This is a genomic window from Pseudomonas sp. 5Vm1k (assembly GCF_056161485.1).
This window is the reverse complement of sequence record NZ_JBSPCZ010000014.1, coordinates 1-57,671: the sequence shown is the minus strand read 5'-3', so window position 1 is coordinate 57,671 and position 57,671 is coordinate 1. Positions and strand designations below refer to the sequence as shown.

The 57,671-nt window shown below is 60.2% G+C and carries 42 protein-coding genes and 2 riboswitches (1 of these 44 running past the window's edge); of the genes, 27 read left to right on the top strand and 15 right to left on the bottom strand.

Annotation, left to right across the window (positions count from 1 at the left end; genetic code table 11):
- The 3 genes in view from ACWIKB_RS24325 to ACWIKB_RS24315 are tightly spaced (at most 1 nt apart) and all read left to right on the top strand, a layout consistent with a single transcriptional unit that may run on beyond the window.
- A protein-coding gene (locus ACWIKB_RS24325; protein WP_475269913.1) for a microcin C ABC transporter permease YejB crosses the window boundary here: on the top strand, positions 1 to 146 show its 3' portion. 919 nt of this gene lie to the left of the window's left edge; 146 of the gene's 1,065 nt are visible here — the last part of the coding sequence; its start codon lies beyond the left edge, outside the window; the stop codon is at positions 144 to 146.
- The gene (locus tag ACWIKB_RS24320) at positions 146 to 1,168 is read left to right on the top strand and encodes an ABC transporter permease (RefSeq protein ID WP_475269911.1); all 1,023 of its coding nucleotides are present in this window, start codon (positions 146 to 148) and stop codon (positions 1,166 to 1,168) included. Before ACWIKB_RS24325 ends, ACWIKB_RS24320 begins: the two co-directional genes overlap by 1 nt.
- A gap of 1 nt (position 1,169) precedes the next feature.
- A complete protein-coding gene (locus ACWIKB_RS24315; RefSeq protein WP_475269909.1) occupies positions 1,170 to 2,753 on the top strand; it encodes an ABC transporter ATP-binding protein in 1,584 nt (527 codons plus the stop codon).
- Between the two features lie 99 nt (positions 2,754 to 2,852).
- Here the strand turns inward: ACWIKB_RS24315 and ACWIKB_RS24310 are convergent, their stop codons facing one another.
- Complete coding sequence (locus ACWIKB_RS24310; protein WP_475269908.1) at positions 2,853 to 4,700, bottom strand: amidohydrolase; 1,848 nt, start codon at positions 4,698 to 4,700, stop codon at positions 2,853 to 2,855.
- 275 nt (positions 4,701 to 4,975) lie between these two features.
- Between ACWIKB_RS24310 and ACWIKB_RS24305 the strand changes: the two genes are divergently transcribed.
- A complete protein-coding gene (locus ACWIKB_RS24305) occupies positions 4,976 to 5,572 on the top strand; it encodes a hypothetical protein (RefSeq protein ID WP_475269906.1) in 597 nt (198 codons plus the stop codon).
- Positions 5,573 to 5,764: 192 nt separating this feature from the next.
- On the opposite strand, the gene ACWIKB_RS24300 is transcribed toward ACWIKB_RS24305, so the two are convergent.
- Positions 5,765 to 6,079, bottom strand: a complete 315-nt coding sequence (locus ACWIKB_RS24300) for an SCP2 sterol-binding domain-containing protein (protein ID WP_019690779.1) — start codon at positions 6,077 to 6,079, stop codon at positions 5,765 to 5,767.
- Positions 6,080 to 6,170: 91 nt separating this feature from the next.
- Positions 6,171 to 6,881 (bottom strand): histidine phosphatase family protein, encoded by a 711-nt coding sequence (locus ACWIKB_RS24295; protein WP_475269903.1) that lies wholly within the window; start codon positions 6,879 to 6,881, stop codon positions 6,171 to 6,173.
- 207 nt (positions 6,882 to 7,088) lie between these two features.
- Here ACWIKB_RS24295 and sohB point away from each other — a divergent pair, with 207 nt between their 5' ends.
- From sohB to ACWIKB_RS24280, 3 genes are all read left to right on the top strand, one after another.
- The gene (sohB, locus tag ACWIKB_RS24290) at positions 7,089 to 8,111 is read left to right on the top strand and encodes a protease SohB (protein WP_475269901.1); all 1,023 of its coding nucleotides are present in this window, start codon (positions 7,089 to 7,091) and stop codon (positions 8,109 to 8,111) included.
- Positions 8,112 to 8,320: 209 nt separating this feature from the next.
- A complete protein-coding gene (locus ACWIKB_RS24285; protein WP_475269899.1) occupies positions 8,321 to 13,183 on the top strand; it encodes an NEL-type E3 ubiquitin ligase domain-containing protein in 4,863 nt (1,620 codons plus the stop codon).
- A gap of 48 nt (positions 13,184 to 13,231) precedes the next feature.
- Positions 13,232 to 17,035 (top strand): leucine-rich repeat domain-containing protein, encoded by a 3,804-nt coding sequence (locus ACWIKB_RS24280; protein ID WP_475269897.1) that lies wholly within the window; start codon positions 13,232 to 13,234, stop codon positions 17,033 to 17,035.
- 74 nt (positions 17,036 to 17,109) lie between these two features.
- Here the strand turns inward: ACWIKB_RS24280 and ACWIKB_RS24275 are convergent, their stop codons facing one another.
- Positions 17,110 to 17,604: a DUF934 domain-containing protein gene (locus tag ACWIKB_RS24275; RefSeq protein WP_475269895.1), complete on the bottom strand. Its 495-nt coding sequence runs from the start codon at positions 17,602 to 17,604 to the stop codon at positions 17,110 to 17,112.
- The gene (locus ACWIKB_RS24270) at positions 17,588 to 19,246 is read right to left on the bottom strand and encodes a nitrite/sulfite reductase (RefSeq protein ID WP_475269893.1); all 1,659 of its coding nucleotides are present in this window, start codon (positions 19,244 to 19,246) and stop codon (positions 17,588 to 17,590) included. The genes ACWIKB_RS24275 and ACWIKB_RS24270 overlap by 17 nt, the downstream gene beginning before the upstream one ends.
- Positions 19,247 to 19,768: 522 nt before the next feature.
- Here ACWIKB_RS24270 and ACWIKB_RS24265 point away from each other — a divergent pair.
- Positions 19,769 to 20,842 carry an ABC transporter substrate-binding protein gene (locus ACWIKB_RS24265; RefSeq protein WP_475269891.1) on the top strand — a complete coding sequence of 358 codons (1,074 nt, stop codon included), beginning with the start codon at positions 19,769 to 19,771 and terminating at the stop codon, positions 20,840 to 20,842.
- 7 nt (positions 20,843 to 20,849) lie between these two features.
- Here ACWIKB_RS24265 and ACWIKB_RS24260 read toward each other — a convergent pair whose 3' ends face one another.
- Both ACWIKB_RS24260 and metH read right to left on the bottom strand, forming a co-directional pair.
- Entirely contained in the window at positions 20,850 to 21,068 is a 219-nt protein-coding gene (locus ACWIKB_RS24260) for a DUF2970 domain-containing protein (RefSeq protein WP_054055132.1), read from the bottom strand.
- A gap of 592 nt (positions 21,069 to 21,660) precedes the next feature.
- On the bottom strand, positions 21,661 to 25,371 hold the full coding sequence (gene metH, locus ACWIKB_RS24255; RefSeq protein ID WP_475269888.1) for a methionine synthase: 3,711 nt from the start codon (positions 25,369 to 25,371) through the stop codon (positions 21,661 to 21,663).
- A gap of 155 nt (positions 25,372 to 25,526) precedes the next feature.
- Here metH and ACWIKB_RS24250 point away from each other — a divergent pair, with 155 nt between their 5' ends.
- The 3 genes from ACWIKB_RS24250 (at position 25,527) to nfuA (ending at position 29,659) form a co-directional block, all read left to right on the top strand.
- Positions 25,527 to 27,812, top strand: coding sequence for a fatty acid cis/trans isomerase (locus tag ACWIKB_RS24250; RefSeq protein WP_475269886.1), 2,286 nt, complete (start codon positions 25,527 to 25,529; stop codon positions 27,810 to 27,812).
- A gap of 170 nt (positions 27,813 to 27,982) precedes the next feature.
- Positions 27,983 to 29,017 (top strand): acyltransferase family protein, encoded by a 1,035-nt coding sequence (locus ACWIKB_RS24245; protein WP_475269884.1) that lies wholly within the window; start codon positions 27,983 to 27,985, stop codon positions 29,015 to 29,017.
- Between the two features lie 57 nt (positions 29,018 to 29,074).
- On the top strand, positions 29,075 to 29,659 hold the full coding sequence (gene nfuA, locus ACWIKB_RS24240) for a Fe-S biogenesis protein NfuA (protein WP_475269882.1): 585 nt from the start codon (positions 29,075 to 29,077) through the stop codon (positions 29,657 to 29,659).
- Between the two features lie 202 nt (positions 29,660 to 29,861).
- Here nfuA and cobM read toward each other — a convergent pair whose 3' ends face one another.
- The 4 genes from cobM to ACWIKB_RS24220 all read right to left on the bottom strand — a co-directional run bounded on the left by cobM (position 29,862) and on the right by ACWIKB_RS24220 (position 32,024).
- Positions 29,862 to 30,608 carry a precorrin-4 C(11)-methyltransferase gene (gene cobM / locus ACWIKB_RS24235; protein WP_475269880.1) on the bottom strand — a complete coding sequence of 249 codons (747 nt, stop codon included), beginning with the start codon at positions 30,606 to 30,608 and terminating at the stop codon, positions 29,862 to 29,864.
- 92 nt (positions 30,609 to 30,700) lie between these two features.
- On the bottom strand, positions 30,701 to 31,114 hold the full coding sequence (locus ACWIKB_RS24230) for a cobalamin biosynthesis protein (RefSeq protein WP_475269878.1): 414 nt from the start codon (positions 31,112 to 31,114) through the stop codon (positions 30,701 to 30,703).
- Positions 31,111 to 31,818 carry a CbtA family protein gene (locus ACWIKB_RS24225; protein ID WP_475269876.1) on the bottom strand — a complete coding sequence of 236 codons (708 nt, stop codon included), beginning with the start codon at positions 31,816 to 31,818 and terminating at the stop codon, positions 31,111 to 31,113. Before ACWIKB_RS24225 ends, ACWIKB_RS24230 begins: the two co-directional genes overlap by 4 nt.
- Positions 31,819 to 31,829: 11 nt before the next feature.
- Positions 31,830 to 32,024, bottom strand: coding sequence for a CbtB domain-containing protein (locus tag ACWIKB_RS24220; RefSeq protein WP_123509533.1), 195 nt, complete (start codon positions 32,022 to 32,024; stop codon positions 31,830 to 31,832).
- A gap of 118 nt (positions 32,025 to 32,142) precedes the next feature.
- Positions 32,143 to 32,371: riboswitch (cobalamin riboswitch) on the bottom strand.
- Between the two features lie 186 nt (positions 32,372 to 32,557).
- A riboswitch (cobalamin riboswitch) is annotated at positions 32,558 to 32,771 on the top strand.
- Between the two features lie 96 nt (positions 32,772 to 32,867).
- Here ACWIKB_RS24220 and cobW point away from each other — a divergent pair.
- From cobW to ACWIKB_RS24195, 5 genes are all read left to right on the top strand, one after another.
- Positions 32,868 to 33,929, top strand: coding sequence for a cobalamin biosynthesis protein CobW (gene cobW, locus ACWIKB_RS24215; RefSeq protein WP_475269873.1), 1,062 nt, complete (start codon positions 32,868 to 32,870; stop codon positions 33,927 to 33,929).
- A gap of 3 nt (positions 33,930 to 33,932) precedes the next feature.
- Complete coding sequence (cobN, locus tag ACWIKB_RS24210; protein ID WP_475269871.1) at positions 33,933 to 37,811, top strand: cobaltochelatase subunit CobN; 3,879 nt, start codon at positions 33,933 to 33,935, stop codon at positions 37,809 to 37,811.
- Between the two features lie 247 nt (positions 37,812 to 38,058).
- On the top strand, positions 38,059 to 39,057 hold the full coding sequence (locus ACWIKB_RS24205) for a magnesium chelatase ATPase subunit I (RefSeq protein WP_475269869.1): 999 nt from the start codon (positions 38,059 to 38,061) through the stop codon (positions 39,055 to 39,057).
- 53 nt (positions 39,058 to 39,110) lie between these two features.
- Positions 39,111 to 39,713: a vWA domain-containing protein gene (locus ACWIKB_RS24200; protein WP_475269867.1), complete on the top strand. Its 603-nt coding sequence runs from the start codon at positions 39,111 to 39,113 to the stop codon at positions 39,711 to 39,713.
- A 110-nt stretch (positions 39,714 to 39,823) separates the two neighbouring features.
- Positions 39,824 to 41,467, top strand: a complete 1,644-nt coding sequence (locus tag ACWIKB_RS24195) for a phospholipase D-like domain-containing protein (RefSeq protein ID WP_475269865.1) — start codon at positions 39,824 to 39,826, stop codon at positions 41,465 to 41,467.
- A gap of 106 nt (positions 41,468 to 41,573) precedes the next feature.
- On the opposite strand, the gene poxB is transcribed toward ACWIKB_RS24195, so the two are convergent.
- On the bottom strand, positions 41,574 to 43,298 hold the full coding sequence (gene poxB / locus ACWIKB_RS24190) for a ubiquinone-dependent pyruvate dehydrogenase (protein WP_475269863.1): 1,725 nt from the start codon (positions 43,296 to 43,298) through the stop codon (positions 41,574 to 41,576).
- Between the two features lie 87 nt (positions 43,299 to 43,385).
- Positions 43,386 to 44,609 carry an NADH:flavin oxidoreductase/NADH oxidase family protein gene (locus ACWIKB_RS24185; protein ID WP_475269861.1) on the bottom strand — a complete coding sequence of 408 codons (1,224 nt, stop codon included), beginning with the start codon at positions 44,607 to 44,609 and terminating at the stop codon, positions 43,386 to 43,388.
- Between the two features lie 78 nt (positions 44,610 to 44,687).
- Between ACWIKB_RS24185 and ACWIKB_RS24180 the strand changes: the two genes are divergently transcribed.
- A complete protein-coding gene (locus tag ACWIKB_RS24180) occupies positions 44,688 to 45,098 on the top strand; it encodes a MerR family transcriptional regulator (protein ID WP_475269859.1) in 411 nt (136 codons plus the stop codon).
- Between the two features lie 282 nt (positions 45,099 to 45,380).
- Here the strand turns inward: ACWIKB_RS24180 and ACWIKB_RS24175 are convergent, their stop codons facing one another.
- Complete coding sequence (locus ACWIKB_RS24175) at positions 45,381 to 46,922, bottom strand: MFS transporter (protein WP_475269857.1); 1,542 nt, start codon at positions 46,920 to 46,922, stop codon at positions 45,381 to 45,383.
- A 141-nt stretch (positions 46,923 to 47,063) separates the two neighbouring features.
- Here ACWIKB_RS24175 and ACWIKB_RS24170 point away from each other — a divergent pair, with 141 nt between their 5' ends.
- Positions 47,064 to 47,930 (top strand): LysR family transcriptional regulator, encoded by an 867-nt coding sequence (locus tag ACWIKB_RS24170; protein ID WP_475269855.1) that lies wholly within the window; start codon positions 47,064 to 47,066, stop codon positions 47,928 to 47,930.
- A gap of 386 nt (positions 47,931 to 48,316) precedes the next feature.
- On the top strand, positions 48,317 to 49,876 hold the full coding sequence (locus ACWIKB_RS24165) for a TerC family protein (protein ID WP_475269853.1): 1,560 nt from the start codon (positions 48,317 to 48,319) through the stop codon (positions 49,874 to 49,876).
- 142 nt (positions 49,877 to 50,018) lie between these two features.
- On the opposite strand, the gene ACWIKB_RS24160 is transcribed toward ACWIKB_RS24165, so the two are convergent.
- A complete protein-coding gene (locus tag ACWIKB_RS24160; RefSeq protein ID WP_475269851.1) occupies positions 50,019 to 50,450 on the bottom strand; it encodes a thioredoxin family protein in 432 nt (143 codons plus the stop codon).
- Positions 50,451 to 50,816: 366 nt separating this feature from the next.
- On the opposite strand from ACWIKB_RS24160, the gene ACWIKB_RS24155 reads away from it, so the two are divergent.
- The 8 genes from ACWIKB_RS24155 to ACWIKB_RS24120 all read left to right on the top strand — a co-directional run bounded on the left by ACWIKB_RS24155 (position 50,817) and on the right by ACWIKB_RS24120 (position 57,580).
- Positions 50,817 to 51,665, top strand: coding sequence for a transporter substrate-binding domain-containing protein (locus ACWIKB_RS24155; RefSeq protein WP_475269849.1), 849 nt, complete (start codon positions 50,817 to 50,819; stop codon positions 51,663 to 51,665).
- 52 nt (positions 51,666 to 51,717) lie between these two features.
- Entirely contained in the window at positions 51,718 to 52,380 is a 663-nt protein-coding gene (locus ACWIKB_RS24150; RefSeq protein ID WP_054046642.1) for an amino acid ABC transporter permease, read from the top strand.
- A gap of 9 nt (positions 52,381 to 52,389) precedes the next feature.
- The gene (locus tag ACWIKB_RS24145) at positions 52,390 to 53,052 is read left to right on the top strand and encodes an amino acid ABC transporter permease (protein ID WP_054046640.1); all 663 of its coding nucleotides are present in this window, start codon (positions 52,390 to 52,392) and stop codon (positions 53,050 to 53,052) included.
- Positions 53,049 to 53,840, top strand: a complete 792-nt coding sequence (locus ACWIKB_RS24140) for an amino acid ABC transporter ATP-binding protein (RefSeq protein ID WP_054615006.1) — start codon at positions 53,049 to 53,051, stop codon at positions 53,838 to 53,840. Before ACWIKB_RS24145 ends, ACWIKB_RS24140 begins: the two co-directional genes overlap by 4 nt.
- Before the next feature lie 36 nt (positions 53,841 to 53,876).
- On the top strand, positions 53,877 to 54,266 hold the full coding sequence (locus ACWIKB_RS24135) for a RidA family protein (protein WP_213938089.1): 390 nt from the start codon (positions 53,877 to 53,879) through the stop codon (positions 54,264 to 54,266).
- Positions 54,267 to 54,496: 230 nt separating this feature from the next.
- Positions 54,497 to 55,261: an IclR family transcriptional regulator gene (locus ACWIKB_RS24130; RefSeq protein ID WP_475270112.1), complete on the top strand. Its 765-nt coding sequence runs from the start codon at positions 54,497 to 54,499 to the stop codon at positions 55,259 to 55,261.
- A 39-nt stretch (positions 55,262 to 55,300) separates the two neighbouring features.
- Positions 55,301 to 56,518 carry an amino acid deaminase gene (locus tag ACWIKB_RS24125; RefSeq protein ID WP_475269845.1) on the top strand — a complete coding sequence of 406 codons (1,218 nt, stop codon included), beginning with the start codon at positions 55,301 to 55,303 and terminating at the stop codon, positions 56,516 to 56,518.
- A 129-nt stretch (positions 56,519 to 56,647) separates the two neighbouring features.
- Positions 56,648 to 57,580: a sugar kinase gene (locus ACWIKB_RS24120; protein WP_475269843.1), complete on the top strand. Its 933-nt coding sequence runs from the start codon at positions 56,648 to 56,650 to the stop codon at positions 57,578 to 57,580.
- Positions 57,581 to 57,671: the final 91 nt, after the last annotated feature.

The window sequence follows — 57,671 nt, the reverse complement described above, 5'->3', positions numbered from 1 at the left end:
ACGAGGCCGCTGTCGCCCGGGATTACCCGGTGGTGTTCGGTTCGCTGTTCATCTTCACCCTGTTTGGCCTGCTGATAAAACTGTTGGGTGACCTTTGCTACACCCTGGTTGACCCGCGCATCGATTTCACCGCGAGGGCTGCCTGATGCTGACGTTATCTCCTATCGGTTTACGGCGCTGGGCGCGGTTCAAGGCGCATCGGCGCGGCTGGTGGTCGTTGTGGCTGTTTCTGGCGCTGTTCGGCCTGAGCCTCGGCGGTGAACTGGTGGCCAACGATAAACCGCTGCTGGTTTCGTATCAGGGCGAGTGGTACTTCCCGGTGTTCAAGCGCTACACCGAGCAGGATTTTGGCGGCGAACTGCCGTTCCAGCCGGACTATCGCAGTGTGCAAACACGGGAATTGATTGAGGGGCAGGGCGGCTGGCTGTTATTCGCGCCGATCCCGTTCGGCTTTGACACGGTCAATTACGACCTGACTGAACCAGCACCGAGTCCGCCGTCACTTGAGAACTGGCTGGGCACCGATGATCAGGCGCGAGACGTACTGGCGCGGGTAATTTTCGGTACGCGAATCTCGCTGTTATTTGCCTTGGCCCTGACCGCCGCCAGCGCGCTGATCGGCATCGCGGCTGGGGCGTTGCAGGGTTATTACGGTGGCTGGATCGATTTGCTCGGGCAACGGCTGCTGGAAGTCTGGTCGGGGCTGCCGGTGTTGTATCTGCTGATCATTTTGTCGGGTTTCGTCGAGCCGAATTTCTGGTGGTTGCTGGGGATCATGGCGCTGTTTTCCTGGCTGAGCCTGGTGGATGTAGTGCGCGCCGAGTTCTTGCGCAGTCGAGGACTGGAATACGTGAAAGCCGCGCGGGCTCTGGGTGTCGGCGATGCCCAGGTGATGTGGCGGCACATCCTGCCTAACGCCATGAGCGCGACCCTGACCTATCTGCCGTTCATTCTGACCGGTGCCATTGCAACCTTGTCGGCACTGGATTTTCTCGGCTTCGGCATGCCCGCCGGCAGCGCATCGCTTGGCGAGCTGATCGGCCAGGGCAAAAACAATCTGCAAGCCCCCTGGCTGGGCCTGACGGCGTTTTTTGCCCTGGCGCTGATTCTGTCGTTGCTGGTGTTTATCGGTGAAGCCTGCCGTGATGCTTTTGACCCAAGGACTTGAAATGACCGATAACCTGATGGAACTGCGCAACCTGCGGGTGGCGTTCAATGGCAGCGAAGTGGTGCACGGGATTGATCTGGATATCCGCGCCGGTGAATGCCTGGCGTTGGTGGGCGAGTCCGGCTCGGGTAAATCGGTGACGGCGCACAGCATCCTGCAACTGCTCGAGCCATCGACCACCCGCATCGACGGCAGCATTCGTTATGCGGGTGAAGAGTTGTTGGGGGCTTCATCAAAGCGTCTGCGGCAACTGCGCGGTAACCGCATCGCGATGATTTTTCAGGAACCCATGAGCTCGCTCAATCCACTGCACTCCATCGAACGGCAACTGGGTGAAACCCTGGCGTTGCACAAAGGCCTGGCTGGTGCTTCCGCGCGTCAGCGCATTCTTGAGTTGCTGGAACTGGTGGGCATTCAACAGGCTTCGAATCGCCTGAAGGCCTATCCGCATCAACTGTCCGGCGGTCAACGGCAGCGGGTGATGATCGCCATGGCCCTGGCCTGTGAACCGGAACTGCTGATCGCCGACGAGCCGACCACCGCGTTGGACGTCACGGTGCAGCGCAAGATTCTGCTGCTGCTCAAGGACCTGCAACAGCGGTTGGGCATGGCGCTACTGATCATCAGCCACGATCTCAACCTGGTGCGCAGCATCGCCCAGCGGGTGGCGGTGATGCGGGGTGGGGTGATTGTCGAGCAAGCGTCTTGCGAGCAATTGTTCAGCGCACCGCAGCATCCTTACAGCGTTGAATTGCTGAATGCCGAACCGGGTGGGGTTGCGTTGTGTCGCGCCGATGCTGAGACGTTGCTTGCGGTGAATGACTTGAAGGTCTGGTTTCCCTTGGGCGCTGGCTTGCTGCGTCCCAAGTCTTACCTTAAGGCTGTGAACGGCATTGATTTGAGCCTGCAGCGGGGCAAGACGTTGGGCATTGTCGGCGAGTCGGGTTCGGGCAAGTCGACGCTGGGCCAGGCGATCCTGCGGTTGATCGATGCCGAGGGTAGCATTCGCTTCCAAGGCCAGGCGTTGCAATCACTCAACGGCAAAGCGCTACGCCCTTTGCGCAAGCGCTTGCAGGTGGTGTTTCAGGACCCGTTCGGCAGTCTGAGCCCGCGCCTGAGCGTGGAACAGATCATCGCCGAAGGCTTGCAGGTGCACAGCGACTTGAATGTCGGGCAGCGCGAGAAGGCGGTCATTGATGTACTGCGCGAAGTCGGTCTTGATCCAGCCACTCGCCATCGTTATCCCCACGAGTTTTCCGGTGGTCAGCGACAACGTATCGCGATTGCCCGGGCGCTGGTGCTCAAGCCTGATCTGATCTTGCTTGATGAACCGACCTCGGCGCTGGATCGCACCGTGCAGAAGCAGATTGTCGGGTTGTTGCGAAGGCTTCAGGAGGAACATGGCCTGACGTACTTATTTATTAGTCACGACCTGGCAGTGGTGCGGGCGCTGGCCCATGACTTGATCGTGATGAAGGATGGCGAGGTGCTGGAGCGCGGGACCACGGATGAGCTGTTTAGCGCGGCGCGGCATCCGTATACGCGGGAGTTGTTGGCGGCTTCGTTCACGCAAAGCCCCTTGTAGGAGCGAAGCTTGCTCGCGAAGGCGGCTTAACATTCAACATTAAAGTTGACTGACATGCCGCCTTCGCGAGCAAGCTTCGCTCCTACAGTTGGTCGGTGATCAGAACGCGAAACAGGAGCAGCCAAACGCGCCCCAGAAGCCTTGGAAATCACTGACCGGTGCCGACGACAGCCGCGCTCGTTGGTGACTGTGGGCATGCACCGCACACGCCCCGACGCACTGGTGAACCTGCGCCGTCAGCGGCGCCAACGGTTGCCAGTGTCCCGGCACCTTGGTCACCGGCGACCACTCGGGCACGACCGGGATCGGCGGTGGTGAGAGTTTTTCAAACTCGACGCTGCCGTAGACGATCTTGCCATCAACAATGGTCAGCACCGACTCGATCCACTTGATCGCTTCGTCCTCGATGTGGAAGTAGTCCGCCGACAGCGCAATCAAGTCCGCCAGTTGCCCGACCTTGATCTGGCCCTTCTTGCCTTGCTCGGAGGAGAACCAGGCGCTGCCATGGGTGAACAGTTCCAGCGCGGTGTCGCGGCTCAAGCCTTGCGGGTACAGCTCCAGACCACCAACGGTGCGGCCGCTGACCAGCCAGTACATTGAGGTCCAGGGGTTGTAACTCGACACCCGCGTGGCATCGGTGCCAGCCCCGACCGGGATGCCTTCGGCGAGCATGCGCGCGATGGGCGGTGTGTGCTCGGCGGCTTTGGCGCCGTAGCGGTCGACGAAGTACTCACCCTGGAACGCCATCCGGTCCTGAATCGCAATGCCGCCGCCCAGGGCTTTGACCCGTTCGATGTTCTGCGGGGTGATGGTTTCGGCATGGTCGAAAAACCACGGCAAGCCATTGAACGGGATGTCGCGGTTGACCTTCTCGAACACGTCGAGCATGCGGCTGATGGATTCGTTGTAGGTGGCGTGCAAGCGGAACGGCCAGCGCTGCTCGACGAGGTGGCGCACCACCGGTTCCAGCTCCTGCTCCATGGTTTGCGGCAGGTCGGGGCGTGGTTCGAGGAAGTCTTCGAAGTCCGCCGCCGAGAACACCAGCATTTCCCCGGCACCGTTATGCCGCAGGAAGTCGTCGCCCTGACCGTACTGTGAAGTGCTGGTCCAGTTCTTGAAATCGGTTAGCTCTTCCTTGGGTTTCTGGGTGAACAGGTTGTAGGCGATGCGCACCGTGAGCTGCTGGTCTTTGGCCAGTTGCTGAATGACTTGATAGTCGTCCGGGTAATTCTGATAACCGCCACCGGCATCGATTGCGCTGGTCAGGCCCAGGCGATTGAGTTCACGCATGAACTGGCGAGTCGAGTTGACCTGATACTCCAGCGGCAGCTTCGGTCCTTTAGCCAGGGTCGAGTAGAGGATCATCGCGTTAGGCCGCGCGATCAACATGCCGGTCGGGTCGCCATTCGCGTCGCGAACAATCTCGCCACCCGGTGGGTTCGGCGTGTCGCGGGTGTAGCCGACCACTTTCAGTGCGGCGCGGTTGAGCAGGGCGCGGTCGTAGAGGTGCAGGACAAACACCGGCGTATCTGGCGCGGCTTTGTTCAATTCTTCAATCGTGGGCAGGCGTTTTTCGGCGAACTGGAATTCGTTCCAGCCACCGACCACTCGCACCCATTGCGGCGTCGGTGTGCGGTCGGCCTGGTCCTTTAGCATCCGCAAGGCGTCGACCAGCGATGGAACACCTTCCCAGCGCAGTTCGAGGTTGTAATTGAGGCCGCCGCGAATCAGGTGCAGGTGCGAGTCGTTGAGACCGGGGATTACCGTGCGCCCGTGCAGGTCGATGATCTGCGTGCCAGGGCCTTGCAGGGCCATGGCCTGGGCGTCGCTGCCGACCACCACGAAGCGTCCGTCCTTGATCGCCACCGCGCTGGCCTGGGGTTTCTTGCGGTCAACGGTGTGCAAGCGTCCGTTGTACAAAATCAGATCGGCCGGGACATCGGGCATGGTTTTACTCCCTGCGAAAAGTGGGCTGACCCAAGCACCGACGGCGCCTGCTGAAAGGCCTTGCAGTACGTGGCGGCGATTGAATCCGTCGCGGTCGTCAGGTGGGTTCATGGCAACGTTCTCCGCTCAGTTCTTCATAAAAAAACAGGGGTTGAACAGCCGATGTCTGACGCATGCGGCCAGAAGGAATATAGACCGCAAATCCACGGGCGGCCTGTTTTAACTCAAGGGCAGATCGGTTAGATTTCCCGCCCGCCCAAACAAGGATGTAGACGATGATTAAACTCAATCACCCGAAAGGTATCTTGATCGCCGTGTTGATCGCCGTCGGGCTGGTCGGGACTTATCTGTATGCCGGGCAGAGCAGCACCCTCCCTGTTCCCGACACGGTGATGATGACGTCTCGCGAAGCAGGTCCCGTTGGGCCGAGGTTCGATGCCACGAAATGGTTTCGAAGTGGCATGTACGTGCCGCAGGAACTTGACGGCCAGATCAATCCGTACATCATGACGCGCAGCAAGCCGTTTGTTTTCAAGGCCAAGGACAACGTATTCCTGGTCCAGGAAGCCCTTGAGGCGCTGAAAGATGTTCAGCCCGAAGTGAATACTCAACTCATCTGGGATACGTGGCCGGTGCTGACCCGGCGCGTGCGTTACGAATCCAGCGTTTTCCTGGCCCCGGATAAGCCGGCGGATCTTTATAACCTGTATCTGCAAGTGAGCTATCGCAGGTTTGTCATCAGCCTCAGGCTCGAAGGCGATGAAGGTGAACTGCGTTATGACGATGATGTGACCGAGGTCAACAGCGTCGATGCGCTGGAAGAAGAGCACACCAAAATCTTCGAAGAAATGGACGACGCAGGGACTCGCTGAGAACGGTGCCTCTGTAGGAGCTGCCGAAGGCTGCGATCTTTTGACCTTGCTTGTGATCTTCATCGGCTCCGAAAGGATCAAGATCAAAAGATCGCAGCCTTCGGCAACTCCTACACAGAAACGACGAATCCCGCCATATAGACGGGATTCGTGTGCAGCCAGAGAGGCTCCCCGAAACAGGGAGCCGTCATCTTACGAAGGGAACAGCTCGGACAGTTTCATCGCCAGCATCATGTCGCCTTCAGCGCGCAGTTTGCCGCCCATGAACGCTTGCATGCCGTCGGTCGAACCGTCGACGATGCCTTCCAGGGTTTCGCCGTCCATCACCAGAGTGACCTGGGCGTCCGGGTTTTCGCCTTCTTTGAGCTCGCAGGTGCTGTCTTTGACGATCAGCGAGAAGTTCTTGGTGTCGTCGATGCGGAAACCGAATACCAGGTCCAGACCGGCAGCAGCGGCTGGGTTGAACTTGGCTTTCATTGCTTGTACGGCATCAGCTACGGAGGTCATGGTTCGATCCTTTCTTGGTTAATAAGAGCTGGGGAATTACGGCTGGTAATTACAGCTGGGTGATTACAGCCAGGGTCACAATAATCCGGACTCAGCGAAACGTGATGAGTTCCGGGGCCTTCAGCAGTTGCAGGTGCGCATGACTGTTGAAGGAAGCCAGAGCCACCTCGCGACCACGAAACTTCAGTTGGTTGAGCGAGGTGTTGACGATTTGCCAGTTGAGCTCAAACGCCTGCCGCGCAGGCATTTGGGTAATGAGGTGGAGCAGGGCAGTGATGGTGCCGCCGGAGGTGAACACGGCGATTTTCTGGGTGTTGTCGGCTTGCTCAAGGATGCGATGCAAACCGGCCTGTACGCGTTCGACAAAGCCCAGCCAGCTTTCCAGCCCCGGCGTGTCGTAGGTGCCGGCCAGCCAGCGCTCGATGATCAGGGCGAAGATGCGCTGGAATTCAGCGCGGTTTTGCGCGGCGTTGCGCAGGATGTCCAGGGCTTCGGGTTCGTCTTCCAGCATGGCTGGGAGCAGGGCGCGAATCACCGCGTCGGCGTCGAATTCGTTGAAGGCGGAATCGATTTCCAGGGCCGGCACTGGCAGACCCGTGGCGGCGTACTGCTCCAGCGCGCTGTTGGCCGTATGTTGCTGGCGGCGAAGGTCCCCCGACAGGCAGCGATCAAAGCTGACACCCAGCCCGGCAAGGTGCTGGCCGAGGATTTCTGCCTGGCGGATACCGGTCGGCGACAGGACGTCATAGTCGTCTGCACCAAAGGAGGCCTGGCCATGTCGAATCAAGTAGATGCTGCCCACGTCCGCGTCATCCCGGTACGTTGAAGGTTTGGCGAGGTTATGAGGATGACCGTGAGCTGTCAATGAAAAAACATACGCTTGTTTGAAATGCCCGTTGCAGGCCTGTTGCCAGAGGTTTCATGGCTGGCCCCAAAGGCGGGGCATGGGTATGCTGGAGCCATCCCGCGCGAGTGTTTCAGCGGCGCATCAGTATTAAAGGAGTCCTGTGTGGAGTTTTTTGCCGAGTACGCCAGTTTCCTGGCCAAGACCGTGACACTGGTGATCGCCATTCTGGTGGTCCTGGCCAGTTTCGCGGCATTGCGCAGCAAAGGTCGACGCAAGTCGGCCGGTCAGTTGCAGGTCAGCAAACTCAATGATTTCTACAAAGGGCTGCGCGAACGCCTGGAGCAATCCCTGCTCGACAAGGATCAGCTCAAGGCCCTGCGCAAGTCCCAGACTAAAACCGAAAAAAAACAAAAGAAGAAACCCGAGGCCAAGGCGCGGGTATTCGTGCTGGATTTCGATGGCGACATCAAGGCGTCCGCCACTGAAAGCCTGCGTCACGAGATCACCGCGCTGCTGACCCTCGCAACGCCCAAGGACGAGGTTGTCCTGCGCCTGGAAAGCGGCGGCGGTATGGTCCACAGCTATGGCCTGGCGTCGTCACAACTGGCGCGGATCCGTGACGCCGGCGTGCCGCTGACCGTATGCATCGACAAGGTCGCCGCCAGCGGCGGCTACATGATGGCCTGCATCGGCGAGAAAATTATCAGTGCCCCGTTCGCCATCCTCGGTTCCATCGGCGTGGTCGCGCAGCTGCCGAACGTCAACCGCCTGCTGAAAAAGCACGACATCGACTTTGAAGTGCTGACCGCCGGCGAGTACAAGCGCACCCTCACCGTGTTTGGCGAAAACACTGAGAAGGGCCGGGAGAAGTTCCAGGAAGACCTGGACATCACCCACGCGCTGTTCAAGAACTTCGTTTCCCGCTATCGCCCGCAACTGGCCATCAATGAAGTGGCCACCGGTGAAGTCTGGCTCGGTGTGGCGGCGCTGGACAAGCAACTGGTGGACGAACTGAAGACCAGCGACGAATACCTCTCCGAACGCGCCAAGGGCGCCGAGCTGTACCACTTGCACTACGCCGAACGCAAAAGCCTTCAGGAACGCGTCGGTTTGGCAGCCAGCGGTTCTATCGACCGGGTGTTGCTGAGTTGGTGGAGTCGTTTGACCCAACAACGCTTCTGGTAATCGGCATATGAGCCCGGCCACTTCGGTGGCCGGGCTTTTTTATGGACGATGGTTTTTACGGCATAAACAAGAAGTGGGTGGTATATATGTATTGTTTAAATTCGAGTTGTTGATTTGTTTGCGCACGTTCCCATCAGCTTTTAGCGCTATTAATAGAGTTGCCGGGCGATAGACTGATAGTCTCTTACCAGTCGCAAGGATCGCTGACTATGTCTTCAACTCCAGTTAATACACCACCGCAAGATATGACGCCCGAAGAGCAAGGCGTTTTCTTCGATTTCTTCAAGCGTAAAAAACTCCCTGCATGGCTACTGGAAGCTACCCCGCAAAGGCGCAAAGGCCTACACGCGGCCCTCGTCGCCAGTCATCATTCCCGGGCCGATGTCATCAAGGCGATTGCCGGATTGAAAAGCCCGGAAAAATTCTGTGCTCCACTATTGACCAAGGCCATGTCCGATAAGTTGGGCGAGCCTCTGGATATAACCGGTGTTGTTTTTCAACATGTTCGCTCCACTTCAAGTTTTCTGGGTCTTAATAATAAACTTGTGTTGCCGATCGATAGAGATTTGTTGGTCGCCGCATGTGAGAACTTTGAAGAGAGTGAAACGCTTGCCACTAATTATCATGAAAGATCACTGATCTATCAGCCGGAGCGTATAAACGGAAACGCCAACAAAGTGCTAGATATCCAGCCCCATGAGTTTGCGCAACTGTGCCGCCAGCTGGACTTGGGCAAGCAATACCAGACGCATCTCGACGGTGTTTTCCAACCTTACGTCAGCACCAGCGAGGTGCAAAAAAAATGTTCGGCTCACGCCTGGCGACAACTCGACGTTGATCGGCACACGGCACTGATGCAGAAACATATCGGCGAAAACGTTTTTCAGATGCTCGCAGAGCTCGTGGGAAACCAAGCGTCGATCAAGCTCGACAATCACACCATCGCCTTCAAGCGCCTGGAGTTGCAGGAGTATTCGCTGCACGGCGCCATGCTGATTGTCGCGGTCAGCGAGGGTGCTTATTTCGATAATCCCTGCGTGCTGTATTTACCCGGCGACCCGATACAGCCATTGAAGGAATACCCGACCTACAGGCGATTTGAGCTTGGCCTGAGCGATCGATTGCGCACCGAGGCGTTCCAGTCCTTCATCACGGGGTTGGTCACCCTGGTGGATCGGGTGGGATTTGAAGACATGCTCAAGCAGCGTCTGTTCGGGACAACAGGCTGGATGCTGCCAACCCGCACGGCTTTCATTCCAGTGATGGCTATCGGGACGGGGAGCGATTATTTCGCCGAGCTTTACCGCCAGCGCGTGGTCAGGGTGATGGCCGATGCACGGCAACTGGTAGTGCCGACCGATGACGAAGACGAGAAAACCCGCGTGGCCCGCCTGGAAGGCTACAAAGAGCTGGGGCTCAATATTGCGTTGTTCGCCGCTTCATTCATCCCGGTGGTGGGCGAGGTATTGATGGCGGTGGCTGCGGTCCAGCTGTTGCTGGGGGTTTACCACGGCGTCGAGAGCTGGGCCGCCGGGGAGCAGGAACAGGCCACGGATTACTTCTTCGACACCCTGGAAAACCTCATCATCATGGCGGCGCTGGCCGCAGGCGGGGCGGCGGCGAAAGCCACCTTCCTGAAAGTCAGAGGTTCGAGCTTTGTCGAAAGCTTGCGCCGGGTCAGGTTATCCAGCGACGAGGAGCGTCTGTGGAAGCCGAGCCTGGTGCCTTACCGACAGGACATGACGCTGCCGGCCTGGCTCAAACCCGATGAAAAGGGGCTGCGCTGGATCAACGATCAGGCCTACCTGACCGTAGATAAACACGTCTATGCCGTTCGCCAGCAGGCGGACAGCGGCCTGTGGGAGGTGCAGAGGCCGGCGATCCGGGAAACCTATCATCCGCGACTCGAAACCAACGACGCTGGGGCCTGGCGCCATGATTCCGAGCTGCCTCAAGAGTGGGATCGACTGAAGCTGTTCCGGCGAATGGGCTATTCGGAGCAGGACATTCCGGACACCACGGCGCTGCAGATTCTGGCGGTGAGTGCCGTCGATGAGCGGATGTTGCGCCGGACGCTGATTGATCGCATGAACCCGCCTGCGCTGTTGGTCGATACCGTTCGCCGCTTCGCCACCGATCAGTCCGTGAGCCGGTTTATTGAACAGTTGCAGGGCGCAACCGCCGAGCCCCTGGCCGATGCGGATCTACAGATGCGGTTATTGATGACCCTGAAGAAGTGGCCTTTGCAGGCAGGGCTCAAGGTGGTCGATGTCGAAAGTCGAGCGCTTGAGGAATTCGCTCACGTCGATGCCAAGGCGACGACGAAAACCATCACCCTGACCCAGGCGCAGGTGAAGGAAGGGCAGTTTTACACCCCTCTGCTAGCCGGCCTGAGCGCCGCCGAACGGGAAAGCCTGCTGGACTCGACGACCCAGGTGCCCGCCGAACAGATCAAGGCCTTGGTGAACGTGCTGGCGGAACAGGCGGATCGCAAGCGACTGGAGCTGTTCGGCTGGATTTACCAGCGCGTTGTCTCTGTGCACGAAAACCGCGCTACACCTTTGCGCAATCAGTTTCCCGACCTGCCGATCAGCGTGCTCGATGAGTTGGTCCATTACGCCGAGGACAGTGAATGGAATGAACTGGATGACGGCAAAGTCCCTTTGCGGCTTGCCGAAGAAGCCCGTCGCTTCCAACAGGTGGTGCGCATCAGCCGGGCTTACGAGGGGCTGTACCTGAATGCGACCGGTGGCGTCGATACCGACCGTTTGGTGTTCAATACATTGAAAAATCTGCCGGGCTGGAAAGGCGATATTTATCTTCGCGTCCTCGAGTGGTCGTTTTACACCGAAGAATTCGCCAGTCTGGGCTCCGAAGACGCCACGCAAAAAGTGTTGATCAGTGCTCATCCTGATCGCTATGAAGTGGCGGACGAGAATTACGTCGCACGCAGCATTCTTGCGGGCCGGACCCGCGAACATTATTTCCAGGTTCTCTGGGACGGGTTGACGCCAGCTCGTCGCGAAACGCTGGGTGTGGCCGGGGAGTCCGGTGCGCTGGCGTTGCGCGAAAAGATCACGGCACAGGCGCTGGAGCGCCACGGGATGGCCGGGCAGGTCCTGGGCATTGCATTCCGCCACGCGGGGTATGTGTCACCCATGCGCCTGGCCGATCCGTTGCTGGGGGCGGGTTCGAAGATGCATCTCCCTAAGCCCCTGACGTCGCCGGTCAAGTCTGCCGCGTTGATCCAGCGTGCCCAAGAGTTGTATCCCACCCATTCACCGGAACGGATCGATCTGTTTCTGACGGGGTTGGGACCGGTCGAGGTGCTGGCCGCCAGGAAGTTGGAGGAGCTCAGGCTCGAGTTCCTGAAGATCGTCGAGGTATTGCAGGGCTGGATCGGCCGCGAGAACTGGTCCCAGCAGGGCGATGGGCCTCGGGTCAAAGTGTCGAGGCTGGCCAAATCCAGGGTCAGCCGGGAAATCATCCGTTGCTGGCGCAAGGAAACCCCTAGCCGGCTCACTCTCGACGGCCGGCTCTATGAGCTGTCGTTCCCGCCGCTGCATGTGGGGGACATGCCGATCATTACCGGTGACTTCAGCCACGTTGGCTCGCTGGTCATGGATCGCATGGGGGCCAGTACCGGGATGAACAGCTTTTTGCACAACTTCAAACAGTTGCGCCACCTGTCACTGGTCGGCAATCAACTGACCCGGTTTGCCCTGGCCATCGGCGACATGCCCCAGCTTGAAACCCTGAACCTGAGCGACAACCAGATACGACTGACCAGCGCTTCCGCCGATGAGCTGGGCGGATTGACCCAGCTCAAGACCTTGAACTTGAGTAATAACGCGGACTTGAGCCTGACCCCCAATGTCGCCCGAATGACCCGGCTCGCACGCCTGGAGTTAGGCAATACGGGCATCAGCCAGTGGCCGGCAGGGGCAACCGGGCTTTCCACGCTGCAAGTGCTGGACCTGCGTGACAACCGAATCAGCCAGATCCCCGAAGACGTGTATGCAGCGTCCGGTCGCTTGAACAGGGGTACTGATATTGGCGGTAATCCCTTGACCCCCGCGACACAACAGCGGGTAACGGCTTATCAACTCACCGCGCAAATCAGCATGGGGCTATTACTGTCGGGACGCTCGCTGGGCCTGGTTGAAGCCGTCGCGGACATGAGCATGAGCGCGACCTGGCTGACAGGGATCACCACTCAGGAAGCGGTGCAAAAACGCGTCATGTGGGGCTCGCTGTTGGCTTACCCGGATGGCCAGCCGTTTTTTTCGCTGTTGACGCGGCTGCGTTATACCGCCGATTTCCGGATGGTCTATCGCTCGTTAAGTCTGCGCGTCTGGGACGTGGTCTCGGCGGCGGCCGAAGACGACGCCCTGAGGCGCGTGCTGTTTCGCATGGCCAGTAACGGGCGCAGCAGTGCCGACGGGATTTCATTGTTGTTCAGCGACCTGCATGTGCGGGTGCTGTGCTACCGGGCCATGACCGCCGCCAGGTCCGGAGTCAATGCTCTGGAAGGCCAGCTGGCCTCGCTATTGCGTGGCTTGTTCCGGTTGCAGGAAGTCGAGCGGCTAGCCCTCAACAACATCCTCTCGCGCCGCAGCATCGGCCCGTTGAGCGACGAACAGGCCATGGAAATCAGCCTGGCATTTCGGGTAGGCCTGGCCGAACGCCTGAACCTGCCCGCCCAGCCCCGGGAGATGAACAATCTTTTGAGTGTGGAGGTTATTCCGCCAACCCTCGATTGGGTGTACGCCCAAGTGGTGAAGGCAGAACACACGACGCAGTTGGTCGATTGGATCTCGGTCCAGGAATTCTGGACTCAATACCTGGAAAACACCCACCTCGAACAATTCGACGAACTGGTTATCAGCACCGCGACCGCCTTCGCGCGACTCGACGGGCAACACAATTACACCCGAGAGCAGTTCAACCAGAGCATGGACGGCATCGTCAACAACTACGCCAACCAACGCACGGCGCTGTTCAGGCAGTTGACGTCGCAAGCCCTGGCCCGGCATCCCGAGCTTGCGCTGCCGGTCATTGCCGCGGGCTGAGAAAGTCATGAGCAAAAAAACGGAATCTGATCACTGCAAGGATTGCATATGAACACGTTCGAACAACAAGGTAAGGCTGCCGGGGGGATTTCCAGTCTCGGGCTGGACGCGATCCTGCCGATGACCGCCGCACAATACGCGGCAAAACAGATCCGCCAGCGCTGGGGCGAAGCGCCCTTGAAGGCACTGCTGGTGGACCTCAATTACGATTTTTATGGCTATCCGGCCATCGGTGACGTTCATTTGGGCAAGGCCCGGACCTCGCAACGTCTGGTTGAGGTCCTGCTGAACAACTACCAGACTGTCGGCGCCGGCCGTTTTGGCGAGACGGCGTTTGGTCTGTACACGCCGCCGGCAGTGGGGCCGCAGGTGCGTATCGTCGAGATCGACGAGTCGATCAACCCCGGCGGCGGCTTTCGCGATTACGAAGGTATTTACCGGCTAACCAAGCCACAGCGCTACGGTCCGGACACGCAATTGGCCGTGCAACCGGCCGAGTTCAAACAGTGGGTTTGGGAACTGGAGTTCAAGGACCTTTACGCCGCTTACGTGCGCGATGCCTGGCCAGGAGACGAGACGATTCTGGCGTCTGCGGCCTACCCGTTGCGCACCGGGGTCAAAACCGCTTTTGTGATGGCCGCCTGGTTGCAACACCAGGAAAACAGCTTGAGCGCGGAAGGTCTCAGCTTGGCTCTGCGCGCCGCCGGGCTTGACCCTCAACAAACATGGGTGCAACTGACGGTCGAGCACATGCAGGTGCAGACATCGATTCCGCCGTCAGTTGAAGTGGCACGTCTGATGATCTATCGCTACACCTCCAACGATATCTGGAGTTTCAAGGACAAGGTCAGTGGCCGGATTATTCTTTACGTGCCGGGAAACTCTTCGCCGTTCCATGAGTTTGTCGATCTCCACGCCTTGCGCGCATGGCTCGTCGATAGCAGCCGGGATCACAACAAACGCAAGGCACTGGCAGCGCATTTTGTCGAGGACGATCGCGAGGACGGGACTTTTCATGCAGGTGTGCTCACAGCGTTGGAGGGCGTGGCCACGTACCCTCGGCAATACCGGTTGAAAAAGGGCCATGGTTTTTTCAACAACGATGGTTACTGGCCTGCGGAGGATTACATTCATCTGCTAGTACCCGAGGCGATAACCGATCCATTTGCCCAATGGGTGCAGGTCATGAAGCAAGCGGCCCAGGCCAGCATCGAAAGCATTCGTGACGATGCCCAGGTCAATCGGGACAACCTGAGTGCGGTAGTCGAACCGGTGGCGCAATGGATCGAGAAGTTTGGCCCGTTGGCCTTGTTCGTACCCGGCGCCGAGGGCTTGCTGGCCCTGGCCGGGCTGATTGATGCCGGTTATGGGCTGGCGCATGCGGTGGATGGCCAGACGCCGGATGAACGTTCGGCCGGGGTCACCCGCACGATATTCGGTTTGCTCAACGCCTTGCCGGTAGCCATGGCAGGCATGGCGCTCAAGGCCGAAGAACGTGCAGCGACGGCCACGCTCCGGGAGCCTGAGGTGATCGAGGCGCCCGCGCCGACAATCGTCAGCGAAGGCTCCGCAGTCAACGAACGCCTGCGCTTGCTACGCGGCCTCGGATTTGAGGCAGAACCCTTCAGCGACGAAGTGTTGGTTCAGGTTGGCCATGTCTGTGATATCGACAATGACCTGCTGGCCCAGATGCAGGCGGGCCAGCGCCCACCGACGCCGATCCTGGCGGACACGCTCACACGGTTTCACATTGATCATGAGGTGCGGCAGGACTCGCAGGCAGCCGAGCTATTCACCCAACGCTACGCCGCGCTTCAACACTCGGAACATGCATGGGTGAAGCTGTTCCAGCAGCACTATCCCGGCTTGCCGAAGAGCGCTATCGAACAGATGCTCGACCGCTCTGGCGTGGATATCGAGGCACTCCATACCCCGGCCGATGCCAAACGTGTACTCAGTGAATTGAGCGCCAAGGCGCAGCAGTACGCGTTTCATGTGCGGCTGACCCGTGCCTATGAGGGTTTGTATTTGCGATCGGTGGAGCAGGCCGACAGCGACGTGCTGGCGCTGCATTCACTGCGGCGGCTGCCGGGATGGTCGCCGCTGACCCGCATCGAAATCCTCGACGGTGCATCGGCGAACACTCGGGTGCTGGACAGCATCGGTCCTCGCAGTGGTGGTCACTATCGGCAACTGATCAAGCAAGGTTCGCGCTATCAGGCCAACCCGCCGGTCCCCGGCAAGACGGTGGAATTCCCGACCGCGTTACTGCAAGCGCTGCCCTCTGAGCAACGCACGGCCTTGGGCCTGCGCCCGGAAAGCGCAGTGCAGGACTTGACGATCAAACTGCGGGAAGGCGTGCTGCCCCGCACTGAACTGGAAGTGGGGTTGCGCCGAATGGACGCCGGCATGCCGTTCGACAGCATGGGCTTGCGTGGCGGGGGCTTCCCGGCGACCCCACAGGGTGGGGAGCTGTCCAGGGACCTGGCGAAGTGGCAGCTCAAGGAGCTTTATCCGCAGATGACGCCGCAAGAAATAGAAGCATGGGTTGAAGACGCAGGCCTCAGCGTCCAGACCAGGCTGGCGAGTCTCACCGATCAGTTGCAGCAACTGCGCATTGATCTGGTGGGCTGGATCGAGCACGTCGAAGCCGATGCCGAAGACATGGACATCGATTTACTCGCTCCGGGTGAGGAGGACGCCCAAGGCATGAGCCTTGAAGAAATCGAGGAGGAAAATGACGCGCGCATCGACGAGGCCGTGGAGTACGAACGGCGCACCAGAATCGAACTGGCGAGGGAGCTCGAAGCACTGTGGCAGCGGCGGGGCGACACAGTCAGTCGTGTGTATATCGACGGTCAGTTTGTCGGCTTTCAACTGGACCTGGACTTCGAACAGTTGCACAGCCTGCCAACCCTGAACGTCAAGTTGCCGGATGTCGTGGTGCTGTCGGCTTCGAATTTCGCCTTGACGCAGCCCGAGAGCTTGTCGGGATTTCTGGAGTGTTTGCCCAATCTGCGCAGGCTGGATCTGGGGGCGACCGACTTGCGTATTGCGCTTGCGGGAGGTGGGTCGCGCGCCAGCCTGCCTGAGCCTATCAGCCAAATGATCCGGCTCACCCGCCTGAGTCTCAATGAGACCGGGTTGACGCTGACTGAGCAAACCGCCGGCAAGTTCGGCGAACTGACCCGTCTCGAAGCTCTCGACCTGAGCGACAACCCATTGGGTGTGCCGCCGATGGTGTTGCAGATGACGGCCTTGCGACGATTGAACCTGCGGGGTACGGGTATCCGCATTTGCCCGGTTGGTGTGCTCGATCAACCGTATTTGCAGCGTCTTGATCTGCGCGACAACCTGATTCCCCGGATTCCCGAAGCGGTCAGAAAACAGTCCGTGGCCGCTGATAATCTATTGCTGGCGGGCAATCCGTTATCGGATATCGATACCTTGCGCTGGGTCGCGAACCATCGCCAGCAAACCGGTATCAACGTGTGGATGGGGCTGCCGAACGTGGATGCCCTGCGGCCCGATGCCTGGCTGGTTGGGTTGTCGCCGGAGCACGCTGCTTTGCAGATTCAGCGCTGGCAACGGCTGGTGACGGAGGCGGGGAGCGAGCGGTTTTTTGAAACCCTTGCGGTACTTCGGCGCACGGCGGATTTTCAGGTGGACTACGTGCCGCTGCAACAACGGGTATGGCACATGGTCGACGCGGTGGAGGCGTCACCGACCCTTTGCCAGCACCTGTTTCAGGAGGTGCAATGGCCGGCTATCAACGGCAATGACCCTTTTGTGAGTCTGGCCAGGCTTGAGGAACACATCATGACGTATCAGGCGCCAATGCCTGGTCAATAACGCAAACACCTTTTGCCAGACGAAAAAAAACCTTGGACCCCGGCACAATGCCAGGGCCCAAGGCCTTTTAGCCATCAGCGGCGACGGAACAGCGGCAGCGGTTCGTCGGTGGCGGCTTGGTACGTCACCGAGAAATCCTTGAGGCTTTCAAGGGCTTCATACGGGTCTTTGTCGGCGCGCAACGCAAAAGCGTCGAAACCGCAGCGGCGCAGATAGAACAACTGGTCGCGCAGCACATCACCAATCGCCCGCAATTCGCCTTTGAAACCATAACGGTCGCGCAGCAGGCGGGCGTTGGAGTAATTGCGGCCATCGGTGAAGGCGGGGAAGTTCAGAGCGATGACCTGGAAGTTTTCCACGTCATCACCGATTTCCTCGGCTTCTTCATCGGCGTCCAGCCACACACCCAGGCCGCCGTCGCGGGCCTTGAGCATGCGGGCGTGTTCGCGCCACAGCGACAGCGGCACGATCAGGTCATCGCAGTTGCTGATCTCGTCGATGTTGAAATCCTTGGGCAGCAAGTGCCAGGTTTCGTCGACGACTTCGTTGTTCTTAATGATTCGCTGCATAGACGCGCTCCTTGAAGAGGTCGATACCAATACGCTGATAGGTGTCGATGAAGCGCTCGTCTTCGTGACGTTGTTCGATGTACACGTTGATCAGCTTCTCGATCACATCAGGCATGGCTTCCTGGGCGAAGGACGGGCCGAGGATCTTGCCCAGGCTGGCGTCACGGCTGGCGCTGCCACCCAGGGACACTTGGTAGAACTCTTCGCCTTTTTTGTCCACCCCTAGAATGCCGATATGGCCGACGTGGTGGTGACCGCAAGCGTTCATGCAACCGGAGATGTTCAGGTCCAGTTCACCGATGTCGAACAGGTAATCCAGGTTGTCGAAACGACGCTGGATCGATTCGGCGATCGGGATCGACTTGGCGTTGGCCAAGGAGCAGAAGTCACCGCCCGGGCAGCAGATGATGTCGGTCAGCAGGCCGATGTTCGGTGTGGCGAAACCTTGCTCGCGCAATTCGCCCCACATCGCGAACAGTTGGGACTGTTCAACGTCGGCCAGAATGATGTTCTGCTCGTGGGAGGTGCGCAGTTGACCGAAGCTGTAACGCTCGGCCAGGTCGGCCACAGCGTCGAGCTGCTTGTCGGTGATGTCGCCCGGTGCAACACCGGTCGGCTTCAGGGACAGGGTCACCGCCACATAACCCGGCTTTTTGTGGGCCAGGGTGTTGCGGGTGCGCCAGCGGGCGAAACCTGGGTGTTCTTTATCGAGATCGGCCAGTGCGGCGGTCTGGTTGTCCAGGGCCTTGTAGTCCGGGTCGACGAAATGCTTGGCGACGCGATGCACTTCGGCTTCGGTCAGCGTGGTCTGGCCACCGCGAAGGTGTTCCATTTCCGCGTCGACTTTTTGCGCGAAGACTTCAGGCGTCAGCGCTTTGACCAGGATCTTGATCCGCGCCTTGTACTTGTTGTCGCGACGGCCATAGCGGTTGTAGACCCGCAGGATGGCGTCGAGGTAGCTCAACAGGTCCTGCCACGGCAGGAACTCATTGATGAACGCGCCAACGACCGGCGTACGGCCCAGGCCGCCACCGACCAGCACACGGAAACCCAATTCGCCAGCGGCGTTGTGCACCGGCTCAAGGCCAATGTCATGGACTTCGATGGCCGCACGGTCGGAAGTCGAACCGTTGATGGCGATCTTGAATTTGCGCGGCAGGTAGGCGAATTCCGGGTGGAAAGTGGTCCACTGACGGACGATTTCGCACCATGGACGCGGGTCGATCAACTCGTCGGCAGCGACACCGGCGAACTGATCGGTGGTGACGTTGCGCAGGCAGTTGCCGCTGGTCTGGATCGCGTGCATCTGCACGGTGGCCAGCTCAGCCAGGATGTCCGGAATGTCTTCCAGCGCCGGCCAGTTGAACTGCACGTTCTGCCGGGTACTGATGTGGGCGTAGCCCTTGTCGTAGTCACGGGCAATCTTGGCCATCATTCGCGTTTGGCGCGAAGTCAGTTGGCCGTAAGGCACCGCGACTCGCAACATCGGCGCGAAACGCTGGATGTAAAGGCCATTTTGCAGGCGCAGGGGGCGGAATTCTTCTTCGCTCAGCTCGCCTGCCAGATAGCGTCGGGTCTGATCACGGAACTGCTTGACGCGGTCCTCGATGATCCGCTGATCGTACTCGTCGTATACGTACATATAAGTCCTGTTCTCAGGCTTGGGCCGGTCGGTTCCAGTTGCGTTTTTCGCTTGCTGAAGTCTCCGATACTGCCTCGGCAATTCTGCGCGCACGGCCGCGCACTCCCTACGGAGCCGGGGCAAGATACCAGTTTGGAGTTATGCGCAAAAGTGATGTTTGAGTATATGTAAAGAACCAAAACGACTAACGAGAACCGTTATTACTAAACCCCTGTTTGTGGTGAGGGCAATCGTCGTCTTTACTGTGGTCGAGTCTTTATGCAATCACCGATAAAACCGACAAGAGGCGATGCAATGAGCAACCCGACTAAAGCAAGGAAAAGCGACAGTACCGTTGACGCTTGGGCGATTTTGTTCCTGATTATCCTGGTCGTAGGAACCGCCGTTTTCTGGGTCAGTCACCAATAGCGACCCCGTCCGGGCCCGGTTCCGACGATTGTCGGACAAAAACCGGAATAAACCCCGTTTTTCGGGCGTTCGCTGGCTATAATGCGCGGCGAATTTCCGGGGCTCGGACCATTAATGTTGAAGTTTCTGTGTGGTGTATTGCTGACGCTTGGCTCGGTCTTTGGACCCTGCGCCCAGGCGGCATCGGTGCTGTTCCTGAGTCCGGGAAGCACCAATGAAACGTTCTGGGTCAGCTATGGGCAATTCATGCAGGCAGCGGCCACGGACTTGGGCATGGACCTGCGGATTCTCTATTCCCAGCGCATGCCCGAACTGACGATTGCCCAGGCCCGCACGGCGTTGCAGGGACCTGATCGCCCGGACTATCTGGTATTCGCCAACGAACAATACGTCGCCCCGCAAATCCTGCGCCTGGCCCAGGGTAGTGGTGTGAAGTTGTTTATGGTCAATGCGTCACTGACCGACAATCAGCTGAGTTTGTTGGGTGATCGTCCGGACCGGTTGGGCAGCCTGGTGCCCAACGACGAGGAGGGCGGCTACCTGATGCTCAAGGAACTGATCCGCCAGCATCCACCGGTGACGCCCGGTCAGACCATCGACTTACTGGCGTTTTCCGGCCTGAAGATCACTCCATCGGCGCAATTGCGCGAGAAAGGCATGCTGCGCGCCTTGGCCGAGCACCCAGAAGTACGCTTGCGGCAACTGGTCTACAGCGGCTGGACCCGTGATCGTGCGTATGAGCAGGCGAAAATGCTGTTCCGGCGTTACCCGCAGGTGTCGCTGGTGTGGTCAGCCAATGACGAGATGGCGTTCGGTGCGATGCAGGCGTATGCCGAGACGGGGAGGAGGCCGGGCGTGGATGCGTTGTTCAGCGCTTTCAATACCTCGCCCGCGGCGTTGAAGGCCATTATTGATGGACGCTTGAGCGTGTTGTTGGGCGGGCATTTCACCCTGGGTGGCTGGGCGATGGTGGAGTTGCACGATATCGATCAGGGCGTGGACTTGAATCAGTACGGTGGCCGTGACCGGCAACTTCCGTTATTGCAACTGATCGACAAGACCCAGGCCAGGCGGATGCTGGCCATGGGCGATGCACCGGATTTCGGGGTGAACTTCCGGCACCTGTCGGCCAAGGGCCGACCGACGTCCTATCGCTACCCGTTCAGCCTGCAAACGTTGATGCACTGAAGCGGCTTCAAACCCCGGCCAGTAGCAGAACCAGCTTCACGATGCCAAACAGCGACAGCGCAAAAACCGCCGTGAACAGAATCCCCAGAATCACGAAATGACTTGGCTTGCCGTGGGTAAAGTCCCGGGCGCGATTCTTCCCGCTCTGCACCCCGAACGCCGCTGCTACCACGCTATGCAGCATCTGCCACAAAGTCGGTGGCTTGTTGTCGACCGGATCGTCCATAAATCCCTCGTCATGGCTGTGTGTCAGGCAAGCATAGACAATCCACACGGTTCCTGTAGGAGCGAGCCTGCTCGCGAAGGGGTCGTCACATTCAACGCCTTCGTTGACTGTCACACCGCCTTCGCGAGCAGGCTCGCTCCCACAATGGATCAGGGTTGAACCGGGCATTTGTGAACACCCCAAACCCCTGTAGGAGCGAGGCTTGCCCGCGAAGGGGCCGTCACATTCAACATCTTCGTTGACTGTTACACCGCCTTCGCGAGCAAGCCCGCTCCCACAATGGATCAGGGTTGAACCGGGCATTTGTGAACACCCCCAAACCCCTGTAGGAGCGAGGCTTGCCCGCGAAGGGGCCGTCACATTCAACATCTTCGTTGACTGTCACACCGCCTTCGCGAGCAAGCCCGCTCCCACAATGGATCAGGGTTGAACCGGGCATTTGTGAACAACCCAAAACCACTGTGGGAGCGAGCTTGCTCGCGATAGCGGCCTGACAGTCGCATTGATTTCGACTGTCATGGCCTCATCGCGAGCAAGCTCGCTCCCACAGGGTATCTCTGTTGGCCACAGAGCTGTGGCCAGTTCGAGGGTCTTAGTTGTCGTACCCGAGGTTCGGCGCCAGCCAGCGTTCGGTGACGCTCAGTTCCTGGCCCTTGCGCGAGGTATAGCTCTGCACCTGGTCTTTGTCGATCTTGCCCACGGCGAAATACTGGGCCTGCGGATGCGCGAAGTACCAGCCGCTGACCGCCGCCGCCGGGAACATCGCGTAGTGTTCGGTAAGGAACACACCGCTGCGGCCCGCGTGCATTTCGCTGGCTTCAGGGTCGAGCAGGGCGAACAGCGTGCCTTTCTCGGTGTGATCAGGGCAGGCCGGGTAGCCAGGCGCCGGGCGGATGCCGGTGTATTGCTCTTTGATCAGCGCCTCGTTATCGAGCGTCTCATCCTTGGCGTAACCCCAGTGTTCTTTACGCACCTGCTGGTGCAGCCACTCGGCGCAGGCCTCGGCCAAACGGTCGGCCAGGGCCTTGACCATGATCGAGTTGTAATCGTCGCCTGCGTCCTGATAAGCCTTGGCCACTTCTTCGGCGCCGATGCCTGCGGTGGTGATGAAGCCACCCACGTAGTCGGTTATTTCGCTGTCCTTCGGTGCGACGAAGTCGGCGAGGGAGAAGTTCGGCTTGCCGTCGGTCTTGATGATCTGCTGGCGCAAGTGATGCAACTTGGCAATCGGCTTGCCGTCATCGCCGTAGACTTCGATGTCATCCTCACGCACCTGGTTGGCCGGCCAGAAACCGAATACCGCACGGGCGCTGATCAGTTTCTCGTCGATCAGCTTGGCGAGCATTTCCTTGGCATCGGCATACAGCGCGGTAGCCGCTTCACCCACCACTTCGTCTTCGAGGATGCGCGGGAACTTGCCGGCCAGGTCCCAGGAGATAAAGAACGGCGTCCAGTCGATGTATTCCGCCAGTACCTTCAGATCGATATTGTCCAGCACCTTCGAACCGGTGAAAGTCGGTTTGACCGGCTCGTAAGTGCTCCAGTCAAACTGCGGCTTCTTGGCAATGGACGCCGGGTAGCTCAGGCGTTCGGTGCGGGCACTGCGGTTGGCGGTGCGCTCGCGGACTTCGATGTATTCCAGGCGCGTCTTTTCGATGAACGCCGGCTTCAATTCCTTGGACAGCAACTGCGTCGCCACACCCACGGCGCGGGAGGCGTCGGTGACGTAGATCACCGCATCGTTGCTGTACTTCGGTTCGATCTTCACCGCCGTGTGCGCTTTCGAGGTGGTCGCGCCACCGATCATCAGCGGCAGATGGAAGTCCTGGCGCTGCATCTCGCGAGCGACGTGGACCATCTCGTCCAGCGACGGCGTGATCAAACCGGACAAGCCGATGATGTCGCACTTCTGTTCCTTGGCCACCTGCAGGATCTTCTCCGCCGGCACCATCACGCCGAGGTCGACGATGTCGTAGCCGTTACAGCCCAGCACCACGCCGACGATGTTCTTGCCGATGTCGTGCACGTCGCCTTTTACAGTCGCCATCAGGATCTTGCCCTTGGCTTCCGGCTTGTCGCCTTTTTCCAGTTCGATGAACGGGATCAAGTGGGCCACGGCCTGCTTCATCACGCGGGCGGATTTCACCACCTGCGGCAGGAACATTTTGCCGGCACCAAACAGGTCGCCAACGATGTTCATGCCGGACATCAGCGGGCCTTCGATGACCTCGATCGGCCGGGCAAAGGACTGACGGGATTCCTCGGTGTCTTCAACGATGTGCGTGGTGATGCCTTTGACCAGCGCATGCTCCAGGCGTTTGTTGACCGGCCAGCCGCGCCATTCTTCGGTCTCGGCTTCCTTGACGCTGCCGTCGCCCTTGTACTTGTCGGCAATGGCGAGGAGGGCGTCAGTGCCTTCCGGGGTGCGGTTGAGCACCACGTCTTCCACGGCGTCACGCAACTCGGCCGGGATCTGGTCGTAGATCTCCAGCTGACCGGCGTTGACGATGCCCATGGTCAGGCCGTTGCGAATCGCATACAGCAGGAACACCGAGTGAATCGCCTCGCGCACCGGGTTGTTGCCCCGGAACGAGAACGACACGTTGGACACGCCGCCGGAGGTCAGCGCATACGGCAGTTCGTCGCGGATGTAGGCACAGGCGTTGATGAAGTCCACAGCGTAGTTGTTGTGTTCTTCGATACCGGTGGCCACGGCGAAGATGTTCGGGTCGAAAATGATGTCTTCCGGCGGGAAGCCGACTTCGTTGACCAGAATGTCGTAGGAGCGTTTGCAGATTTCTTTCTTGCGCGCTTCGGTGTCGGCCTGACCGGCTTCGTCGAACGCCATTACGACGACTGCGGCACCGTAGCGCTTGCACAGTTTGGCGTGATGAATGAACTGCTCGACGCCTTCTTTCATGCTGATCGAGTTGACGATGCCCTTGCCCTGGATGCACTTCAGGCCGGCTTCGATCACTTCCCACTTCGAGGAGTCGATCATGATTGGCACACGAGAGATGTCCGGTTCACCGGCAATCAGATTGAGGAAGGTCACCATGGCCTTCTTCGAATCGAGCATCCCCTCGTCCATGTTGATGTCGATGATCTGGGCGCCGGCTTCAACTTGTTGCAGGGCGACTTCCAGGGCTTCGGTGTAGTTGTCTTCACGGATCAGACGGGCGAATTTGGCCGAACCGGTAATGTTGGTGCGCTCGCCGACGTTGACGAACAACGAACTGCGATCGATGGTGAACGGTTCCAGGCCGGACAGGCGGCAAGCCTTCGGGATCTCCGGAATTTCACGCGGTGCGTAACCGGCCACGGCTTTGGCGATGGCTTCGATGTGCCCCGGCGTGGTGCCGCAGCAACCGCCGACGATGTTCAAAAAGCCGCTTTGGGCGAATTCTTCGATGACTTTGGCGGTTTCCGCCGGCAGTTCGTCGTACTCGCCGAATTCGTTCGGCAGGCCGGCGTTCGGGTGCGCGGAAACGTGGGTGCTGGCCTTGTTCGACAGCTCTTCCAGGTACGGACGCAACTCACTGGCGCCGAGGGCGCAGTTCAGGCCGACCGAAATTGGCTTGGCGTGGGCCACGGAGTTCCAGAACGCTTCGGTGGTCTGGCCCGACAGGGTACGGCCGGAAGCATCGGTGATGGTGCCGGAGATCATGATCGGCAACTCGATGCCCAACTCTTCGAACACACCTTGCACGGCGAAGATCGCGGCTTTGGCGTTCAAAGTGTCGAAGATGGTTTCGATCAGGATCAGGTCGGCGCCGCCTTCGATCAGGCCTTTGGTGGCCTCGGTGTAGTTTTCCACCAGTTCATCGAAGGTCACGTTGCGGTAGCCGGGGTTGTTCACGTCCGGCGACAGCGAGCAGGTGCGGCTGGTCGGCCCGATCACGCCGGCGACGAAGCGCGGCTTCTCGGGGGTTTCCAGGGTCTTGGCGTCGGCCACCTTGCGCGCCAGGCGCGCGCCTTCTACGTTTAACTCGTACGCCAGGCCTTGCATGCCGTAATCGGCGAGGGAAACCTGGGTGGCGTTAAAGGTGTTGGTTTCCAGAATGTCGGCGCCGGCATCCAGGTAGGCTTTTTCAATCGAGCCGATCACGTCCGGGCGCGTCAGCACCAACAGGTCGTTGTTGCCTTTCACATCGCTCGGCCAGTCGGCGAAGCGTTTGCCACGGTAATCCTGTTCTTCGAGCTTATAGCTCTGGATCATCGTGCCCATGCCGCCGTCGAGAATCAGGATGCGCTCTTTGAGGGCGTGCTTGAGAGCTTGAAGGCGAACACTGCGATCGGACATTTGGACTACTCGGAAAGACCATGACGAAGGGCCGGGATAATAGCAAACCTGTGCGCTTTTAGAGCATGCCAAGGTTTTGCATGAATATCGCTCATGTTGGTGGCGACGGCAGACCGGTAGAATCGCGGCGTTTTTCCATGATCGGGACCAGGGACATGTCGTATCGCGTCGTCGTCAGCATTGTTTTGCTGTTTCTAAGCTGGGGCGCCGTTGCGCAGGAACCGGCCATTTCCTACACCCGCGACATTCAACCGATCTTCACCGAAAAGTGCGTCGCCTGCCACGCCTGCTATGACTCCGCCTGTCAGCTCAACCTGGGCAGTGGCGAAGGCGCAGCCCGTGGCGCGACTAAAATCCCGGTCTATGACGGCGAGCGCAGTGTGGCCGCCGCGCCGACCCGGCTGTTTTATGACGCCTTCGGCAAACTCGCCTGGCAGCACAAGGACTTCTATTCGGTACTCGACGCTCAAGGCAGCCAGGCGGCGCTGATGGCGCGGATGCTCGAACTCGGCCACAAAACCCCGCTGACGCCCAACGCCAAGTTGCCGGAAGACATCGTGCTGGGCCTGAACCGGGAAAACATGTGCGCGATGCCGGCGGAGTTTGACGGTTATGCCGGCGCTCACCCGAAAGAAGGCATGCCGCTGGCGGTCACCGGCCTGACCGATCAGCAATACCAGACGTTGCAGCGCTGGCTGGCGTCCGGTGCGCCGATTGACGAACAAGGTTTGGTGCCTTCTGCGAAGGAAGCGTTGCAGGTGGTGCAGTGGGAAAACCTGCTCAACACAAACGGCTCTCGCGGCAGTCTGGTAGGGCGCTGGCTGTTTGAGCATTGGTTTTTGGCGCACAACTACTTCAAGGATGGCGAGCCGGGGCATTTCTTTCAGTGGGTGCGTTCGCGCACGCCGACTGGCCAACCGATCGACCTGATCAACACGCGCCGGCCGAACGACGATCCGGGTACGCAGGTTTATTACCGGTTATGGCCGGTGCAAGGCGTGATCGTTCAGAAGACCCACATCACCTACCCACTGAGCGCGGCGAAGCTGGCTCGGGTCAAAAGCCTGTTCTTCAATGGCAACTGGCAGGTCAACGCCTTGCCGGGCTACGGCCCGGAACGTCGGGCCAATCCGTTCACCACGTTCGAGGCGATCCCGGCCCAGGCGCGGTATCAGTTCATGCTCGATAACGCCGAATACTTCGTGCGCACCTTTATTCGCGGCCCGGTGTGTCGTGGCCAGATTGCCACCGACGTCATCCGCGACAACTTCTGGGCGCTGTTCCAGGCCCCTGAACATGATCTGTACATCACCGATCCGAAATACCGTGGCCAGGCCACGCCGCTGCTGGCGATGCCGGGGCAAAACGACGATGTCGGCAGCGTCCTGAGCCTGTGGCACAACTACCGCGACAAACGTAATGAATATGAAGCCCTGCGCCGCGACAGTTATGCCGATGCACCGGCGCCGAGCTGGTCAACGCTGTGGGCGGGGAATGACAACGCGTTGCTTTCGATCTTCCGCCACTTCGACAGCGCCTCGGTGAACAAAGGCCTGATCGGCGACGTGCCGCAAACCATCTGGCTGTTCGACTTTCCGTTGCTGGAGCGCACCTATTACCAGTTGGCGGTCAACTTCGACGTGTTCGGCAATGTGTCCCACCAGGCCCAGACGCGGCTGTATTTCGACCTGATCCGCAACGGTGCCGAGCAAAACTTCCTGCGCCTGATGCCCGCCGATTCCCGCGATGACTATCTCGACGATTGGTACCAAAGCAGCGGTAAGTTCAAGATGTGGCTGGATTACGAGGCGATCGACAACGACAAGCCAACGGCGCTGAAACTCGACGAAAAAGACCCGAAACGGGATTTTGCCATGCAGTTGCTGGCCCGTTACGGCGACCTCAACGCCAAGCCCGACCCGATCAACCGCTGCGACGGCGCGTATTGCTCGCGGCCGAACATTGATCCGGCGTTGCAGAACGCCGAACAGGCCTTGAGTCGCCTTACTTCACGTCCGGCGGCGGGGTTAAAGGTGATCGACCAGTTGCCGGAAGCGACCATGCTGCGCATCGAAACCGCGAGCGGCAAACGCGAGATTTACAGCCTGCTGCGCAACCGTGCCCACAGCAACGTGGCGTTCCTGCTCGGTGAATCCCTGCGTTACCAGCCGGGGCTCGACACACTGACTATTTATCCGGGCGTGCTCAGCAGCTATCCGAACTTCATGTTCAACATCCCGGCGGAGCAGGTGCCGGCGTTTGTGGATGCGATGGAGAACGCCAAGGACGCCAACCGCTTCGAGAAAATCGTCGAGCGCTGGGGGATTCGGCGTAGCCATCCGCAGTTCTGGTTTTACTTTCACGACCTGAGTACCTACGTCCATGAAACCGACCCGGTGGAAGAGGGCGTGCTGGACATGAATCGGTACGAGAATCTTTGATCGACCTTTGAAGATCGCTCGGTGTCGGATCTGTAAGGCACCGCAAATCCCCTGTGGGAGCGGGCTTGCTCGCGAAAGCGGTGTGTCAGGCACTAACAATGTCGACTGACACGCCGCCTTCGCGAGCAAGCCCGCTCCCACAAGGGGAGATGCGATCAGGAGGGCGATTGATGTTGATTTCAGTACAAGCCCTGCGCGCTATCGCAGCCTGGGCGGTGGTCTGCCACCATTTCATGCAGATTTTCTTCGACTTCCAGGCCCGCGGACCGGTGGGCCAGATGTTCATCGACAAGGGCGCCGTCGGCGTCGACATCTTCTTCGTCATCAGCGGCCTGGTGATTTTCCTCTCCACCGAGGGTAAGGCGCTGCCGCCAGCGCGGTTCCTGCTGTATCGACTGTTTCGCATCGTCCCGGCGTACTGGCTGTACACCGCGCTGATGGCGTTGGTGGTGGTGTTTGCCCGGCCGGTATTGCCGGATCAAACCGTCGACTGGTCGCATTTCCTGCTGTCGCTGTTGTTCATTCCTACGGAGAACCCCGGCGGTTACGGGATTTATCCGACACTCAACGTCGGCTGGACCCTCAACTACGAAATGCTCTTCTATCTGTTGTTCGGCTGGGCGCTGTTGTTCCGCCTGAACTTCAGGCTATTGATCGTCGCGGCGTTGCTGTTCGCGGTGTGCCAGGCCTGGACCGGATATGGCTGGGTCAGCGAGTTCTATCATTCCGATATCGTTTACGAGTTCTTGCTGGGGATCGCCATCGGCATGATTTACCGCCGAGGCTGGATAAAACCCGGGCTGTGGCTGCCGCTGCTGGGGATTGGCGGTGCATTGCTGGTGATTTATCACTGGGCGCCGGTGCCGCGCTTCCTGGCCTGGGGCTTGCCGAGTGCGGTGTTGGTGATAGCGTGCATCGCGCTGGAGCGTTATTTCGAGAGCAATCGGGTATTCGAGCTGCTGGGCAACTGTTCCTACTCGGTGTACCTGATGCACGTATTAGTGCTGTCTGCCGGGGGATTTGTCGCACAGCGGTATGGCGTGAATCCCTACGTCATGTTCGCCGTTTGCGCGGCGACTATCGGTCTGGCGTCCTGGGCAAGTTACGAATGGGTGGAAAAACGCAGCTATCGGTGGCTTAAAGCCAGGATTGACGGGGAAACGGCCGCTCAACCGGCGTTGGTGCTTTCCCGACAAAAATACTAGGACTTTGTGCGGCGCGATGATTGGCGTAAACTGCGCCCAAGCCTGCGAGGAGTTTCCATGACCGCTATTACCATCACTGACGCCGCCCACGATTATCTGGCTGATCTGCTCTCCAAGCAGAACACCCCAAGCATCGGCATCCGCGTCTTTATCACCCAGCCTGGCACCCAGTACGCCGAAACCTGCATTGCCTACTGCAAGCCGGGCGAAGAAAAACCTGAAGACACCGCGTTGGGGCTCAAAAGCTTCACCGCGTACATCGACTCGTTCAGCGAAGCTTTCCTGGACGATGCGGTTGTCGACTACGCCACCGACCGCATGGGCGGCCAGCTGACCATCAAGGCGCCAAACGCCAAAGTTCCGATGGTCAACGCCGACAGCCCGGTCAACGAGCGCATCAACTACTACCTGCAAACCGAGATCAACCCGGGGCTCGCGAGCCACGGCGGCCAGGTCAGCCTGATCGATGTGGTCGAGGACGGCATCGCCGTTCTGAAGTTCGGCGGCGGTTGCCAGGGCTGCGGCCAGGCAGACGTCACCTTGCGCGAAGGCATCGAGCGCACCTTGCTCGAACGCGTTCCCGAGCTCAAGGGCGTTCGCGACGTGACCGACCACACGCAGAAAGAAAACGCCTACTACTAAGGTGTTCGCTGCGGCATAAAAAAACGGCACCCGTGAGTGCCGTTTTTTTTATGGGTGAACAGTTACCTGTGGCGAGGGGGGGGTGCCCCCGTTGGGCTGCGAAGCGGCCCCGACATTTTTTCAGGTATACCTTACATGCAGGTTTTGCGACGGCTCCGCCGCCGGACGGGGGCGAGCCCCATCGCCACAGGGGGTGGTTGGCTCAAGGTCTGTAAAGATGCGCATGCCCCGCGCGATACAACGACGACTCACTAAAGTGATCGCTCCCCAACACCCGACCCACCAGAATCAATGCCGTGCGCCGAAACCCCTTGGCCTCAACCTTCGCGGCAATGTCCTCAAGCGTCCCCACCACCCAATCCTGATCCGGCCAGGTCGCCCGGTGAATCACCGCGATCGGGCAGTCCGCGCCGTAATGCGGCAGCAGCTCAGCCAGAATCTTCTCCAGATGATTGACCCCCAGATGAATCGCCATGGTCGCCCCGTGCTGCGCCAAACTGCCCAGTTCTTCGCCCGCCGGCATCGCGGTTTTGTCGGCATAGCGAGTCAGGATCACGCTTTGCGAGATATCGGGTAACGTCAGCTCGGCACCCAACAACGCCGCGCAGGCAGCCGTCGCCGTGACACCCGGAATGATTTCAAACGGAATATCGAGCTCACGCAGGTAACGTATCTGCTCACCAATCGCGCCATACAGACTCGGATCGCCGGAATGCACCCGCGCCACATCCTGCCCGTTGGTGTGGGCGGTCTTGATCAGTTCGATGATCTGTTCCAGGTGCAACTCGGCGCTGTTGGCCACCGTTTGCGCCTGGTGGCCTTCCAGCACGGCAGCCGGCACCAGGGAGCCAGCGTAGATGATCACCGGGCAGCTGCGAATCAGCCGCTGGCCCTTGACGGTAATCAGTTCCGGGTCGCCGGGACCTGCGCCAATGAAGTAGACGGTCATCGTCAGTTCCTGAAAAAAGAGCTGTGAAAAAAGGGCTGGGCAAGGCTTCAGATGAAGATTGCTCATGATCGAGGCGGGGATTATCGGGGATTTTACGCAGCGCTGGCCAATGCGAGGGTGGCCTGGGCGTATTTTTGTCGGGAAATCAGCAGCTTCGCCGGTGCCTGGGCCAGGTGTTCGGCCAAGGCCAGGGCGGCACTTTCCGCTACACCGTAGCAACCGGTGCGTTCAAACGCGATCTGCGATTGATGACTGAGTTGCGGTTGATAACCGGCCAATTGCTCGCTGCTGAAGTACATCACCTCCAGCCCAAGTTGCGCGGCCAACTCGATCAGGCCCGGCTCATCACGTTTGAGATCAATACTGGCCAAGGCCTTGATCTGGCGAAGTTCGATGTGATGCGCCTGTAATGCCTGATCGAGCAGCGCCCGCAACGTGCTGGCGGGGCAGCCGCGCTGGCAGCCCAGGCCGACCACTAACGTCGGCGCTGTGCTGGTGTCAGTCATGCGTGGTATTGGCCATCGCTTTTGCGGCGGAACAACCAGGCGCTGATCAGGCCCAGGGCCAGCCAGAACACCACGTTGGTCAACTGCGAAGCGATTTTGAATTGGAATTCCAGAGCTTCCGGGGCCAGCATCGAGTGGACTTCCGGCTGCGGCGCGCCAATGACGTGCGGAACCGCCAGAATCGCCACGCCGAGAATCTTCATCAGCCAGTGACGGCTGAACACGATCAGCGCGATGCCGACAGCGGTAGACGCCGCGGTGCCAATCCACCAGATCTGCCGTTGCGCCAGATCGGCGGCGGCAGTGCCCGGCAATTCAGGCGGCAGGCCAAGGGTCGGCGCCAGCACGAACGTCGCGTACCCCGCCAGGCCCCAGAGCAGGCCCTGAGCGGTTTTGGTCGGCGCGCGCAGGGTGTAGAGGCCGGCAAGCATCAGCGCAAAGCCAACCGCGACCACCAGATTACCGCCCGTAGTCGACAGCACGCGCTGCCAGCCGTCTTCCGGCTCCCAGGCTTCGGCGTCGTGGGTGTGGGCGGCCATGGCGCCTTCGGTGTGCTCGTGAGCGACAACCGCGGCAGGCTCGGATTTTTCATAGGTTTCCGCCTGAAGAATCAGCGGGGCGACCCAGAAACTTTGCAGCAGGGTCAGCAGCAGGGCGGCCAGCAGCCCGGTGAAACCTGCAGTTTGCGCGATACGCTTGATCATGTCGGCAGGTCTCAATGGCACGGGAACGCGGAGCTGTGACGGGTATCGTGCGCGGCGTTGTGCACCGCTTCGATGTGCGAGAAACCGGCGAAATACACCAGGCACGCGCCCAGGATCGACGCACAAACGGCGGCGGTCAGGCGTTGGCTCAGGGTGGTTGTGGTGCTGGCGGTGCTGCTGTGGTCGGTGCTGCTGATGATCGACATGGCGCTTCCCTCTGGTCTGTCAGCGGGTGAATTGAGCGCATGCAAACCCCTGCGAGCGTGCGCGCAGAGATTCAAACAGCGCCCGCCCACCGCGGGTTTGTTATTCAGTGATCGTACTGGTCACTTTGTGTTGCGGGCCGGTCTCCGGGCTCACGAGGGGTCAAGGCTTGCGCCGAAACCTGCAAGAATCACCTTCCCATGCCGAACTGCCGGCACAGTGGATCTGATTCTTCGCTCGCTTACCGTTGCGGGGGCAGCACCGGACTGACATGACTTTAGAGTAAAGCACATGATTCACCGGTTTCCCGTTTCACCCTGTGAAGGGCACCCGTAACAAGGCGTGTAGGAGAGCATGGGCGGGGCGGGGTAGTCAATTGGCAAGGGTTCTCAGTTGGAAACCGAGTCGCGCCCTTCGCGAGCAAGCCCGCTCCCACAGGTGACCGCATTCCCATGTGGGAGCGGGCTTGCTCGCGAAGGCGTCATCACAGTCGCTACAGAACTCAGCAGAACATTGACCCGCCCCCACACCATGCGTAGCCTTGCGCTTTCGAGGTTCTTCGGCGTTTGCCGAAGCTAAGAAGGGAACGCGGTCGATGCCGCGGCTGCCCCCGCAACTGTGAACGGTGATGTTCGCTGCCACGCCACTGCAAACCCTGGCAAAGGGTTCGCGGGAAGGCGCAGCGAATGCCAGGCCCGCAAGGCTGGCGCACTGAAAGCCAGGAGACCTGCCTCGAAACGAATTCTCACTACAACCGGGCGGGGTGATCCGGTGGCGAAATCTTCCGCGCATTTATCGCCGCGGTCGTCGTCCCGTATGCCCGCCACCTTGCCAAAGGGCATCCGATGAAAACACTGGCCAAACTCCCCGTCACCATCGTTACCGGCTTCCTCGGCTCGGGCAAAACCACCTTGCTGCGCCATATGCTCGACAACGCCCAGGGTCGCCGCATCGCGGTGATCGTCAACGAATTCGGCGAGCTGGGCATCGACGGCGAAATCCTCAAGCAGTGCTCCATCGGCTGCACCGAGGAAGAAGCCAACGGCCGCGTCTACGAACTGGCCAACGGCTGCCTGTGCTGCACCGTCCAGGAAGAGTTCTTCCCGGTGATGCGCGAGTTGGTGGCACGTCGCGGCGACCTCGACCACATCCTGATCGAAACCTCGGGCCTTGCCCTGCCAAAACCACTGGTGCAAGCGTTCCAGTGGCCGGAAATCCGCAGCGCCTGCACGGTTGATGCGGTGATCACCGTGGTCGACAGCCCGGCCGTGGCCGCCGGCACCTTCGCCGCATTCCCGGATCAAGTCGACGCCCAGCGCAAACTCGACCCGAACCTGGACCACGAATCGCCGCTGCACGAATTGTTCGCCGACCAACTGGCCAGTGCCGACCTCGTAATCCTCAACAAAGCCGACCTGATCAGCCCTGAAGACTTGGCCCGCGTGCGCCTGGAAGTCGCCGAAGAGCTGCCGCCAGCAGTAAAAGTCATCGAGGCCAGCAGCGGTCGCGTGCCACTGGATGTGCTGATCGGCCTCGGCGCCGGTTCCGAAGAACACATCGACAGCCGTCACAGCCATCACGATCATCATCATGAAGGTGAAGACGATCACGACCACGACGCCTTCGATTCCATTTCAATTGAACTGCCACAAGCCGACGAAAGCCTGCTGATGGACGCGCTGACTCAACTGGTGGTCAAGCACGGCATCCTGCGCGTTAAAGGCTTCGCCGCGATCCCGAACAAGCCGATGCGCCTGCTGATCCAGGGTGTGGGCACCCGTTTCGACAAGCATTTCGACCGTCAATGGGGCGCCGATGAAGCGCGTACCACTCGCCTGGTATTGATCGGCCAGGAACTGGACGCCGCTCAACTCGAAGCGCAACTGCGCGCCGCGCTCAGCGTTTAAGCCATGCACCTGCTCAGGACCCAGCCCGGCGGTTTCGTGTCGGATGACAACATTGCCGACCTTGGACAAACCCCCGCCGAGCTGGTGATCCTGTGCAGCGGCGATTCCAGCCTGGCGCTGCTCGCCGAAGCCGCGCAGCAATTACCCGACGACTACCCGAGCGTGCGCCTGGCCAACCCGATGCAGGTGCAGAACCATGCGTCGGTGGACTTGTACGTCGACGAAGTGCTGCGCCACGCCAAAGTGATTCTGATCTCGCTGCACGGCGGTATCGCCTATTGGCGTTACGGCGTCGAGCGGCTGGTCGAACTGTCCGAGCGCGGTGTGCAACTGATTCTGGTGCCCGGCGATGACCGCCCGGACCCGGAACTCAGCGACCTCAGCACCGTCGGCGCGGAAGATCGCGAGCGGCTCTGGCAGTTTTTGCGTCAGGGCGGCATGGGCAATGCCCTGGATTTTTTCCGCTGTCTGGCCACTCGCTGGCTGGACCGCGACTACGCGTGGGCCGAGCCGCAAACCCTGCCGCGCACCGCGATCTATCACCCACACAAAAGCCCCGCTGAACTGAGTGACTGGCAAGCCGATTGGCAGGCCGATCAACCGGTGGCGGCGGTGCTGTTCTACCGCTCGCATTTGCAGGCGGCGAACACTGGTTTCATCAATATTTTCTGTCAGCGTCTGCAAGCAGCGGGGCTGAACCCGTTGCCGATTGCGCTGGCCAGTTTGAAAGAGCCCGGCTGCCTGACGGTGGTCGAGGACTTGCTGGATGACGTCGAAGCGGCGGTGATTCTCAATACCACCGGTTTCGCCCAATCCAGCCCCGAAGCGCCGCACTTGCGCCCGTTTCGCCGCAACATCCCGGTGATCCAGGCGATTTGCGCCCAGGACAACGAACCCGGCTGGCGCGCCAGCGAACAAGGCCTCGGCCCACGGGATCTGGCGATGCACATCGCGCTGCCGGAACTCGACGGTCGCATCATCAGCCGGCCGATCAGCTTCAAGGATCTGGCCTGGCGCAGCGAGCGCAGCCAGTCCGACGTGGTCTGCTACCGGCCGCAACCGGAACGCATGGACTTCGTCGCGGAACTGGCGCGGCGCTGGATCGATCTGGCGCGGGTGCCCAACGGCGAAAAACGCATCGCGCTGATCCTCGCCAACTACCCGACGCGGGACGGTCGTATCGGCAACGGAGTCGGCCTCGATACGCCGGCAGCGGCGCTGAATATTTTGCGTGCGCTGTATAAAGAAGGTTATCCGCTGCCCGCCGAGTTGCCGGACAGCGGCACCGAATTGATCCAGCAGTTGCTCGGCGGCGTCAGCAATGACCTCGACACCCTCGACCAGCGCCCGTGCATGCAAAGCCTGGTGCTGGACGCCTACTTACTGATGTTCGATGCGTTGCCGGAAGCCAATCGCCAAGCGGTGCTGGAGCGTTGGGGCCCGCCGCAAAACGACCCTATGTTCCGTGGCGGACGGATGATGATTGCGGGGTTGCGCTTCGGCCTGACCTTCGTCGGCATTCAACCGGCCAGGGGTTATCAGGTCGATCCGAGTGCGGTTTATCACGACCCGGACCTGGTGCCGCCTCACGCTTATCTGGCCTTCTACTTCTGGCTGCGCAGCACCTATGGCGCCCACGGCGTGATCCATGTCGGTAAGCACGGCAATCTGGAATGGCTGCCGGGCAAGGGTGTCGGGCTGTCGGAAAACTGCTGGCCGGATGCGTTGCTTGGGCCGCTGCCGAACATCTATCCGTTTATCGTCAACGACCCGGGTGAGGGCGCCCAGGCCAAGCGCCGGACCCAAGCGGTGATCATCGATCACCTGATGCCGCCGCTGACCCGCGCCGAAACCTACGGCCCGCTGCGTAATCTTGAACTGCTGGCGGACGAGTATTACGAAGCACAATTGCTCGATCCGCGCCGCGCTCGGGAGTTGCAACGCGACATCCTGCAACTGGTGCGCGACACCCACATCGACCGCGAACTGCAACTGGACGAGAAACTCGACAGCGATGCGGATGCGGCGATCTGGCTGCCGCGCCTGGACACGTACTTGTGTGATTTGAAGGAATCGCAGATCCGTGATGGCCTGCATATCTTTGGCGAATCACCGACCGGGCGCTTGCGTATTGATACCTTGTTGGCGCTGCTGCGGATTCCCCGGGGCGATGGGCGCGGGGCCCAATCGAGTTTATTGCGGGCGTTGGCCAAGGCGTTTGCGCTGGGGTTTGATCCGCTGGATTGTGAGTTGGCCGAGCCGTGGACCGGTGCGCGTCCCGATGAGCTGCAATCGATCAGCGATGAAGCCTGGCGCACGGCGGGGGATACCCGTGAGCGGCTGGAGCTTTTTGCCGCACAACTGATCACTCAGACTTTGAGTTCCGAGACCGAGCAACTGTGGCGAGGGGGCTTGCCCCCGTTGGGTCGCGAAGCGGCCCCAGAAAATGGGACTGCTACGCAGTCCAACGGGGGCAAGCCCCCTCGCCACAAAAGCTCGCTCCCACACGGGGCGAGTTGGGCGGAAGTGCATGCCATCCTCGACAACCTGCGCGAAGTCGTCGCCCCACGCCTGGACGCCTGCGGCCCGGCAGAAATGCGCGGCTTGCTCGACGCCCTCAGCGGCCGTTTCGTCCCGGCCGGGCCGAGCGGCGCACCGAGTCGCGGTCGTCTCGATGTCCTGCCCACCGGGCGCAATTTCTATTCGGTGGACGTGCGCAACCTGCCGACCACCACGGCGTGGCGTATCGGTTTCCAGTCCGCCAACCTGATTCTTGAACGGCACTTGCAGGACCACGGCGACCACTTGCGTCAGCTCGGCCTGTCGGTCTGGGGCACGGCGACCATGCGCACCGGCGGCGATGACATCGCCCAGGCCATGGCACTGATGGGCGTGCGTCCTGTGTGGGCCACCGGCAGTCAGCGGGTCGATGATTTCGAGATCCTGCCGATCAGTTTGCTCGACCGTCCGCGAGTGGACGTGACCTTGCGCGTGTCCGGGTTCTTCCGCGACGCGTTTGCCAACCTGATTCGTCTGTTTGATGCCGCCGTGCAAGCGGTCGCCGAACTGGACGAACCGGACGATCTCAATCCGCTGGCGGCCAAGGTGCGCGCCGAGCGTGAAGCCTTGCTGGCCTCTGGTCTGGATGAAGAAACAGCTCGGCGTCAGGCCGGTTGGCGGATTTTCGGGGCCAAACCCGGTGCCTACGGCGCGGGCGTGCAGGGCGCTATCGACGGGCGCTTGTGGCAAAGCCGCGAAGATCTGGCCGAGGTCTATCTGAACTGGGGCGGTTACGCCTATGGCGGTGCCGACGAAGGCACCGCGGCCCGCGAACAATTCGCCCAACGCCTGAGCCAGGTGCAAGCGGTGCTGCAGAATCAGGACAACCGCGAGCATGACTTGCTCGATTCCAATGACTACTACCAATTTCAGGGCGGTATGCTCGCCGCCGTGGAAAGCCTCAGCGGCGAAGCGGCGGCCAGTTATCACGGCGATCACAGCCAGCCGGACTTGCCAAAAATCCGCACATTGAAGGAAGAGCTGAACCGGGTGATTCGTTCCCGGGCAGCGAATCCGAAGTGGATCGACGGCGTGAAGCGTCATGGCTATAAAGGTGCGTTTGAACTGGCGGCCACGGTTGATAACCTGTTCGCGTTCGATGCGACGACGCAATTGATTGACGATCACCAGTACGCGTTGTTGGCGGATGCGTACTTGCTCGACCCGGCGACTCGGGATTTTGTCCGCGAGCACAATCCTCATGCCTTGCGTGATATGACTGAGCGGATGCTGGAGGCGCAGCAGCGGGGGATGTGGAAGGAACCGGGTGAGTACCGCGAGGCGCTGGAGAATTTGTTGTTGGATATAGAGGAAGAGGGGTGAGTGCTTCAAGAGCGACCCCTCACCCCAGCCCTCTCCCCACGGGGGAGAGGGGGAAAGGGAGCCGATCTTCATGCTTTTCAAATCCCGAGTTCGACTCGATATTTCAGGTCGATGTAGCTCGCAAGACACCTTGGTCAGTCCCCTCTACCCTCTGGGGAGAGGGTTAGGGTGAGGGGTGGTTCGACCTGACACGCAACAATCATCAACAGCACCGAAAACCCCAAGACCACGAACCGAGACAATCCCAATGACCGACACCCCCCATTTCCCGCTCTCCGCCGTGGTCGGCGCCGATGACTTGAAGCTCGCCCTCTACCTGACCGCCATCGACCCGAAAATCGGCGGCGTGCTGATCGAAGGCCCGCGCGGCATGGCCAAATCCACCCTGGCCCGTGGCCTGGCGGACCTGCTCGCCAGCGGCCAATTCGTTACCTTGCCCCTGGGCGCCACCGAAGAACGCCTGGTCGGCACCCTCGACCTGGACGCCGCTCTGAGCGACGGTCGCGCGCAGTTTTCCCCCGGCGTGCTGGCCAAGGCTGACGGCGGTGTGCTGTACGTCGATGAAGTCAATCTGCTGCCCGATCACCTCGTTGACCTGCTGCTCGACGTGGCAGCCAGCGGCACCAACCTGATCGAGCGCGACGGCATTTCCCACCGGCATTCGGCCAGGTTTGTGCTGATCGGCACCATGAACCCGGAAGAGGGTGAACTGCGCCCGCAATTGCTCGACCGCTTTGGCTTGAACGTCGCCCTTAGTGGTCACACCGCACCCGTCGAGCGCGGTCAGATCATTCGCCGACGACTGGATTTCGACAGTGATCCCCAAGGCTTCTGCGCTGAGTGGGAGAGTCAACAACACGCACTGCGCGAGCGTTGTCAGCAAGCACGCGGTGCCTTGGCGAGCATTCCGCTGGACGACGCCGCACTGGCGCAGATCACCGAGCGCTGCTTTGCTGCCGGTGTCGATGGCCTGCGCGCCGACCTGGTCTGGCTGCGCGCTGCCCGTGCCCACGCGGCATGGCGTGGGGCGAAGGCGATCACCGAGGAAGATATCGACGCCGTCGCTGAATTTGCCTTGCGCCATCGTCGTCGTGAGCACTCACCATCGGCACCGCAACAAAGTCAGCCACCCTCGACTCAAAACACCAACCCCAGCGAAGGCCAAGGCCAATGGGGCGAATTGCCCGCCCAAGCCCTGCCGGTCGGCGCTCGACGTGACGTGCCGAGCTGGCCAAAAAAGCCCTAGGCATTCGCCCTCGATCTGACGCGGGGGCGAATGCCAAACCCCGCGCTGGACGGTTGGACAATGGCCGACAGGGCAAGCGCCGTGCGGCCCCGCAAGGCTCGATCAACTGGCCGGGCACCTTGCTCAACGGGCGCCCGCGTTTGCGTGAAGACCTGTTGTTTCATCTGCGCACCCGTTCGGCCCACGAACTGTGGTTGGTGATCGTCGATGCCTCGGCGTCGACCCGACGTCATCAGGCGTTGAGTGATGCCAAGGGCTTGCTCGCGCAACTGTTCGACAACGCCTACCGTCAGCGTGCGCGTCTGGCGTTGTTGACGGCCAGTGGCAGTGCGCCGAAGTGGCAGGTGCAAGGTTTGAAGGCTTCCAGCGGTTTGCGTACCTGGCTTGATGGCTTGGGCGCCGGCGGTGGCACGCCAATGCTGGCGGCGCTGCATGAGGCGGGGCAGTGGCTGGCTGCTCGGCAGAAGCGCTTCCCGGCGGAACTGCAGCGTTTGTTGCTGGTGACCGATGGACGGTTGAAAGACTGGCCGGGGTTGCCGGTGCTGGGGTGTCCAGGGCTGTTGATTGATATCGAGCGCGGGCCGATTCGGCTGGGACGGGCTAAGGTGTTGGCTAGCGAGTTACAGGCAGAGTACCGACATATCGATGATGTGTAGCGGACCGAAAAGATCGCAGCTTTCGGCAGCTCCTACATTGATTGATGTGTACACCTAACCTGTAGGAGCTGCCGAAGGCTGCGATCTTTTGATCTTCACAGGAGTGACCCATGCGCGTTATAGCCGCTAACCCTCAGGACGATTTCCGTGTCAAAGCCTACGCCGGCACCAACGGCGTACTGTTGGCCATGGACCTGGCCGAGCCCCGCCGCAAAGGCTTGCTGGGTTTTGCCATCGAGAAACAGTCAGGCACCAAACCCTGGCTATTTCTGTTCAACAGCCTGACCTTTCCCGGCAAAGTCCACACGTTCCCCCAATACCACGCCACCCCCAGCGATATCGCCCCGCTGCAGAAATTCCGCTGGGCCGATTACGCGGTCAATCCGGGGACGACCATGCATTACCGCGTCCACCTGGCCTACGGCACACCCGACGCGCCACAACTGGGTGAATTCCTCGAATTGACCATCACTTCCGACGATGGCCTGCCGCACAACCAGAGCGTGATCTTTAACCGCGCCGTGGCGGCGAGCCAGGCGTTCCAGCGCAAGTTTCCCGACCTTGATGCGCAGATCAGCGCGAACAAAGGCCTGCCTATCGAAGCCTGGCCCGTGGCGGCGCAGCAATGGCTGGAAAACGGTTTGCTCGGGCGCTTGCTGGGGTTTATTCAGCGTGCCGTGGACGATCAATGGGCGCTGGACATCGCCATTTACGAATACCAGTTGCAGTCAATCATCGATGAGGTGAACGCCGCGTTCGCCCGCGGGGTCAAGGTGCGGGTGCTGTATCACGCGCAACCGGACGATCCTGACACCACGATGAACGAGGCCAGCCTGGAAAAGATCCCGGTAGCGAACAAGCGCGGGCGGGTCACTCACAGCATCTTTCACGACAAATTCATTGTGCTGAGCAAACTGGAGGGCGGGGAGCACAGGCCGCAAGCGGTGCTTTGCGGCAGCACCAACTTCACGCCCAATGGCGTCTACCGCCAGGCTAACGTGGTGCATGTGCTCGACGATGCGCGGATCGGCGCCAGTTACCTGCAAACCTTCGAAGAGGTCTGGGCCAATCCGGCGGATGTCGGTGCGACGCGCACCTGGCTGACCAAGAACAACCCGATGGACCCAACCCAGCCGCTGTTCGCCGGGTTCTCACCGCGCACCGGCCAGGGCGACTTGCACGAGTTTGTGCAGATCATCAACGCGGCGAAAAAGGACGTGCTGTTCGTCACCGCGTTCGCGTTGCCCGATGACATCCTTAACGCTTTGCTCGGCGAACCCCACGACGACATCCTGCGCTACGGCCTGCAAAACACCGTCAGCCGCATCACCGGTTTTCACGCCGACCGCACCGCCGAATTCGCCGCCACGGCGCTGCTCAACACCGGGCTGGAAGGCTGGCTCAAGGAAAACATGAAAGGCCAGAAGGGCAACCTGCTGGTGCACACCAAAGCCATCGTCACCGACTTCACCACCGATACGCCGACGATCATCAGCGGCAGTCACAACCTCAGCGTGTCGGCCAGTAATGGCAACGATGAAAACTACCTGATCATTCGTGGCGATACCGACCTGGCGGACCGGTATGGGTTGGAGTTGCTGCGGTTTTATGAGCATTACCGGTTTCGCTATTTTGCGAAGAAACTGGCGTTGAAAGAGGTGCAGCCGTTGGCGGCGGATGACAGCTGGGCCAATGATTATTATGTGGAAGGGGATTTGCGGGCGTTGTCGCGGCTGCGGTTTTCCGGTCGATAGAATTCCCCTTGTGGGAGCGCGAAGGCGTCGTGTCAGTCAGCATTTATGCCAACTGACCCACCGCTTTCGCGAGCAAGCCCGCTCCCACAGGGAATCTTCGCAAGCCTTAACGAAACCAGTTAGTCCGCGCCAACTCAATCACTTCATCCCCACGCCCACTCATCACTGCTTTAAGCATGTACAGGCTGAACCCCTTGGCCTGTTCCAGCTTGATGGTCGGCGGCATCGCCAGTTCCTGGGTCGCGGTGATCACATCCACCAAAACCGGTCCGTCATGGGCCAACGCTCGGTGCAACGCCGGTTCCAGGGCTTCAGACTCTTCAACCCGAATCCCGAGAATGCCCATTGAGTTGGCCATCGCCGCAAAGTCCGGGTTATGCAAATCCGTGCCGGTATCGAGCAACCCGCTGGACTTCATTTCCATCGCGACAAAGCCCAACGATGCGTTGTCGTAGACGATGATCTTCACCGGTAACTTCAACTGCGCCAGGGAAATGAAGTCCCCCATCAACATGCTGAAACCGCCGTCGCCCGACAGCGAAATGACCTGTCGATCAGGAAATGCAGCCTGAGCGCCAATCGCCTGAGGCATGGCATTGGCCATCGAGCCATGGTTGAACGAACCCAGCAGCCGGCGTTTGCCATTCATTTTCAGATAGCGCGCCGCCCACACCGTTGGCGTGCCGACGTCGGCGGTGAAGATCGCGTCTTCATCCGCCAGTTCGCTGAGCAAGCGCGTTAGGTATTGCGGGTGAATCGGCCGGCCCGGCGCGGACGGCTGGGCCAGGTCATCGAGGCCCTGACGCGCTTTCTCGTAATGCTTGAGCGACGATTCGAGAAAACTCCGGTCGCCGCGATACGGCAGGCGCGGCAGCAACGCGGCGAGGGTTTCGCCGACGTCGGCGGCGATGCCCAGGTCCAGCGTGGTACGGCGCCCGAGGGCCTCGGGGTTGTGGTCGATCTGAATGATGGTGGCATCGGTGGGGTAGAACTGCCGATACGGGAAATCAGTGCCGAGCATCACCAGGGTGTCGCAATTGAGCATCGCGTGATAGCCGGAGCTGAAGCCGATCAGCCCGGTCATGCCGACGTCGAAAGGGTTGTCCCATTCCACGTGTTCCTTGCCGCGCAACGCATGCACCACCGGCGCGCCGAGTGCGTCGGCCAGCGCCACCACTTGATCATGCGCCCCGGCTGTACCTGCGCCGCACATCAGGGTCACGGCTTTGCTTTGGCTCAGCAGTTCGACCAGTCGATCCAGATCCTGGGGCGCGGGCAGGGTGCGTGGTCGGGAAAGGGTCGGCCAGGGTTTGAGGTTGTCTTCGACTTCCTGCAACGCCACGTCACCGGGAATCACCACTACCGCGACGCCACGATTGAGGATTGCGCTGCGCATCGCCCGGTGCAGCACCTGCGGCATCTGCGCCGGGTTGCTGACCAGTTCGACGAAGTGGCAGCACTCCTTGAACAGCTCCTGCGGATGGGTTTCCTGAAAATAGTTGAGGCCGACTTCCGACGAAGGAATCTGCGCCGCAATCGCTAGCACCGGCACATGGTTTTTATGGCAGTCGAACAACCCGTTGATCAGGTGCAGGTTGCCCGGCCCGCAACTGCCGGCACACACCGCCAGTTCCCCGGTGACCGCCGCTTCAGCCCCGGCGGCAAACGCCGCGACTTCTTCGTGGCGCACGTGCATCCACTCGATGCTGTCCATGGTGCGCAGGGCTTCGGTCAGGCCGTTGAGGCTGTCGCCGGTCAGGCCCCAGATGCGTTTGACGCCGGCCTGTTCAAGGGTGGTTGCCAGTTGCTGGGCAATGGTGATTTTCGCCATGAATGAGGTGCTCCAGTGATCGATGAATTGTCCTCGGGGTTAAAAGAGGACAACTCAACGGCACTCATGACTCACGCCGATTTGCGCTTACTTGGCCATCGCCTGTTTGTACTGGCGGGTGCGTCGGGCAATGTAGACCTGATCGCGGATCAACGCCCACAGGGCTGAGACCTGAGGGCGGGGCTGGTGTCCTCGGCTCAGACGATGCAACTGGAATTTCACCACCGCCATGGTCGCCAGCGCGGCCAGGGGTTTGCGTTTCCAGTGGATCGGCGGCAGTTGCGGGTGGCTGTTCCGGCCTTCGCGCCAGTGTTTGACCAATTGCGGTTCAACCGCCATCGCGGTGCCGATCCCGGCCATGGCGATGCCGCTGTCGAGCACTTGCTCGACAATCGCCAAACGGCGGATACCACCCGTCACCATCACCGGCATGCGCGCCACGCTGGCCAGATCGCCGGCCATTTCCAGAAAGTACGCTTCGCGCGCCAGGGTCCGGCCGTCCCGGGCTTCGCCTTGCATGGCCGGGGCTTCGTAGCTGCCGCCGGACAACTCCAGCAAGTCGATCTGCTGTTCGTTGAGCCACTGGATCACTTGCCTGGCATCGTCGGCATCGAAGCCGCCGCGTTGGAAGTCCGCCGAGTTGAGCTTCACCGACACACAGAATTGCGGCGAGACTGCTTTGCGCACAGCACTGACCACATTCAGCAGCAGACGTGCACGGTTTTCCAGAGACCCGCCCCACTGATCGGTGCGGCGATTGGTCAGCGGCGACAAGAACTGGCTGAGCAAATAACCGTGGGCCGCGTGAATCTGCACCCCCGTGAACCCGGCTTTTTCCGCCAGAGTGGCGCTGGAGGCGAAACGCTGGATCACCTCATTGATATCGCTTTCTGACATCGGTTTAGGCTCAGCGAACATTTTCGAGAACCCGCCCAGATCCAGCGCGACCGCCGACGGCGCCCAGGCTTGCTGGCCAAGATTGGCCATGGTCTGACGGCCCGGATGGTTGAGCTGCACCCAAAACTGCGCGCCACCGGCCCGGCCAATCGTCGCCCATTGGCGAAAGCGCTCGAGGTGGCGCTCGTCTTCCAGCACCACGCCGCCGGGGCCGGTCATGGCACGCCGGTCGATCATCACGTTACCGGTCAGCAACAAACCAGCTTCGCCCTCGGCCCAGGCTTGATACAAACGCAGCAGCGCAGTCGAAGGCGCCTGTTGAGTGTCCGCGAGGTTTTCTTCCATCGCGGCTTTTGCAATGCGATTGCCGATGGTCTGGCCGTTGGGCAAATTCAACGCTTGGAAGGGCGACATGGCTTGACTCCTCATAAGTAATGCGTGGAGGCTAAGCTTAAAGTTAACTTTAATGTCAAGCAGGCAAATGAGGCGCAGATGAAGATTGGTGAATTGGCGGAGTTAAGCGGGTTCAATCCGTCGCGCATTCGGTTTTACGAGGCTCAAGGGTTGATCCAGAAAGTCGAGCGTCGGGCCAACGGCTACCGGCATTACCCCGAACAGGTGTTGCAAACCCTGTATCTGATCCAGTGCGCGCAACAGGCCGGTTTCAGCCTGGAAGAGTTGAAGCAGTTGATGCCGGACGCGGCGACCGGAGAATTCAAGCACGACGAACTGCTGGCAGGCCTGACGCGTAAAGTCGAGCAGATCGAAGAAATGCAGCAGCACCTGGCGCAGAGCAAGGCAAAGCTGCTGGCGGTGATCGACGACATTCAGGCGAAGCCCGAAGGCATGGGCTGCGATGCCAATGCCGAGCGGGTGCTTTCATCGTTCAAACAGTCGCGCTGATTGCTGCATGGGTGGCGATTGACAGGGCCTCTTCGCGAGCAAGCCCGCTCCCACAAGGGATCATTGTCGACCACAGATTCTGTGCCCACCGCAGATCCCCTGTAGGAGCAAAGCTTGCTCGCGAAAGCGGTTTGTCAGGCAACATCGTTACTGACTGATCAGCCGCCATCGCGAGCAAGCTCGCTCCCACAGGGGATCATCGTCGAACACAAATTCTGTGTTCACCACAGCTACCCTTTGGGAGCGAGCTTGCTCGCGATGAGGCCCTGACAGTCAGCGCCCTCAGCCGGATCCTGTTACACCCTCCGAAAAGTGGTTTGAAGGGACCGGAATCGGATTACGCATCAACGTCCCCACCACCATCGCACCCAGCAGCGCCAATAACCCCGCGACCAACAGCAACAGACTGAAGCCGCCAACGAACGCTTGCCGCGCCAACGGTTCAACCACGCTTCGCGCGGTGTCCGGCAACAAGCCCAGCGCCGCCGTCATGTCGCCAGCCACCACCCGCGAAGCAATGCCGCGCGTCTGCTCCAGCCATTGCCCCGACAGGCTGTTACGCAGCAACAACTCGGTATGACTGGCCAGCAACGCGCCGTACACGCCGATGGCCAGCATGATCGCGCTGAAACGCATGGTGGTGCTCATGCCCGACGCCATGCCGGCGCGGTCCCGTGGCACGCAGGCCATGATGTTTTTCTGCGTGTCGCCATTCAGCAACCCGGCGCCGGCACCCGTCACGGCAATCGCCAGGGCGAAGGGCAGGTAGCTGCCGCTGTTGACCGCCCAGGCGCTGAGCAGATTGCCGCTGCCGACCAGCGTCAGCCCTGCGGCCATCAAGGTCGCGGGGGCAAACCGGCTCGCCAGCCGTGCGCCGATGCGTGGGCAGATCAGCATCGTCAGGGCAAACGGCAACATCCCGAGTCCCGACGCGATAGCCGAAAAACCCAGGCCGTTTTGCAGGTAAAACGGCAGCAACGTCATCATCACCTGAGCGCAACCGGCATAAGCGAACATCCCCAGTAGCGCACCGATGAAGCGTGGATGCTTGAACAATTGCAGGTCGATCATCGGCCGCTGCTGCATCCGTTCGATCACCACGAACAGCCCCAGCAGCACCGCGCCTCCGATCAGTCGCGTGTAGGTGAGTGGATTGGCCCAACCGATGCGGTTGGCTTCGATCAAGCCCCAGATCAGGCACAACAAACTCGCACTGAACGCCAGGCTGCCCCACGGATCGAGGCGCGCGGACTGGGTGTCCCGGGATTCCGGTACGTTGCGCCAGACCATTGCCATCAGCAGTAAACCTACTGGGAGGTTGAGGTAGAAGATCCAGCGCCAGCCAACGTACTCGGTGATCAAACCGCCGAGGGTTGGCGCAGCGGTCATCGCCACGCCCATGCACGCGCCCCAGAACGCCCAGGCCTTGGCCCGTTCCACTTCGTCGTGGAAGGTATGGCCGATGGAGGCCAGCGCCGAGGTCAACAGCAGAGCTGCGCCAACCCCCTTGATCGCCCGGGCAATGTCGAGGAACAACGCATTCGGCGCGGCCCCGCAACCGAGCGAGGCAAGAATGAAAATCCCCAGGCCCCAGAGCAGGGTTTTCTGCCGGCCAAAACGGTCGGCGATGCTGCCCGCCGGCAGCAACAACGCGGCGAAGGCCAGCATGTAAGCGCTGACCACCCACTCGATGTCAGCAAAATTGGCGCCCAGGTCGCGGGCGATGGTCGGCAGGGTGACGGCGACAATATTGGTGTCGAGGACGATCAGCGAACACACCCCGGAGGCGGTCAACAGCGTCAGGCGCGGGCTGATCCGGTTCATAAGGTGGTTGCCTTTTGAGTAAGGTGTTTGACGGGCATGCTTTCGGCTCTCTACTGTGATTGCATCGAAAGCTTATCCCGGGCGGCGTCAGGCTTTGTTAGCTAGCAGTCGGGACTTCATTACCTTTGAGCTAATCCACCGATGGACATACGCCATTTCCGCTACTTTCTGGCCGTTGCCCGGCAGCGCAATTTCACCCGCGCCGCCGAACAACTGGGCATCGCGCCGCCGACCTTGAGCCGGCAGATCCAGGACATGGAAACCGAACTCGGCACCCGATTGTTCCTGCGCCAGCAACGGGAAGTCAGCCTGACCGAGGCTGGCGCCGCGCTGGTGATCGAGGCCGAGGCCACGGTGCGCCAATTTGAATTCGCCCAGCGCAATGCCCAGCGCGCCGGGCGTGGCGATATCGGCCATATCGAACTCGGATATGTAGCCTCAGCGGTGTACTCGGGGTTGTTGCAAAAACAGGTGCAAGCCTTTGGCCGCGAATGCCCGGACGTCAGCCTGAATGTGCGGGAAAGCCCGATGGCCGCGTTGCCGGGCCTGGTGATTGAGGGCCGGTTCGATATCGGTTATGTCCGCTCGCCCATGACCTTGCCCGAGGGGTTGGAGGCGATTCGGCTCGATGCGGAAGGCTTTGTGTTGGCGTTGTCGAGCGAATCCTGGCTGTGCCGCCTGCCGCAGATCAGCCCGGCGCATTTGCAAAAAGAAACCTTCATCCTGCCGGAACAAATCAACGGCACCTTGCAGGTCGCGGCCCATGGCGGATTCGCGCCGAAGCTGGGGGTGCAACCGGGCGGGTTGGTGGCGGTGATTGCCCTTGTATCGTTGGGGCAGGGCGTGGCGGTGGTGCCGGAGTCGGTGGTGGGGCATGTCGGGTTGCCCGGGGTGGTGTACCGGGAGATCGAGGCGTGTGAGGCGAGTTCGTGGTTGTCGATGATTTATCGGCGTTTTGAGAAGTCGCGGGCGGTGGCCAGATATATTGAGCGGGTCAGAGATAGTTAAGAACAAAAGCATCGCGAGCAAGCTCGCTCCCACAAGGGATACTCAGTGTCCACAAAACCAATGTGGGAGCGAGCTTGCTCGCGATAGCGGTTAGAAGAACAACCGTGATTCCAGGTGACCTACAGATCTTGTAATGATTTCCCGCTGTGGGAAAAGTCACCACCACCTGTACGCTCCAAGTCCTTTTTCCTTTCAGGACTTGCATGAACACCCTCTCGGAGCCTCCCAGTCAGCCCTTCATCTCGCGCATTCGCGCAACTCTGACGCACGCCAAACACCCGGTTTTCCGACTACCATCTCTTCCTGCCATTACAGCCCCACGGCCCTCGCGCCGTACCTTGCCGTGCCCGGCATTCTGAATTCGCTGAAGAGAACGAGACAGTTTTATGGAATGGATAGCTGACCCCACCGCATGGCTGGGCTTGTTGACGTTGATCGTGCTGGAGCTGGTGCTGGGCATCGACAACCTGGTGTTTATCGCGATCCTGGCGGACAAATTGCCGCCGCATCAGCGCGACCGTGCGCGGATCATCGGTTTGTCCCTGGCGTTGCTGATGCGCCTTGGCTTGCTGGCGAGTATTTCCTGGTTGGTGACCCTGACCCAGCCGCTGTTCGAGGTGTTCGACAAGAGCTTTTCCGGGCGTGACTTGATCATGCTGTTCGGCGGTGTGTTCCTGTTGTTCAAGGCCACCATGGAACTGCACGAGCGACTCGAAGGCCATGTCGGCCAACGGTCTAGCAACGCCGCTTATGCGATGTTCTGGCCAATCGTGGCGCAGATCGTGGTGCTTGACGCGGTGTTTTCCCTGGATGCGGTGATTACCGCCGTGGGTATGGTTGATGAGCTGGCGGTGATGATGATCGCGGTGATCATTTCCATCGGCCTGATGATCGTCGCCAGCAAGCCGCTGACCCGCTTCGTCAACGAACACCCGACGGTGATCATGCTCTGCCTGGGCTTCCTGATGATGATCGGTTTCGCCCTGACCGCCGAGGGCCTGGGGTTCCACATTCCCAAGGGTTATCTGTATGCGGCCATCGGTTTCTCGATCCTGATCGAAGTGTTCAACCAGATCGCCCGTGCCCGGCGCAAGCGCTCCATGCAGGGCTTGCGACCGATGCGCGAGCGCACGGCCCATGCGGTGATGCGTTTGCTCGGTGGTCGCCGGTTGGCGGTGGAAGAGGTCGGTGAAGAGATTGCCGACTTGTTGGATAACGGTGAGGCGCCGAGTGAAGTGCTGTTCGACCGCCGTGAACGGGTGATGATCAGCGGCGTTCTGCAATTGGCCGAGCGGCCGATTCGTACACTGATGACGGTACGGGCTGACGTCGATCACATCGATTTGGCCGACGATGCCGAAACCATTCGTACACGCCTGATGCACTCGTCCTACTCACGCCTGCCGCTGATTCGCGATGGCGCGGTGGATGAGCCACTGGGCTTCGTGCATAAAAAGGAATTGTTGAAGGACTACCTGGCTGGCAATGAGCCCGACCTCGAAGAGCTGGCGCGCACGACCATCAACTTGCTCGACAGCTACTCGATCCTCAACGCCCTGGAACAGATGCGTCAGGCCTCGACCCACATTGCCTTTGTGGTCAATGAATTCGGCGATTTCGTCGGCGTACTGACCATAACCGATATTCTTGAGTCGATCGCCGGCGAACTGCCGGACGCCAGCGAAATCGAAGGCCCGGATTTGGTCGAAGAGCAGGGCGGGTTCATGGTCAGCGGCGCATTGAGCCTGGCGCGGGTGAGGCAGTTGACTGGCTTCAGCGCTGAACCCACCGAGAATTACCATACCCTGGCCGGGTTGGTGATGAGCGTGTTGGATCGGTTGCCGATGATGGGCGACCGGCATGAACGGGATGGGTGGAGCATGACGGTGATGGCGGTTGAAGAGCGGCGGGTGGTGCGGGTGTTGTTGGTACGTATCAGCGGGTAATTTTGCGTTGGGTTTGAGGGTCTCTTCGCGAGCAAGCCCGCTCCCACACTGGATCTGCGGCGAGCACATTATTTGTGTACTCCACTGAATCCATGTGGGAGCGGGCTTGCTCGCGAAGGCGATCTATCTGGCAACCACTCACTCAAACCCTGCCCACCTGACGCGCCCGCGCCACCGTACATAAACCACGCAACGTCCGCCGCAACCACACTAAATCATGCCTCGGTTTTCGAGCCACATTCCGAGGCTTCACCTTGCCAATATGCGCCACGAAATCCGCCACCAGCGTCTGCGGAGTACCAATCCCCTTAAGCTTCTTCACCAGTTTCCCATCCTTGTAAAACAACACCGTCGGCGTCCCGGTGACATTCGGATGCCGAGGCGACTCACTGGTGTTCAACATATAAATGTCCGCACGATGCCGATACGTCTCGGCAATCGCCCGAAAAACCGGTCCGGCCTCTTCACAAGCAGGACAGTGCTGATTGCCGAAGTACAGAATCACCGGGCGCCAGGTTTTCAGGGCTTTGCGGTAGGTCGCGGCCAACGCCGTGGGAGGGGTTGTCGAAGTCATTGATGTCTCCTTTTCACAACATCATCGAAGGCTCGTTGACGTTAAAGGAGGGCGGAAGGTGGGTCTACTGTCAGAAATTACAGGTGTCACAGGCCCGTCCTTGCGGATCGTCCTGTGCCACATTTTGAATCGCCTTGCTTCGAATGTGGTGCAAGTACCCGCCCTCTGTAGCCAACGGTAGCGCTCCCTAATCCCGTGCGTTCGGTAACGCTTTTCCCCGCCCATCACGCATCCCTCTGATTCAAAACACTTTTCAATCTTCCCAACATAGGCCTCACATCCTATGGCACACTTTCTGCTGTCTATTCCGTTGTTACACACCAACGTCCGGTATAACGGAATACACAACACTCTGGAGTGCTTGCCATGCATCGCCGACCTTCCTTGTTCAAAGCGTGTGTTTTTATCCTCGCGGCTTCGGCCGCTGCCATGGGTGTTGCCCAGGCGGCGGACAGCAAGCTCGATAGCGTGCTGGCCCGTGGCAAATTGATCGTGGGGACCGGCAGTACCAACGCGCCGTGGCATTTCCAGGGAGCGGACGGCAAGTTGCAGGGTTTTGATATCGACATCGGGCACATGATCGCCAAGGGCTTGTTCAATGATCCAAGCAAGGTCGAGTACGTGGTGCAGTCCTCCGATGCGCGGATTCCGAACCTGCTGACGGACAAGGTCGATATCAGCTGCCAGTTCATCACCGTCACCGCCAGCCGTGCGCAGCAAGTGGCCTTTACTCTGCCGTACTACCGCGAAGGCGTCGGCCTACTGCTGCCGGCCAACAGCAAGTACAAGGAAATCGAAGACCTCAAAGCCGCTGGCGACAGCGTGACCGTGGCCGTGCTGCAGAACGTGTACGCCGAAGAACTGGTTCATCAGGCGTTGCCTAAAGCCAAGGTTGATCAGTACGACAGCGTTGACCTGATGTACCAGGCCGTGAACTCCGGCCGCGCCGACACTGCCGCCACCGATCAGTCCTCGGTCAAATACCTGATGGTGCAGAACCCTGGTCGCTATCGCAGCCCAACCTACGCCTGGAGCCCGCAAACCTACGCCTGCGCCGTCAAGCGTGGCGATCAGGATTGGCTGAACTTCGTTAACACCGTATTGCATGAAGCCATGACCGGCGTTGAGTTCCCGGCTTACGCGGCGTCGTTCAAACAATGGTTCGGTGTCGATCTGCCGACCCCTGCCATCGGTTTCCCTGTCGAATTCAAATGATCCCGTGAGAGCGGGGCGGCTATAGAGCGCCCCGTTCAAGGTACTGCTGACCATGAACTATCAGTTGAACTTTGCCGCCGTGTGGCGTGATTTCCCCAGTTTGCTGGCGGGGCTCGGTCTGGGCCTGGAGCTGGCGCTGGTGTCGATCGCCATTGGCTGCGTGATCGGCCTGATGATGGCGTTTGCTTTGCTTTCAAAGCACCGCGCGTTGCGGGTGCTGGCGTCGGTGTACGTGACGGTGATCCGTAACACGCCGATTCTGGTGTTGATTCTGTTGATTTACTTCGCTTTGCCGAGCCTGGGCATTCGTCTGGACAAGATCCCTTCGTTCATCATCACCCTGTCGCTGTATGCCGGGGCGTACCTGACCGAAGTGTTCCGTGGCGGGCTGTTGAGCATTCCCAAGGGCCAGCGCGAAGCCGGGCTGGCGATCGGTCTGGGCGAATGGCAGGTCAAGGCCTACGTCACCGTGCCGGTGATGCTGCGCAACGTGCTGCCTGCTCTGTCGAACAACTTCATTTCGCTGTTCAAGGACACCTCACTGGCGGCCGCGATTGCGGTGCCGGAGCTGACTTATTACGCGCGCAAGATCAATGTCGAGAGCTACCGGGTGATTGAAACCTGGATGGTGACCACAGCGCTCTATGTTGCGGCCTGTTACCTCATTGCCATGATGCTGCGTTACCTCGAACAGCGTCTGGCGATCCGCCGATAGGAGCCTCCCATGTACGAATCCCCAAGTTGGTTGCATGAGTTATGGGTGGCGCGGGAAGTCCTGTGGCAAGGCTTTTTGACCAGCGTGCAGTGTTCGGCGTTGGCGATTTTGCTCGGTACGCTGATCGGCATTGTCGCCGGACTGGTGCTGACCTACGGCAATGTCTGGATGCGCGCCCCGTTCCGTTTCTACGTCGATCTGATTCGTGGCACGCCGGTGTTTGTATTGGTGCTGGCCTGCTTCTATATGGCGCCGGCACTGGGCTGGCAGATCAGCGCGTTTCAGGCCGGTGCGCTAGGGCTGACGTTGTTCTGCGGCTCCCACGTCGCCGAGATCGTGCGCGGTGCATTACAAGCATTGCCGCGGGGGCAGATGGAAGCGAGCAAGGCGATTGGCCTGACGTTTTATCAATCCCTGGGCTATGTGTTACTGCCCCAGGCGTTGCGGCAGATCTTGCCGACCTGGGTCAACTCATCCACCGAGATCGTCAAGGCCTCGACCTTGTTGTCGGTGATCGGCGTCGCCGAGTTGCTGCTCAGCACGCAACAGATCATCGCCCGGACCTTTATGACCCTGGAGTTCTACCTGTTCGCCGGTTTCCTCTTTTTCGTCATCAACTACGCCATCGAATTACTCGGCCGGCACATTGAAAAGCGGGTGGCTTTGCCATGACTCAGACTTCTACTGCACCAAACGGCCAGGCCCTGCTGGACATTCGCGGCCTGCACAAACAATACGGCAAGCTTGAAGTGCTCAAGGGCGTCGACCTGACCATGCAGCGCGGCAACGTCGTCACGCTGATCGGCTCCAGCGGCTCGGGCAAGACCACGCTGCTGCGTTGCGTGAACATGCTCGAAGAATTCCAGGGCGGGCAGATTCTGCTCGACGGCGAATCCATCGGTTATGACGAGGTCAACGGCAAGCGCGTGCGCCACGCCGAAAAAGTCATTGCGCGTCATCGTGCGATGACTGGCATGGCGTTCCAGCAGTTCAACCTGTTTCCGCACCTCACCGCGTTGCAGAACGTCACCCTCGGTCTGCTCAAAGTCAAAAAGCTGCACAAGGATGAAGCCGTCGCCCTGGCCGAGAAATGGCTGGAGCGGGTCGGCCTGTATGAACGACGCGATCACTATCCGGGTCAGTTGTCCGGTGGTCAGCAACAGCGGGTGGCGATTGCCCGGGCGATTGCGATGAACCCGAGCCTGATGCTGTTCGACGAAGTCACCTCGGCCCTCGACCCGGAACTGGTCGGCGAAGTGCTGAACGTGATCAAGGGCCTGGCTGATGAAGGCATGACCATGTTGCTGGTGACCCACGAAATGCGTTTTGCCTTCGAAGTCTCGGACAAGATCGTGTTCATGAATCAGGGCCGGATCGAAGAGCAGGGGCCGCCGAAAGAATTGTTCGAACACCCAAAATCGCCGCGTTTGGCGGAATTTCTCAAGAACACGCGTTTCTGATTTTTTCAAAAGAATTTTTAAGCAGGAGAAACACTCATGAGCATTACTCGTTACGGCACCGGCAGCACCGCCGCTGGCGGTCAGCCTCGTCCTTTCGCCCGCGCCGTTGAAGCCGATGGCTGGCTGCACGTGTCCGGGCAGGTGCCGGCGCTGGACGGCGAGATCATCACTGGCGGTATCGTCGAACAGACCCGCCAGACCATGAAGAACCTGATCGCGATTCTCGAAGAGGCCGGTTATGGCCTGGAAGACGTGGTGCGTGCTGGCGTGTGGCTGGAGGATCCGCGGGATTTCACGAGTTTCAACAAGGTCTTCTCCGAGTACTTCAAACCCGAACACGCCCCGGCCCGAGCCTGCGTGCAGGCGAACATGATGGTCGATTGCAAGGTTGAGATTGACTGCGTGGCGTACAAGAAAAAGGCTTGAGATGTGGGGCGGTCTTGAGGGCCACCCCTCACCCTAACCCTCTCCCCAGAGGGGAGAGGGGACTGATTTGTATCGATGCCAATGTTGATGTCAGACAGAAATTCCCGCATCGATACGGTCAGGCGCCCTCTCCCCCTTGGGGTGAGGGCGGGGGGTGAGGGGTGGATCTGACTGACATCAACACTGCGGCCCGTTACTATCCCGGCGACTTTGAATGGGAACCTGAAGAAATGACCGAAGACACCATCAAGCGCCGGGCTCGCGGTCTGGACCGGGCGTTCGATATCCTCGATTTCCTCAAGGAAATCGGCCAGCCCCTGCGTCCGAACGAAATCGCCAGCGGCATCGGCAGCCCGAAATCCACGGTCTACGAACTGGTGGCCTCGCTGCTGGAACGACGCATCCTCGAACCCGTGGGCAAGGACGGTCACGTCTACCTTGGTCGTCAGTTGTACTTCCTCGGGCAGGCGCACTTGCGCCATTTCGACCTGACCCGCGAAGCCGATCACGCCTTGCAGGAAATCGTCAGCCAGACCCGGGAAACCGCGCAGATGTGCCTGCTCAACGGGCGCAAATACACGGTGGCGTTGATGAAAGAGGGTGAGCGGCATTTCCGTATTTCCTCGGACATCGGCGAAAACGCACCGATTCCCTGGACCGCGTCCGGACGCCTGCTGCTGGCGCACTTGAGCGATGACGAAATCATCGACCTGATCGACCACGATGACTTCATCCTGCCCAACGGTGAACGCCTGCCGCTGGAGGTGTTTCTCAAGGAAATCCGCCAGGCCGGGATCGATGGGTTTTTCTCTTTCGATAGCGTCGCCGACACCTTCACCCATTGCTTCGCCGCCCCGGTCAAAGACCCTAGCGGCGTGGCCATTGCGACCCTGTGCATCGTCGCCCCACGGGCAGATGCCAAGAACAATTACAACGACTATCGTCGGGTACTGATCGACAGTGCCAACAACCTGGCCCGACGTATCAACGAATAACCGCGGCTGCCTGCGGCCGCGAATGTAAGGAGTTCGAACATGTCTTCTGCCGAAACGACTGCCGCCGTAGAAAAAGGCTTTGCGCAAACCGGCGCCCATCTGGTGCGCGACGTCAGCCTGCCGGCGCTGGTGTTGCACCGTGAAGCGCTGGAACACAACATCCGCTGGATGCAGGCGTTCGTCAGCAACAGCGGCGCAGAACTGGCGCCCCACGGCAAAACCAGCATGACCCCGGCGTTGTTTCGCCGCCAACTGGACGCTGGCGCCTGGGGCATTACCCTGGCCAGCGCCACGCAGACCCGTGCGGCCTATGCGCATGGCGTGCGCCGCGTGTTGATGGCCAACCAACTGGTTGGCACGCCGAACATGGCGTTGATCGCTGATTTGCTGGCGGACCCGACCTTCGACTTCCATTGCATGGTTGATCACCCGGACAACGTCGCCGACCTGGGGGCGTACTTCGCGTCCCGTGGCGTGCGTTTGAACGTGATGATCGAATACGGCGTGGTTGGCGGTCGTTGCGGTTGCCGTACCGAGACCGAAGTGGTGGCGCTGGCCCAGGCCATCGCCGCACAACCGGCGCTGGCGTTGACCGGTATCGAAGGGTACGAAGGCGTCATCCATGGCGATCATGCGGTCAGCGGTATCCGTGAATTCGCCTCTTCTTTGGTGCGCCTGGCGGTGCAGTTGCAGGACAGCGGGGCATTCGCGATTCCCAAGCCGATCATCACCGCCTCGGGCTCGGCCTGGTACGACCTGATCGCCGAATCCTTCGAAGCCCAGAACGCCGGCGGACGTTTCCTCAGCGTGCTGCGCCCCGGCAGTTACGTGGCCCACGACCACGGCATCTACAAAGAAGCGCAATGCTGCGTGCTCGACCGTCGCAGCGATCTGCACGAAGGCCTGCGCCCGGCGCTGGAAGTCTGGGCGCACGTGCAGTCGTTGCCGGAGCCGGGCTTTGCGGTGATCGCCCTCGGCAAGCGCGACGTGGCGTACGACGCCGGTTTGCCGGTGCCGTTGTTGCGCTACAAGGCGGGTGTGATTCCGGCGATTGGCGACGATGTCAGCGCCTGCAAAGTGACGGCGGTGATGGACCAGCATGCGTTCATGACCGTGGCACCGGGGGTTGAATTGCGGGTTGGGGACATCATTTCGTTCGGCGCATCCCATCCGTGCCTGACGTTCGACAAATGGCGTACGGGGTGTCTGGTGGATGAGCAGTTGCAGGTGATTGAAACCATGGACACCTGTTTCTAAGGTTCCACACCGAGGCGAGGCCTTCGCGAGCAAGCCCGCTCCCACATTTGGAATGCGTTTCCCTGTGGGAGCGGGCTTGCTCGCGAAGAGGTCCGCCCAGACACCACCGAACCGCGAGATTCCACACCCATGAACACCATCAACACCCTCGGCCCCAACACCCCGCGCATCGCGCTGATCGGCGAGTGCATGATCGAGTTGCAGCAGCGGGCCGACGGCAGCCTGCAACAGAGCTTCGGCGGCGACACCCTGAACACGGCGGTCTATCTGTCCCGGGAACTGGGCGAAGGTGGCACGGTGGATTACGTCACCGCCCTGGGCGATGACAGCTTCAGCGACGCCATGTGCCAGAGCTGGGCGGCCGAGAACATCGGCCTGGAAATGGTCCAGCGTTTGCCCGGGCGCTTGCCAGGTTTGTATTGCATCCAGACTGACGCCGCTGGCGAGCGCCGCTTTCTGTACTGGCGCAACGAAGCGGCGGTCCGCAGTTGCTTCACCACTCCGGCGGCCGCGCCGATTCTGGCGGCGTTGCCGGATTACGACGTTTTGTATTTCAGCGGTATCACTCTGGCAGTACTGGGTGAGCAAGGTCGGGAAAAGTTACTGGAAACCCTGATCGAGGCCCGGCAGCGGGACGCGCGCATTGTTTTCGACAACAACTATCGACCACGTTTGTGGGCATCGCTGGAAGAGGCTCGGGCGGTGTATCGCAGTGTTTTACCGTATGTGGATTTGGCGTTGCTCACCGTTGATGACGAACAGGCGCTGTTTCATTTTTCCGGTGTAGACGCGGTGTTTGACGCGTACGAGCAGATCGGCACGCCGGAGGTGGTGCTCAAGCGTGGCGCCGAGGCGTGCCTGATTCGCTGTGATGGCGAGTCGTTCGAAGTACCGGCGCAGAAGGTCGAACGTGTGGTGGACACCACGGCGGCAGGGGATTCGTTCAGTGCGGCGTATCTGGCCAGTCGGCTCAAGGGTGGCAGCCCGGCGGAGGCGGCTGAGGCAGGGCATCGGTTGGCGAGCCAGGTTATTCAAGTGCCGGGAGCGCTGATCCCGAGGTAAGCGGAGTATGGCCGCTTGCTGCGCAATCGGTTCGCGAGCAAGCCCGCTCCCACATGGAAATGCGATCTCCTGTGGGAGCGGGCTTGCTCGC

Coding starts and splice junctions, on each gene's coding strand:
- ACWIKB_RS24320 (WP_475269911.1), top strand. CDS start 146: ATGCTGACGTTATCTCCTATCGGTTTACGGCGCTGGGCGCGGTTCAAG.
- ACWIKB_RS24315 (WP_475269909.1), top strand. CDS start 1,170: ATGACCGATAACCTGATGGAACTGCGCAACCTGCGGGTGGCGTTCAAT.
- ACWIKB_RS24310 (WP_475269908.1), bottom strand. CDS start 4,700: ATGCCCGATGTCCCGGCCGATCTGATTTTGTACAACGGACGCTTGCAC.
- ACWIKB_RS24305 (WP_475269906.1), top strand. CDS start 4,976: ATGATTAAACTCAATCACCCGAAAGGTATCTTGATCGCCGTGTTGATC.
- ACWIKB_RS24300 (WP_019690779.1), bottom strand. CDS start 6,079: ATGACCTCCGTAGCTGATGCCGTACAAGCAATGAAAGCCAAGTTCAAC.
- ACWIKB_RS24285 (WP_475269899.1), top strand. CDS start 8,321: ATGTCTTCAACTCCAGTTAATACACCACCGCAAGATATGACGCCCGAA.
- ACWIKB_RS24280 (WP_475269897.1), top strand. CDS start 13,232: ATGAACACGTTCGAACAACAAGGTAAGGCTGCCGGGGGGATTTCCAGT.
- ACWIKB_RS24275 (WP_475269895.1), bottom strand. CDS start 17,604: ATGCAGCGAATCATTAAGAACAACGAAGTCGTCGACGAAACCTGGCAC.
- ACWIKB_RS24270 (WP_475269893.1), bottom strand. CDS start 19,246: ATGTACGTATACGACGAGTACGATCAGCGGATCATCGAGGACCGCGTC.
- ACWIKB_RS24265 (WP_475269891.1), top strand. CDS start 19,769: ATGTTGAAGTTTCTGTGTGGTGTATTGCTGACGCTTGGCTCGGTCTTT.
- ACWIKB_RS24260 (WP_054055132.1), bottom strand. CDS start 21,068: ATGGACGATCCGGTCGACAACAAGCCACCGACTTTGTGGCAGATGCTG.
- metH (WP_475269888.1), bottom strand. CDS start 25,371: ATGTCCGATCGCAGTGTTCGCCTTCAAGCTCTCAAGCACGCCCTCAAA.
- ACWIKB_RS24250 (WP_475269886.1), top strand. CDS start 25,527: ATGTCGTATCGCGTCGTCGTCAGCATTGTTTTGCTGTTTCTAAGCTGG.
- ACWIKB_RS24245 (WP_475269884.1), top strand. CDS start 27,983: ATGTTGATTTCAGTACAAGCCCTGCGCGCTATCGCAGCCTGGGCGGTG.
- nfuA (WP_475269882.1), top strand. CDS start 29,075: ATGACCGCTATTACCATCACTGACGCCGCCCACGATTATCTGGCTGAT.
- cobM (WP_475269880.1), bottom strand. CDS start 30,608: ATGACCGTCTACTTCATTGGCGCAGGTCCCGGCGACCCGGAACTGATT.
- ACWIKB_RS24230 (WP_475269878.1), bottom strand. CDS start 31,114: ATGACTGACACCAGCACAGCGCCGACGTTAGTGGTCGGCCTGGGCTGC.
- ACWIKB_RS24225 (WP_475269876.1), bottom strand. CDS start 31,818: ATGATCAAGCGTATCGCGCAAACTGCAGGTTTCACCGGGCTGCTGGCC.
- ACWIKB_RS24220 (WP_123509533.1), bottom strand. CDS start 32,024: ATGTCGATCATCAGCAGCACCGACCACAGCAGCACCGCCAGCACCACA.
- cobW (WP_475269873.1), top strand. CDS start 32,868: ATGAAAACACTGGCCAAACTCCCCGTCACCATCGTTACCGGCTTCCTC.
- cobN (WP_475269871.1), top strand. CDS start 33,933: ATGCACCTGCTCAGGACCCAGCCCGGCGGTTTCGTGTCGGATGACAAC.
- ACWIKB_RS24205 (WP_475269869.1), top strand. CDS start 38,059: ATGACCGACACCCCCCATTTCCCGCTCTCCGCCGTGGTCGGCGCCGAT.
- ACWIKB_RS24195 (WP_475269865.1), top strand. CDS start 39,824: ATGCGCGTTATAGCCGCTAACCCTCAGGACGATTTCCGTGTCAAAGCC.
- poxB (WP_475269863.1), bottom strand. CDS start 43,298: ATGGCGAAAATCACCATTGCCCAGCAACTGGCAACCACCCTTGAACAG.
- ACWIKB_RS24185 (WP_475269861.1), bottom strand. CDS start 44,609: ATGTCGCCCTTCCAAGCGTTGAATTTGCCCAACGGCCAGACCATCGGC.
- ACWIKB_RS24180 (WP_475269859.1), top strand. CDS start 44,688: ATGAAGATTGGTGAATTGGCGGAGTTAAGCGGGTTCAATCCGTCGCGC.
- ACWIKB_RS24175 (WP_475269857.1), bottom strand. CDS start 46,922: ATGAACCGGATCAGCCCGCGCCTGACGCTGTTGACCGCCTCCGGGGTG.
- ACWIKB_RS24170 (WP_475269855.1), top strand. CDS start 47,064: ATGGACATACGCCATTTCCGCTACTTTCTGGCCGTTGCCCGGCAGCGC.
- ACWIKB_RS24165 (WP_475269853.1), top strand. CDS start 48,317: ATGGAATGGATAGCTGACCCCACCGCATGGCTGGGCTTGTTGACGTTG.
- ACWIKB_RS24160 (WP_475269851.1), bottom strand. CDS start 50,450: ATGACTTCGACAACCCCTCCCACGGCGTTGGCCGCGACCTACCGCAAA.
- ACWIKB_RS24155 (WP_475269849.1), top strand. CDS start 50,817: ATGCATCGCCGACCTTCCTTGTTCAAAGCGTGTGTTTTTATCCTCGCG.
- ACWIKB_RS24150 (WP_054046642.1), top strand. CDS start 51,718: ATGAACTATCAGTTGAACTTTGCCGCCGTGTGGCGTGATTTCCCCAGT.
- ACWIKB_RS24145 (WP_054046640.1), top strand. CDS start 52,390: ATGTACGAATCCCCAAGTTGGTTGCATGAGTTATGGGTGGCGCGGGAA.
- ACWIKB_RS24140 (WP_054615006.1), top strand. CDS start 53,049: ATGACTCAGACTTCTACTGCACCAAACGGCCAGGCCCTGCTGGACATT.
- ACWIKB_RS24135 (WP_213938089.1), top strand. CDS start 53,877: ATGAGCATTACTCGTTACGGCACCGGCAGCACCGCCGCTGGCGGTCAG.
- ACWIKB_RS24130 (WP_475270112.1), top strand. CDS start 54,497: ATGACCGAAGACACCATCAAGCGCCGGGCTCGCGGTCTGGACCGGGCG.
- ACWIKB_RS24125 (WP_475269845.1), top strand. CDS start 55,301: ATGTCTTCTGCCGAAACGACTGCCGCCGTAGAAAAAGGCTTTGCGCAA.
- ACWIKB_RS24120 (WP_475269843.1), top strand. CDS start 56,648: ATGAACACCATCAACACCCTCGGCCCCAACACCCCGCGCATCGCGCTG.